The organism is Pseudoalteromonas luteoviolacea NCIMB 1944, from assembly GCF_001625565.1.
In the GTDB taxonomy this organism is placed as follows: domain Bacteria; phylum Pseudomonadota; class Gammaproteobacteria; order Enterobacterales; family Alteromonadaceae; genus Pseudoalteromonas; species Pseudoalteromonas luteoviolacea_F.
The window spans coordinates 1-57671 of record NZ_AUXS01000002.1; the positions used below are offsets into that span (position 1 = coordinate 1).

The 57671-nt window shown below is 40.1% G+C and carries 46 protein-coding genes (1 of these 46 running past the window's edge); 17 read left to right on the top strand and 29 right to left on the bottom strand.

Annotated features, from left to right (window positions below; all coding sequences use genetic code 11):
- The first annotated feature begins 32 nt into the window (after positions 1 to 32).
- The 3 genes from N483_RS00005 to N483_RS00015 all read left to right on the top strand — a co-directional run bounded on the left by N483_RS00005 (position 33) and on the right by N483_RS00015 (position 7163).
- On the top strand, positions 33 to 3146 hold the full coding sequence (locus N483_RS00005) for a YncE family protein (protein WP_052027380.1): 3114 nt from the start codon (positions 33 to 35) through the stop codon (positions 3144 to 3146).
- A gap of 78 nt (positions 3147 to 3224) precedes the next feature.
- Positions 3225 to 4409 carry an aromatic ring-hydroxylating oxygenase subunit alpha gene (locus tag N483_RS00010; RefSeq protein ID WP_023399121.1) on the top strand — a complete coding sequence of 395 codons (1185 nt, stop codon included), beginning with the start codon at positions 3225 to 3227 and terminating at the stop codon, positions 4407 to 4409.
- Positions 4410 to 5084: 675 nt separating this feature from the next.
- The gene (locus N483_RS00015) at positions 5085 to 7163 is read left to right on the top strand and encodes a carbohydrate binding domain-containing protein (protein ID WP_023399122.1); all 2079 of its coding nucleotides are present in this window, start codon (positions 5085 to 5087) and stop codon (positions 7161 to 7163) included.
- Between the two features lie 345 nt (positions 7164 to 7508).
- Here the strand turns inward: N483_RS00015 and N483_RS00020 are convergent, their stop codons facing one another.
- From N483_RS00020 to N483_RS00075, 12 genes are all read right to left on the bottom strand, one after another.
- On the bottom strand, positions 7509 to 8630 hold the full coding sequence (locus N483_RS00020; protein WP_023399123.1) for a flavin monoamine oxidase family protein: 1122 nt from the start codon (positions 8628 to 8630) through the stop codon (positions 7509 to 7511).
- Between the two features lie 554 nt (positions 8631 to 9184).
- The gene (locus N483_RS00025; RefSeq protein ID WP_023399124.1) at positions 9185 to 9394 is read right to left on the bottom strand and encodes a hypothetical protein; all 210 of its coding nucleotides are present in this window, start codon (positions 9392 to 9394) and stop codon (positions 9185 to 9187) included.
- Positions 9395 to 9416: 22 nt separating this feature from the next.
- Positions 9417 to 10778 (bottom strand): tetratricopeptide repeat protein, encoded by a 1362-nt coding sequence (locus tag N483_RS00030; RefSeq protein WP_023399125.1) that lies wholly within the window; start codon positions 10776 to 10778, stop codon positions 9417 to 9419.
- Positions 10779 to 11062: 284 nt separating this feature from the next.
- On the bottom strand, positions 11063 to 11272 hold the full coding sequence (locus N483_RS00035) for a hypothetical protein (RefSeq protein WP_023399126.1): 210 nt from the start codon (positions 11270 to 11272) through the stop codon (positions 11063 to 11065).
- Positions 11273 to 11277: 5 nt separating this feature from the next.
- Positions 11278 to 12876, bottom strand: a complete 1599-nt coding sequence (locus N483_RS00040; protein WP_023399127.1) for a tetratricopeptide repeat protein — start codon at positions 12874 to 12876, stop codon at positions 11278 to 11280.
- Between the two features lie 349 nt (positions 12877 to 13225).
- Positions 13226 to 14674: a hypothetical protein gene (locus N483_RS00045; RefSeq protein ID WP_023399128.1), complete on the bottom strand. Its 1449-nt coding sequence runs from the start codon at positions 14672 to 14674 to the stop codon at positions 13226 to 13228.
- 253 nt (positions 14675 to 14927) lie between these two features.
- Entirely contained in the window at positions 14928 to 15863 is a 936-nt protein-coding gene (locus N483_RS00050) for a hypothetical protein (RefSeq protein WP_023399129.1), read from the bottom strand.
- A 145-nt stretch (positions 15864 to 16008) separates the two neighbouring features.
- On the bottom strand, positions 16009 to 17325 hold the full coding sequence (locus N483_RS00055; protein ID WP_023399130.1) for a sphingomyelin phosphodiesterase: 1317 nt from the start codon (positions 17323 to 17325) through the stop codon (positions 16009 to 16011).
- 300 nt (positions 17326 to 17625) lie between these two features.
- Complete coding sequence (locus N483_RS00060) at positions 17626 to 18504, bottom strand: substrate-binding periplasmic protein (protein WP_023399131.1); 879 nt, start codon at positions 18502 to 18504, stop codon at positions 17626 to 17628.
- A 321-nt stretch (positions 18505 to 18825) separates the two neighbouring features.
- Positions 18826 to 19278, bottom strand: coding sequence for a hypothetical protein (locus tag N483_RS00065; RefSeq protein ID WP_023399132.1), 453 nt, complete (start codon positions 19276 to 19278; stop codon positions 18826 to 18828).
- Positions 19279 to 19776: 498 nt separating this feature from the next.
- Positions 19777 to 20169 (bottom strand): hypothetical protein, encoded by a 393-nt coding sequence (locus tag N483_RS00070; protein WP_023399133.1) that lies wholly within the window; start codon positions 20167 to 20169, stop codon positions 19777 to 19779.
- Positions 20170 to 20299: 130 nt separating this feature from the next.
- Complete coding sequence (locus N483_RS00075; protein WP_023399134.1) at positions 20300 to 21313, bottom strand: zinc-dependent alcohol dehydrogenase family protein; 1014 nt, start codon at positions 21311 to 21313, stop codon at positions 20300 to 20302.
- A gap of 168 nt (positions 21314 to 21481) precedes the next feature.
- Here N483_RS00075 and N483_RS00080 point away from each other — a divergent pair, with 168 nt between their 5' ends.
- The 10 genes from N483_RS00080 (at position 21482) to N483_RS00125 (ending at position 35167) form a co-directional block, all read left to right on the top strand.
- On the top strand, positions 21482 to 22378 hold the full coding sequence (locus N483_RS00080; protein WP_023399135.1) for a LysR family transcriptional regulator: 897 nt from the start codon (positions 21482 to 21484) through the stop codon (positions 22376 to 22378).
- 339 nt (positions 22379 to 22717) lie between these two features.
- Positions 22718 to 23656, top strand: a complete 939-nt coding sequence (locus N483_RS00085) for an aspartyl/asparaginyl beta-hydroxylase domain-containing protein (RefSeq protein WP_172642406.1) — start codon at positions 22718 to 22720, stop codon at positions 23654 to 23656.
- 813 nt (positions 23657 to 24469) lie between these two features.
- On the top strand, positions 24470 to 27217 hold the full coding sequence (locus N483_RS00090) for a zinc dependent phospholipase C family protein (protein ID WP_023399137.1): 2748 nt from the start codon (positions 24470 to 24472) through the stop codon (positions 27215 to 27217).
- A 288-nt stretch (positions 27218 to 27505) separates the two neighbouring features.
- On the top strand, positions 27506 to 28390 hold the full coding sequence (locus N483_RS00095; RefSeq protein ID WP_023399138.1) for a hypothetical protein: 885 nt from the start codon (positions 27506 to 27508) through the stop codon (positions 28388 to 28390).
- A gap of 209 nt (positions 28391 to 28599) precedes the next feature.
- Positions 28600 to 28983: a response regulator gene (locus N483_RS00100; RefSeq protein ID WP_023399139.1), complete on the top strand. Its 384-nt coding sequence runs from the start codon at positions 28600 to 28602 to the stop codon at positions 28981 to 28983.
- Entirely contained in the window at positions 28980 to 29891 is a 912-nt protein-coding gene (locus tag N483_RS00105; RefSeq protein ID WP_023399140.1) for an AAA family ATPase, read from the top strand. Before N483_RS00100 ends, N483_RS00105 begins: the two co-directional genes overlap by 4 nt.
- The gene (locus tag N483_RS00110; RefSeq protein ID WP_023399141.1) at positions 29891 to 30841 is read left to right on the top strand and encodes a DUF58 domain-containing protein; all 951 of its coding nucleotides are present in this window, start codon (positions 29891 to 29893) and stop codon (positions 30839 to 30841) included. The genes N483_RS00105 and N483_RS00110 overlap by 1 nt, the downstream gene beginning before the upstream one ends.
- Entirely contained in the window at positions 30831 to 32780 is a 1950-nt protein-coding gene (locus N483_RS00115) for a transglutaminaseTgpA domain-containing protein (RefSeq protein ID WP_023399142.1), read from the top strand. The genes N483_RS00110 and N483_RS00115 overlap by 11 nt, the downstream gene beginning before the upstream one ends.
- Before the next feature lies 1 nt (position 32781).
- Positions 32782 to 34104 (top strand): Na+/H+ antiporter family protein, encoded by a 1323-nt coding sequence (locus N483_RS00120; protein ID WP_023399143.1) that lies wholly within the window; start codon positions 32782 to 32784, stop codon positions 34102 to 34104.
- Positions 34105 to 34309: 205 nt separating this feature from the next.
- On the top strand, positions 34310 to 35167 hold the full coding sequence (locus N483_RS00125) for a 2-phospho-L-lactate transferase CofD family protein (protein WP_023399144.1): 858 nt from the start codon (positions 34310 to 34312) through the stop codon (positions 35165 to 35167).
- Positions 35168 to 35194: 27 nt separating this feature from the next.
- On the opposite strand, the gene N483_RS00130 is transcribed toward N483_RS00125, so the two are convergent.
- The 10 genes from N483_RS00130 to N483_RS00175 all read right to left on the bottom strand — a co-directional run bounded on the left by N483_RS00130 (position 35195) and on the right by N483_RS00175 (position 47179).
- Positions 35195 to 36187, bottom strand: a complete 993-nt coding sequence (locus N483_RS00130; protein WP_231105416.1) for a substrate-binding domain-containing protein — start codon at positions 36185 to 36187, stop codon at positions 35195 to 35197.
- A gap of 142 nt (positions 36188 to 36329) precedes the next feature.
- Positions 36330 to 37007: a hypothetical protein gene (locus tag N483_RS00135; protein WP_023399146.1), complete on the bottom strand. Its 678-nt coding sequence runs from the start codon at positions 37005 to 37007 to the stop codon at positions 36330 to 36332.
- Between the two features lie 108 nt (positions 37008 to 37115).
- Positions 37116 to 38252 (bottom strand): glycosyltransferase family 4 protein, encoded by a 1137-nt coding sequence (locus N483_RS00140; protein ID WP_023399147.1) that lies wholly within the window; start codon positions 38250 to 38252, stop codon positions 37116 to 37118.
- 150 nt (positions 38253 to 38402) lie between these two features.
- Positions 38403 to 38855: a GNAT family N-acetyltransferase gene (locus tag N483_RS00145; RefSeq protein WP_023399148.1), complete on the bottom strand. Its 453-nt coding sequence runs from the start codon at positions 38853 to 38855 to the stop codon at positions 38403 to 38405.
- A gap of 18 nt (positions 38856 to 38873) precedes the next feature.
- Positions 38874 to 40265: a sensor histidine kinase gene (locus tag N483_RS00150; RefSeq protein WP_023399149.1), complete on the bottom strand. Its 1392-nt coding sequence runs from the start codon at positions 40263 to 40265 to the stop codon at positions 38874 to 38876.
- Positions 40262 to 40927 (bottom strand): response regulator transcription factor, encoded by a 666-nt coding sequence (locus N483_RS00155; RefSeq protein ID WP_023399150.1) that lies wholly within the window; start codon positions 40925 to 40927, stop codon positions 40262 to 40264. Before N483_RS00155 ends, N483_RS00150 begins: the two co-directional genes overlap by 4 nt.
- 18 nt (positions 40928 to 40945) lie before the next feature.
- Complete coding sequence (locus tag N483_RS00160) at positions 40946 to 43978, bottom strand: efflux RND transporter permease subunit (RefSeq protein ID WP_023399151.1); 3033 nt, start codon at positions 43976 to 43978, stop codon at positions 40946 to 40948.
- The gene (locus tag N483_RS00165) at positions 43971 to 45053 is read right to left on the bottom strand and encodes an efflux RND transporter periplasmic adaptor subunit (protein ID WP_023399152.1); all 1083 of its coding nucleotides are present in this window, start codon (positions 45051 to 45053) and stop codon (positions 43971 to 43973) included. Before N483_RS00165 ends, N483_RS00160 begins: the two co-directional genes overlap by 8 nt.
- On the bottom strand, positions 45043 to 45786 hold the full coding sequence (locus N483_RS00170; RefSeq protein ID WP_023399153.1) for a MipA/OmpV family protein: 744 nt from the start codon (positions 45784 to 45786) through the stop codon (positions 45043 to 45045). Before N483_RS00170 ends, N483_RS00165 begins: the two co-directional genes overlap by 11 nt.
- 265 nt (positions 45787 to 46051) lie before the next feature.
- Positions 46052 to 47179 (bottom strand): hypothetical protein, encoded by a 1128-nt coding sequence (locus N483_RS00175; RefSeq protein ID WP_023399154.1) that lies wholly within the window; start codon positions 47177 to 47179, stop codon positions 46052 to 46054.
- Between the two features lie 371 nt (positions 47180 to 47550).
- Here N483_RS00175 and N483_RS00180 point away from each other — a divergent pair, with 371 nt between their 5' ends.
- From N483_RS00180 to N483_RS00195, 4 genes are all read left to right on the top strand, one after another.
- Positions 47551 to 47964 carry a LexA family protein gene (locus N483_RS00180; protein WP_023399155.1) on the top strand — a complete coding sequence of 138 codons (414 nt, stop codon included), beginning with the start codon at positions 47551 to 47553 and terminating at the stop codon, positions 47962 to 47964.
- Entirely contained in the window at positions 47952 to 49208 is a 1257-nt protein-coding gene (locus tag N483_RS00185; RefSeq protein WP_023399156.1) for a Y-family DNA polymerase, read from the top strand. Before N483_RS00180 ends, N483_RS00185 begins: the two co-directional genes overlap by 13 nt.
- Before the next feature lie 231 nt (positions 49209 to 49439).
- Positions 49440 to 49781, top strand: a complete 342-nt coding sequence (locus N483_RS00190; protein ID WP_023399157.1) for a hypothetical protein — start codon at positions 49440 to 49442, stop codon at positions 49779 to 49781.
- A 64-nt stretch (positions 49782 to 49845) separates the two neighbouring features.
- Positions 49846 to 50310, top strand: coding sequence for a hypothetical protein (locus tag N483_RS00195; RefSeq protein WP_023399158.1), 465 nt, complete (start codon positions 49846 to 49848; stop codon positions 50308 to 50310).
- Positions 50311 to 50556: 246 nt separating this feature from the next.
- On the opposite strand, the gene N483_RS00200 is transcribed toward N483_RS00195, so the two are convergent.
- The 7 genes from N483_RS00200 to N483_RS00225 all read right to left on the bottom strand — a co-directional run.
- A complete protein-coding gene (locus N483_RS00200; protein WP_023399159.1) occupies positions 50557 to 50826 on the bottom strand; it encodes a hypothetical protein in 270 nt (89 codons plus the stop codon).
- Positions 50827 to 51013: 187 nt separating this feature from the next.
- Positions 51014 to 51196, bottom strand: a complete 183-nt coding sequence (locus N483_RS00205) for a hypothetical protein (protein WP_023399160.1) — start codon at positions 51194 to 51196, stop codon at positions 51014 to 51016.
- A gap of 854 nt (positions 51197 to 52050) precedes the next feature.
- Entirely contained in the window at positions 52051 to 52209 is a 159-nt protein-coding gene (locus N483_RS27190; protein ID WP_023399161.1) for a hypothetical protein, read from the bottom strand.
- Positions 52210 to 52764: 555 nt separating this feature from the next.
- Positions 52765 to 53697, bottom strand: a complete 933-nt coding sequence (locus tag N483_RS00210) for a TolB family protein (protein WP_023399162.1) — start codon at positions 53695 to 53697, stop codon at positions 52765 to 52767.
- Positions 53698 to 53891: 194 nt separating this feature from the next.
- A complete protein-coding gene (locus N483_RS00215) occupies positions 53892 to 55076 on the bottom strand; it encodes a response regulator (RefSeq protein ID WP_023399163.1) in 1185 nt (394 codons plus the stop codon).
- A complete protein-coding gene (locus N483_RS00220) occupies positions 55063 to 55419 on the bottom strand; it encodes an Hpt domain-containing protein (protein WP_023399164.1) in 357 nt (118 codons plus the stop codon). Before N483_RS00220 ends, N483_RS00215 begins: the two co-directional genes overlap by 14 nt.
- Positions 55403 to 57671 carry the 3' portion of an ATP-binding protein gene (locus tag N483_RS00225; protein ID WP_023399165.1) on the bottom strand. Its footprint extends 368 nt past the window's final position, so the window shows 2269 of its 2637 coding nt (coding positions 369-2637); the start codon falls outside the window, past its right edge; its stop codon occupies positions 55403 to 55405. Before N483_RS00225 ends, N483_RS00220 begins: the two co-directional genes overlap by 17 nt.

Below are 57671 nucleotides of genomic sequence, written 5' to 3' on the forward strand. Positions count from 1 at the left end.
AATTGTCAATGTGAAAATATACGGGTGATAAAGTGGATAAAGTTAAAACCAAGAAGCTCATCGGAGTTTTATATTTGGTGCTGTTGGCTAGCTGTGGTAGCAATCCAGAAACAAACAATGAAAAGCCTCAGGGATCTGATATACCGGAGGCCGTTGTTATGCCAGAGCCTCCTGTAAAAGTAATGCCACCAAGTGCAAAATCGGATTACATTGGTTTTGAGTCTGCACCAGTGAGGCCGATGGCGAAAACCTCTGACGGTAAACGGTTATTGTTGACCAATACTTCCAATCATACTCTAGAGATTTTTTCTATTGAAAAAGATGGGACGCTCTTGTTGTCGCAAAGCGTGCATGTCGGATTAGAGCCAGTGTCTGTTGCAATCAAAAATAATCAGGCCTGGGTTTTAAATCATCTATCAGATTCTGTGAGTATTGTGGACTTGTCGCTTTCGCCTGCCCGTGTAATTAGAACCTTGCTTGTGGGTGACGAACCAAGAGATATTGTTTTTGCGAACAATAAAGCTTTCATTACTACGGCACATCGAGGCCAGCAAAGGCGCAGTCCCGCACTAGCGAAGGTAAAAGGTGCAGGGGACCCCAAATTGCACACGCCTGGTATCGGGCGCGCTGATGTCTGGATATTCGACATAAATAATTTGGGAAATAACCTAGGGGGAACACCTTTAGAAATTGTGTCTATGTTTGGAGACACGTTGAGGGGGCTTGCTGTATCTAAAGATGAGAAAACAGTATATGCCGCCGTACTCAACTCTGGAAATCAAACCACAGCAGTCCATGAAGCAGTAATGTGTATGGGCTTTGAAGACGATCAATATGGCGCAGTACCTTGTCAGGTATTGGACGGTTTGAGTTCACCTAAGGGGTTGCCGGAGGGTTACTTACCAGGTGGGAGAACTGCCCCGGGCGTAAATGCAGACGGCGAATATCAACCTTGGACGAGTATGATTGTCCAGTATGACCGTGCATCAGGGCAGTGGCAAGATAGCAAAGGGCGCAACTTTTCAAACGGAGTTCGTTTTCACCTGCCAGATCATGATGTATTTGCGCTTGATACACAGACCCATAAAACAGTAGCAAGTTTCAAGCATGTGGGTACGACACTATTTAATATTGCAGTTAGTCCGACCACAGGCGAATTGTTTGTATCTAATACAGATGCCAACAATGCAAGCAGATTTGAAGGCTCTGGCAAGTTTGCAGGGTCTACGGTGCAAGGCAATATAGCTAAAAGCCGTATTACTGTTATAAATCCGTCAACTGGTAATGTTTTTGCTAGACACCTAAATAGGCACATTGATTACGGCGATTTGAAAGGGAATAAGTCAGTAAAGCACCATAGCTTGTCTGCCCCTCTTCAACTTGAAGTCAGTAGTGATGGAAAACTGCTTTACAGCGCAGTGTTAGGTTCAAATAAAGTTGCCGTGTTGCCGACATCTGAATTGAGCGACGATGGCTATTGGGATAACAAGGGCGAAGAGTTCGACCCTAAAGTGGCGAGCGAACGTTATTTGTCTGTACAAGGGGGGCCTGCAGGAATATTACTCAATGAGCAGCATCAGTCGTTGTATGTATTTACACGTTTCGACAACAGCCTGGTCCATATTAATTTATCAAGTCGAAATGAGTTGCAGCGAATCGCAATGTCTACGCCTGAACCCAAGGGTTATATGGCGGGCCGACACATGCTCTACGATGCCAATCGCTCGTCATCAAATGGTGAGTCTTCTTGTGCAAGCTGTCATATTTTTGGGGATACAGATCACTTAAGTTGGAATTTGGGCAACCCCGACGCAAGTAACATCAAGAATCCCCAGCCATTCCCAACTCAAAATTTGTCAGAGCTAGGCTGTGTGTTAGTGGGCCCTGAAGAAGAAAGTTGCCAACTTCTGGAAGTCATTAATGGCAATGGTGATGAACGTAGTTTTGCTTCTATGAAAGGGCCTATGGGTACACAAACATTAAGAGGGATGCAGCATCATGGTCATATGCATTGGCGCGGCGACCGTTCTGTGGGCTATTTTGGTGATGATACTGGGCAGACTTTGGATGAACGTACTTCTTTTAAAAACTTTATTGTCGCTTTCGAAGGTTTATTGGGCTTAGATATAGCACTTCCTGAATCAGTTGATACAGGTTTAAAGACTGCAGATGTAAAACAACTAGAGCAAGATATGGAAAAGTTTGCGGACTTTATGCTAAAGGTTGCCTTACCACCAAATCCTATTAGAAATTTAGACAACTCGTTATCTTCCTCGGCTCATATTGGCGAACAGTTCTTTCATGGCACACGGCGGTCAGATGGCGCAGCGCAAGATACGCCATTAAATGGCAATAATGCGGATGGCGTAAATTGCGAGGGGTGTCATGGTGTTGATCATGAAAAAGGGTTTTATGGTAGCCGCGGCGAGATAGCACACGGAGGGGAAATTCAAATATTAAAAGTCCCACAGTTAAGAAACCTCTATACGCGCGTTGGTATGTTTGGCTTGCCTGATCGTGGAGGGTTTTTACCTTCTCACACGAAAACCCATCAAGGTGACCAGATAAGAGGTTTTGGTTTTTTACACGATGGTGCGACGGATCAGTTGCTAAACTTCCTCAAAGGAGGGGTATTCGACAATGGGGAGAAGGGTTGCCCCGAGGGCGCAGATGAAAGGCATGGATGTCATTTCAATGCTGGTGAGATAGGCATTCCTGACGAAACAACGCGACAGGGTTTAGTCGATTACATGATGGAATTTGATAACGATTTAGCCCCGGTTGTTGGACAACAGATCACAGTGACAGAAAATACACTTGAGGTTGTTAAAGAGAGGGTTTTACTGCTCGAGCAACGAGCAAGTACGCCTTTTGTTTCCAAGCTGTTGGGTGGGAAGGTGACCGAATGCGACTTGATTGTACTGGGCGTAGTTAATAACGAGCAGCGGGGCTACTTATTTGATCAAATAGAAAATAACTACAGAAGTGATCGCGCATTTGAAAGCCGCCTGACTTTGGCACAATTGATGAGCTTGGGGGCGACACCAGACAATAGCTTAACCTTTACTTGCACCGTTCCCGGTAAAGGTTGGCAAGCTGCATTAGACTACGACTTAGACGGCATATTAAATGGTGATGCAATTTAGGCTGTATTTTTGGGGTGAATAAACTAATGAGAGACAAATACCGTTTACGATCAGGTAAGTAGACTAACAGGTAAAATTATGAGCAAATTCAAAACGCAGCTTATGTCAGAGTATGAACAAATCACACAGGCACCTATAGAGGAGGCCTACTCGCTGCCTTTTGCGGTATATAAAGACCAAGATATACATTCGCTTGAAATGGAGCATATATTTAAAAACGAATGGGTATTCATTGTTAGCGAACAAGAGCTAAGCCAAACTGGGGACTATTTTGCATTTACACTCGCAGGCGAAGCAATCGTTTTGATCCGCAGCCAAGACGGTGTGGTTAGAGCACTTTCAAATCTTTGCCGGCATAGAGGCACATTGTTGCTAGACGAAGGATATGGTCGTGTCGAGAAAAACATCGTCTGTCCTTATCACGCATGGACCTATTCAGATGAGGGGAAGTTTAAAGGTGCACCTTTTACAGGAAAAGTTCAGCTTGATAAAAAGGCACATTGCCTAGTGCAATTTCGTTTAGAAAGTTGGCACGGATTGTTATTTATTCACCTTGGAACTCCAGATAAACCACTCAGTCATCGCCTTCAGGGGATTGACGACTACTTGCATCATTTTAATCTACCTTCATTTACGCATGGCTACCGCTCACAAAGCATGGAGCTATGGAATACAAACTGGAAGCTCGCGATGGAAAATGCTATGGAAAGTTACCACTTGTTTAAGGTGCACAAGGAAACACTAGAGACTGTGACACCAACTAAGCAAGCGTTTGATATTGCAGGGCACTTTGAGTGGACTTTGACTGGCGGGGAAATGAAAGATAACTCCAGTAAACTGGCTAAGTGGTTTAGAGGAAGTTACCCAAAAGTGTTCGACAACTATGTGCTGATATCAATCCCTCCTTCTTTTGTTGGGATCTTAACGTCTGAGAGCCTATCTTGGGTGCATGTGTTACCGCTAGACAGTGAACATTGTAGTGTTCGATCTGCTGGGATTTCACATGTTAAAACAAGCAGTGAAGATAAAACAGAAAAAGCCTTTGTAGACGCGTTTTTTGCTGAAGATAAAGATATTTGTGAGCGTGTACAAAAAGGTATGGGGTCAACTATTACTCGAGGAGGAAAGTTAGTATCAATGGAAAAAGTAATTGCTGATTTTCATCAATTTCTGGGAAACAGCTTATTCAATGCGCCCGTAAGCGATTTTTACGAAGCGCCAAAAGCTAAGCTTTTTTTAAGTGACAGCGGAAATGAGCAGTAGTTTGTCCGAAAGTGCAGTACGCCAAGTTGGGAGCACGTAATGTGCCCCTTCACTTTGGTGACTTGAGTTATAATGTTATGTCCGGTCATGCCTTTGTATATGCATAGATTTTATTTCGACAGCGCCCAGTGAGCATTTGTTGGCCGGGTGTATCAATAGGAGGTGTTTAGTCCATTAAAAACGTAATACATCAACATATTTGCTGTTCGCGATCACTTTTAATGTTGACATAAGCAGCCCTCAGCAATGAAATAATCCTCACTCTAAAATTTACAAAAACACAACATTTATAGGTGGGCTATATGCTTTTGCTTGCTAATTAATTGAGAAAAGTGCCGATAATTGATTGCCGTATACTTATAAAAAGGAACAGATTAAACCAGTGCCCAAAATGTGTACTTTTAATATCTCATTGCATGATTTACCCAATATAGAAAATAGTAACGAGTTTAAGCTACCATATACTAAGTTTATGCTTAGAGGTGTAATGAAATTTATACTAAATCGGGTGAAAGATACTCTGTCTTATATCTAACAAGGCAGACATTAATCGCGAAATATAGCTCGCCAATTTATTAAAGTTTGTATAAAAAGTATCTGTCTTGCTACTTCTAAAATAATGACATTAGGTTAATATATCTGCCTAATTTATACTCAATTTTAAAAGGATTATTTATGAATAAAATGATTAGAACGACTTCCTTGTCTATTTTTCTGCTTGGGGCATGTAATGTGAATGCAGAACAGGCTCGAGGTGAGTGGATTGACAAGTTTGATCTAATTAGTGGTCAGTATCAGGCTCAATACCCCAATAGTTTTAGCCGATCGAGTAACCTTGCTTGGGCCGAAGCATATTATTTGGATGCACTCATTGAAATGTATTTGGGGACAAAAGACCCCAAATACCTAGATGTATTTACGGCACGATCGGATATGGCGATAGCGCTTGCAAAAGATGATACTGGGATGGGAGTTGACGGGTTTAAAGGTTGGGGCGAGTGGAAGTACTCCATTGATGCCATTCAAAATTCTAATGCAGAACTCGTTGATCCAAATGATAGTTCACTCCCAGCTAATTGGAGCAGGTGGCAATCAACTGCTGCAACAGCTTATAGGAACACAACCGAAGCGGACAATATTGACAAAAGTACTGCAGCCTTCACAATTAAAACGGCTCCTCAAACCAATCGTTGGCATGTACTTCAAACACCTTTAAGAAACCCCTACAAACCCAATGAACACTTTGACCCAAACAGCAAGTACCAAATTAATTTCCATGCGAAGATAGAGAATTGCGATGCGGGCGTAAAAGGCCGGCTGCAAGTTTATGACTTTACCCAAAGAAAAGTACTTTTAGATAGGCTTATCGAATCGCAATCATACCAATATCACACTGCTGATTTTGTCTCGCCTGAAAACCCCACGAACGACGTGCAAGTCAGACTTTATACTACAGATTATCGTAAACATTGTACCGTGCATTTCGATAACATAAGCGTCAAGTCTTGGCGTGAGTATCTTGTTCACGATGGGATGATCACAGCACCGATGGCTAAATTTATCAAGCTGGCAAGGACAGGGCGCTTGGAACCGCGTTTTTCACAATTTGCTGATGAATATTATGATTTTTTAGTGACGCAAATTTTCCCTAAATGGCAAAAAGATTTACATGGAACGCTAAGCGGAAATTTAGTTTATTTATTCGCTGATGACTCATCTAGTAGAAAACCTGGTCAGTCATTACCACATAATCAATATCTTGCACTACAACGTACGTACGCAGAGTTGGCACAGATAGAAGGCCATGATCCGAATCATAAACTTATGGCGCAAGAGTTAATCAAAGCATTTAAAAGTAGCTTAAAGCTTGGGCAATACCACTCTGGGTCAGGTTTAACAGCCAATAAGTATGAATGGAGTTACTGGAGTATTCTGAGCGATAGAGACACAATAAATGATGGCTTTAACTGGACCGGCACAGAAGATACAAGTCATGGCAACTTAGATGTTGCCGCAGCTTTTAGCAGCTACTATGCAGGGGTTGGATTAAATAAAGAAGATATGACGTACTTTGCAAATACAGCAGACTTTATGATTTCCCACTGTGATAATTTTAGTAAACATGTGAACAAATGTTATGGCGATGAATCTTTTACATCTCTAAGGTGGTGGATGCAATTAGCAGAGTTTAAACCAAGTATTTATCATGACTCTGAAACCAAATTGACTCAGGTTTTTAATGCAATTCAAGGTGTAGGTCAGCGCTATTACATGGGGGCAATCGCACAACTTGTAAAAGGTTATCGGGTCTACGATCAGCCATTTGATTATACAGCTGCAAACGCATTACCTGAAGGTTGGAGACATTGGCAATCAACTCCAGAGACTGTATTTTTGAGCCCCAATAGCGCGTTTAGTGGATCACAAGGTCTAACGGTAAAAAATAGACCGACATATGGCTGGCAAGTAGCACAAAAGGTTTTCGATTATGAGCCTGGTGCAACATATCGACTAGATGCTATGGCACGCGTGTTTTCTGGAGATGCCAATGGTCGAGTTATGGTTTATGACGCAACGAGTAAAAAATCAATCGCCCAAGTCGTGACAACTAGTCGAGGCTGGTCGCCAATCTCTATGGAGTTTACTGTGCCAAATGCTTCTGGCCATAATTTACAGATCTATTTGTATTCAACAAAATGGCAAGTTGAAAGTGAGATACACTTTGACGACTTGGAAATTTTCAGAATAAACTAAGTAACACTAGGTGGTGAGTCCATTGGGGCAAACCACCCATAATCTGACTGCAAATAAAAATATTCCGATGGGTGCAGGTCAACTAAAGCCAATAAAAGGCATTAAAATAGAAAATTATATCTTTATGATAAACAGCAGATTAGGGTAAGGTTTTAGCAGGTGCCGTGAGCAAGACTTCTATATACTAAATATCCTATAATTTATATTATGTTAAATTTGGTTTGTGTCTATATATCTAAGATAACACTTCTGCTTTTGTGGCGCTGTGAACGCCAAATTCAAGGTATGTCCAATACTAGACAGTATCGGACTTAATTAAGATTTCGTGACTCTTAACTCTTAACATCATGATTTGAGTATATTTTTAACGGCGCGTTTTGCTGAATACACAGCGGCATGAACCGACCCCCAATCTTTGCCATCAGTGTATGCATCACCAGCAAAAAACAAACGTTCATCAATGCTTTCACCCAGCTTTTTTATTTTTTCCCAGTCTTCATTGTTGCTTACGTAAGCGCCATATATGTGCGCTTCAGTATTCCAATTCTGGGTTATATGCTTGACGTAATAAGTCGATGCTTTGCCATCAAACAGCTCATCAAGTTCATTCAATATGTATTTAATTATCTCGTCTTCTTGTAAATAAACATAAGGTATTGAGCCTGCACCAACTGCAAATAATCCTAGTATATGATGTGTCGTGTTCTGACCATAAGCTGCATCATAATAGAGCTTCTCTCCGTGTTCGGGTGGATTGACTTTGAAGCCAATCAGCGCAGGATAAAATTTATCTGAAAACTCAATAAATGCTTTAAACCCTCCCCAAACTTCAACTTTATCAATTGCATCTTGTTTATGTTTGGGTAGTTCAGGTGTGAAATGAATCTCTCTTTGTTGAAGAACTTTTACCGGAGCAGTCACAATAACTCGGGACGCATAATGGGTGCTATCATGTGTTTCAACTATGACTTCGTCAGTTGAATAATCGATACTTTTAACTTTTGAGCTATATACAATGTGTTTCTCTATAGATGGTGCAATGTATTGTTCAAAGAAGTCGAACCAGGTAGAGCTCACAAACTTATTGTCTTCGTTCATTTCCACCTCTTTGATGCTGACCTTTTCACCCTCGTATAATGCATAATCATTTTCGGGATCATACATTAGCGTATTTATATCAACATCTACTGAGTCATCATTAACAATTTCGTCTAGTATTTTTGGCTCTGCATGTATCCATTCGGCGCCCAAAGGAATTGGAAAATTGGAAAAGTTGCTTGTGCGCTTCATGCGTCCTCCATAAATTGAAGACGCCTCTAAAATTTTGATGCTTATCCCCTGCTGCTTCAGCAAATAACCTGCAACTAGCCCAGCAGCACCAGCAGCAATAATAATCACTGGCTTAGTGCTATCATTTTGAAAACTCTGCTTATTGGTGCAGGCATTCAGAAGTGGCTGTAGTGGCATGATGATACCTAGCACACGGCAAACTTTTATAAATTCTCTTCTATTCATTTATTGTATTGTTTATGCAAGCTTGCTCTTCCACTATCGAATAGTGTATAGGTTAAGACGCTGGAAACATAAACTCAAGGTTAGTTTGATGGTAATTTTTACTACTGAATTTACCTTTGCGTGCCTGTTTAAACTACAGTTGCGCCTCTATGCTTCTGTATTCCTTTTGACGTATTTTATTCCAGTGGCTGACTTTTTATCAAACCAGATACTAAAAAGCTCGAGAACCAAGTCAAACACATTAAGGCTTAGAATACAGGTCAAGCGGGAGATAAAGTCTTAAAGTCAATTACGTATTTGTCTAATCTCGATAGTTTAGAACCAATTAGTTTTGCATATACAGAAATGCAGAATGATGACTCAGACCTGCTCTGACAGCAGACGCATTCCAACCGTCGACTATCAAAACTTCAAATCAATGGATAATGATATCGTTCAGTACGGAACGGCTAAATTATTAGGCTGGAAAAAGTAAAAAAGCTTGATTTAACATAAAATGGTGGCTGCTACTTTTTCGGCAGCTCACCTTTATTATCCCCGCCAATTTGTACGGCGTTATTAATATCACTGCCAGATATACTCTGGTTAACGGATTTTTGTGGCTCACTGCGCCCTGACTTTTTGAATATAGCAACAAGTACCCCGACAATGCTCACCAACAGAGACAATGTGCCAATTTGTTCACCGATACTAAGTGAAGTAAACCATTCAATCATAATTATTATTCCTTTGTGTTCCTTAGTGTTCTGCAAGCCAGCTAGACAATTGCGCTATTTGGGGCTGTGCACCCACATGCTCGAATAATGCCAAGGCCTTTTCCCAGTGCGCTATAGCTTGATTTAAGTCGCCCTGTTGCTTATATAGAATGCCCATATTGGCATATTGAACGGCCATACCTTCTTTAAGGTTAAGAGAATTATTAATTTCAAGACCCTTTTGGTAATACTCAAGCGCTTTAGCCAGCTCACCTTGTGTATCGTAAACAGTCCCCATATTGCCATACTGGCGCGCCATGCCTTCTTTGCAGCCTAGGGACTCGTCGATTTCAAGGCTTTTTTGGTAATATTCAAGTGCCTTATCCAGCTCGCCCTGTGTTTGGTAAACGCTCCCCATACTGCCATAAGAGTTGGATATACCTTCTTTGCGGCCTAAAAACTCATTAATTTCAAGACTCTTTTTATAATATTCAAGTGCATTATCCAGCTCGCCCAGTGTGTTGTAAACGTTCCCCATATTGCCATAAGAGTTGGCCATACCTCCTTTGCTGTCTAGGGACTCATAGATTTCAAGGCTTTTTTGGTAATACTCAAGTGCCTTATCCAGCTCGCCTTGTGTATCGTAAACAACCCCCATATTCCCATACTGGCTCGCCTTGCCTTCTTTACGACCCAGAGATTCATCGATTTCAAGGCTTTTTTGAAAATACTCAAGCGCCTTATCCAGCTCGCCTTGTGTTTGGTAAACAAGCCCCATATTGCCATACGATACAGATTTGCCTTCACTGTTACCGTCCTTTTCAGCCAAGCTTAAAACATGTTGATAAGCTTGCAGTGCACTGTCTAATTCACCAGTTCGCTTATAAATAAGGCCAGCCATAGTCCAAGCATTTATATGCTCAGGGTTTAATTGTGTTGCCCTGACAAAATCATCTAGTGTCTGCTTAGACTCATGAAAATAAGTTAACGAACCGCGCTGATAATAATACTCGGCCTGCTTTAGAATGATGTCTTCGTTATCATCAATCAGTCGTGAGAGTAGCGCTCGTGCTTCATCAACATCGCCAATATCTATGATTGCTTGCAATGCAGCATCAACATCCTTCGCGGGCAATTCGTTATTTTGTTTGCTTTGACTTAAATTAAAGATGATGTTTAGGTAAGTTTGAAGCTGCTGCTTGTATTCAGAAATTTCAATGCCCTTTTCAGTAATTTCAATTTGCTTTTTATCTAATTCAGCTTTTAAAGCTTCGAATGCTTTCACTGCTATCGGGTCATTGATGACAATATCACCTGAATTATTTCCAGCAATTTGAACCACAGTTGAGCCATCTGTTTGCACAGTCTGTATTACGTCATTGGATTTTTTAATCAGAGAGTTCATCAACGTTATATCCTTGTATTGCTTCACAATACAACTCTACTCAACTGGATACTAAAAGCAATGCAAACATGAAAGAATTAATGCAGATATGAAATGGTAACTCAAGAAAGGTTTTAACTCACTTTTGGGTGTCTAATAGTAAACGTATTTTTACCCAAGTTCGAAAGGCGCGTTACACCAAGTGGTAATGATATCGTTCAATACAGAACGGCTAAATTAGTTGAGCCCATTCATTAGGCTGGATTAAGTGAAAAACAGTTTGATTTAACATAAAATGGTGGCTGCTACTTTTTCGGCAGCTCACCTTTATTATCCCCGCCAATTTGTACGGCGTTACTAATATTGTCACCTGATATACTCTGGTTAACAGATTTTTGCGGTTCACTGCGCCCTGACTTTTTGAATATAGCGACAAGCACTCCAACAATTGTCACCAATAGCGTCAATGCACCAATTTGCTCTCCTGTATCTAGTGAGGTAAACCATTCCATCATAGTTCTTACTCCTGTGCGCGCTCTAGTTCTGCAAGCAAGCTAGATACTTGCTCTATTTGAGGCTTTGTGCCCACTTGCTCGAATAATACCAAGGCATTTTCCCAGTGCGCTTTTGCTTGATTGAGGTCGCCCTTTTGTACATATAGGTTCCCTATATTTCCATGTTGGCTGGCCATACCTTCCTTATGACCTAGACATTCATGGATTTCAAGGCCCTTTTGAAAATACTCTAGTGCCTTATCCAGTTGGCCTTTATGTTTGTAAACAATTCCCAAATTACAATACTGGGTAGCTATATTTTCTTTGTTACCTAACGACTCATTGATTTCTATGCTCTTTTGGTAATATTCACGGGCCTTGTCTAGCTCGCCTTGTGTTTGATAAACAATCCCCATATTACCATACTGATTTGCTATACCTTCTCTACGACCTAAAGACTCATCGATTTCAAGGCCCTTTTGATAATATTCAAATGCCCTATCTAAATCGCCTATTATCCGATAAATATTACCTATATTTCCATACTGGTTAGCCATACCTTCTTTACGACCTAGAAATTCATCGATTTCGAGGCTCTTTTGACAATATTCAAGTGCCTTATCCAGCTCGCCGGTTATTCGATAAATATCACCTATATTGCCATAGCTACTAGCGATACCTTCTTTATGTCCTAGAGATTCATCGATTTCAAGACTCTTTTGGTAATATTCGAGTGCCTTTCCTAGTTCGCCCTGTGTTTTATAAATTATCCCCATATTGCCATAGTTCATGGCTATCACTTCTTTGCGGCCAAGATCTTTTTCTATATGTAAGCTCTTTTTGTAATATTCAAGTGCCTTATCTAGTTCGCCTGTTATTCGATGAATATTACCTATATTCCCATAGTCACTGGCCATACCTTCTTTATGACCTAGTAATTCATGGATCTCTAGGCCTTTTTGGTAAAATTCAAGTGCCTTATCTAGCTCGCCTTTTGTTTTATAAATAATCCCCATATTGCCAAATGATCCGGCTTTCCATTCATTATCGCCTGCTTTTTCAGCCAAGCTTAGAACATGTTGATAAGCTTGCAATGCACCGTCTAATTCACCAATTCTGGCATAAATATGGCCAGCCATAGTCCAGGCTCTTATATGCTCAGGGTTTAACTGCGTCGCCCTGACAAAATCCTTTAGTGTTTGTTTAGACTCATGAAGATAAGTTAACGAACCGCGCTGATAATAATACTCGGCCTGTTTAAGAATGATGTCTTCGTTATCATTAATCAGCTGTGAGAGTAGTGCTCGTGCTTTATCAACATCGCCACTATCTATGATTGCTTGTAATGCTGCATCAACATCCTTCGCGGGCAATTCGTTATTTTGTTTGCTTTGGCTTAAATTTGATATTATTTCTAGATAAGTTTGAAGCTGTTGCTTGTATTCAGAAATTTCAATGTGTTTTTTATCTAATTCAGCTTTTAAAGCGTCGAATGCTTTCTTTGCTATTGGATCATTAACGACAATATCACCCGAATTATCCCCTGCAATTTGGATCACAGTAGAGTTATCAGTGCTTGCTGTTTGGAATACACCGCTTAATTTTTTGAATAGAGATGCTATCAACGTTATGTCCTTGTATTGCGTAACAGTACAACTCTACTTAACTGGATACTAAAATCAATGTAAACATGAAAGATTTTATGCAGAAGTGAAAGGTAAACGGGAAAAGGTTTGAACTGGTTTTTGGATTTCTAAAAGTAAATGTATTTTATCCAAGTTCGAAACGCGGATTACGAGTGTTCCAATAACCGACTATCAAAACTTCAAATCAACTGGTATTGAAATCGCTCATTACGGAACGGCTAAAATAGTTGAGCCATTAGGTTGGATAAAAAGTTTAGCTCAAATTTAAACTTACAGTCATCGCTGGAAATACAGCCTAACTGTCAGTTCAAGTATGAGCTAGTAAATCTTAGCTCTTAGCTTTAGCTTTTTCTTTGTTTGAAAAAATGTACACACAATCAGAGAAGATCCCCTTCATGTCCTTGAATGATTGAGCTATCTTCTCATCTAATGCCATTCTTACATAATAAGCCAATGCGTTCTGATCCATGGTGATCGTTGTTCCTTTCATATTGTAATCATACTTGTTTGTAACAGCGTCGCGAACCTTGGATATATTTAAAGTGGTGTAGGCATATTGATTTACATCGTCATAGTCTTTCAATACGTCTTGCCACTTTATAGATGAAGCGTACATGGATAAGTCATTAACCTGGTAAATATCTAAAGATTTAGTAAACAGCGGCCTGATTTGTGTTACGCCCTCAGGTGTAACATAAGGTGCGATATTACTCTCAATAATCTCTTCTGTAGTTTTGGATTTAGCATAAAATTGACATTGTTCAATAATCCCATCATCAAAAACTTTGGTCACTAAGTTTTCTACGGACTCGGCTAAATCGGCTACTTGAGAAGCATGTTGGCTACTTTGTGTTGTGGGCAGTGTCGTTACTGAGTTTTCTATCGATAAGCTTGAGCTGTGTTTAAGGTTGTTATAAACATTGAGCCATTCAGCTGCATCCTTTTTTGCTATGTCTAAGCTGGTCTTTGCCAATATTTTCTGATCATGAGCTTCCTTGTATTTTTTACAGCTTTCTTCAAGCGAACTGTCTGGGCTTTCACATTTTTCGTTAGCATCGGTTATTGCTTGTTCACGTTTGCTATTATCAGGCGGCGTATTGTTCCCAGGGTCGCCCAATCCACCCGACTTGATAGCTTCAAAAAAATTAACTTCTGACTCGTCGTAGTTTTCTTGTTTGTCAGCCAATTCACTATTAGCCTTATCAAGATAAACTTTCGCTTCAAAGAGTTTACTGCTGGCTTGTGCTCTAGCGGTTGATGATATCGACAATTGGGAGGGCTGAGTAGCTTGGGTCAATTGCTCTATTGCCACTAAAACGACCATACTTCGCTGGTATTTCTCCAGCATGTCTTTATAGTCTTCTTTCGTAATACCGCCAGAAATAAATGCCTCACAATTGCGATACATTGCATCGCGCAGCAATTGAATTGCTTGCGTACGAATACCAATAGCTGCACTATTTTCTCCCGTGGCTAACTTCAATGCGGCGGTTAATTGTTCAGCTTTATCAGCCGATGCTTCTATTGCAGCGCTATAGGTCGAAAATGTATCTGGGCTTGGCTCTGCACAGACGCTAAATAGGTGCTCCTCAATTGCATTACCATTGCTGCTATTAGTCTTAGGGCTGTTGCTTCGATTAGTGATTAAGAAACGCTGTTTGGCATCAACACTAATAACTTTTCCTTTATCATTGAGTGGTGTCGTTCTATGGATTGAGTTGATATGAGCACATCCTGACATTACTAACATTAGCGGTAGGATTGCGTAAATCTTCATATAAGTTCCTGCTTCATTAATGTTCCTATTACTAGAGTGTTATATTGGTAGTTTGAAAAATCAATAGTTAACAGCTTTCATTGGTAAGTTTGAATCGTCTTCCGTGCCTTAATCTTTTAGCTGTAGTGTTTACAAATCAACAATACCAATATTTATTTTATTGTAGCTAGGTGGCCTAGGCGGAGTTGTTGATTGGTGTTAACTATACCGCCGCAATTGTCACTCCACCAGCAGTAGCTTATATGCTTGTCATTCAATTACGTTGGAAAAACGCTTTTCTAAATGACTTTAGCTCGGTGTCATAATGGGTTTGCCACTGCTGCGCTGACAAATGCGCATATTCCGAACCTTTGAGCATTTGTAACTGTGCTTTCTTTTCACTGAGTGCTTGTCGGTAGCTGAGTACGGTCTCTTGTTGGTTAAGGATTTGCTGTTGGCGAACTAAAACTGCTTGCGCTTGTTCATGGTCGAAGTAACGCCGAGCAAGCTGACTACGTAGGTGTGATAGCTCATTTGGCGTCATGCTCGTGCCTAAAATCTCAATTGCGATGCTATATTGTTCTTGTGCATCCGACGAGACTTTGCCTTGTTGGCTCAAGATATCAAGTTGCTCAATAAATTCATCGGGTGTCATTTCCTGACTTAAGTCGGTTAATTCGGCAAGCGTTGCTCTGGTGTTGTAAAAAGCAAATTCTTCATGAAATAGCCCAGTGGCTAGATCACCCCAAACTTGAGTGTAGATACGCTTGATCCTGCTGACCTTTTCAACTGTGGTGGTGTTAAAGTCTTCACTTGCAGTCAATTGATCAAATTCTTTTTTTTTGGCAGGGTATTCAGCAACTAAAAGGTATCTATGCGAGCTTGCGTGAGTATGGAGTTCGGCAAGTAGTGCGTCACATTCTGATTGTCGCAAGCAGTTTTGCCAAAATGACTCTATAAGTGGTTTCAACTCATTTAAATTAGTCTGGGCTAATTTATTGAGTAGCTCCTCACTGCTATTTTCGTCGTATGCAGGTGGTAATTTTTTGGGTGTTTCAGATAGTGGGTTGGGTTCTTGGTCCTTGGTATTTTGAATCGCCTGTATGTTGTGGGCATTGTGCTCTGTTGTCTCAGGTACTTTGTTTTGATAAATAGCGCCAGTGGCAGCTGCAAGGACGGCAAGACTCAAGAAAATGGTTGTTTTGTTCATTGTGTCACCTTGGTTAAAAATCTTGGCTTCTCATTCGAGTAGTTAGGCACAAATGTCATTATGCAAAATAACCTTTAGGGTTTTATCTTTTCGTTTCAATTGCGTTGGAGCGAGCTTTTTAATAAGCCCACTCCAATAAGCTAAGTTACTTGATCACTGCTTTTACTGGGAAGTGATCAGATAGATCCCAATGCTCCCAAATACTCTGATCAGTGCTGCGAGGCACTTTGACTTCATTCACATTGCTTTGAGTTGCTTTGTATTCATCACTGACAACAATGTAATCGAGATACTCAACCGTATCGCCCGCTTTTTTTGCAAATGAATTTACACGAGGATCAAAAGTTGAGCTGGTATAGCCAGTGTATTGAGGAGCGGATGCGGCTAAATTTGCGAGCATATTGGTATAGTCGCCAGGGAATTTAAGTTTATTGACGTTAAAGTCGCCGCCATAAACAACAGTTTCATTGCTTGGAATATTTAAACTCGTTGCCAAACTGCGTATTTGTTTAAATTGTAATTGTCGGTGTTGACGCGCTGTATCTGTATCACTCGACGCAGTATGAGTCGCAAACAGATGGTACGCTTCGCCGTCTTTTATGATTTCTGCGTAATTAACGCCTTTATCAGCAAAACAATCTGTACTAGAGCAGTCAGGGAAAACATATTGCGCTTGGTTGACGATTGGATAACGGCTGACAATGATCACCCCTCCGTCGTAAATATTGACGCCAGACTTATCTAACATTTTGGTTTGGTATGGATACTCAGTGGCGATTTCGCGCAGGAAAGATTCTCGTTGTGAATGAAAGACTTCTTGAAGTAGCAATGCATCGTACCCTTTTAGATAATCAGGGATTAAAGTCATGCGATCGGAAATATGGGACGCAATCACAGGGAGCGCCCAAATGTTGTATGTCATGACTTTAAGTTGCTCTGGTGCTGGGTTGGCAGTTTCGTCTTGGTTTGATGGTGTAATGGAATAATAAAAGTCGTCATATCTGGCCGTTGCTTTGGCTTTAAAAGCGACTTCTGCCGGTAATGATGATACGCCTAGGTTTGATTGATATCTGTGGATGTTTCTATCGCTAAAATTGCCAGAGCTAAAATCTTGTCCATGTGCACTGTGCGTGATTGTGGAGCCGTACCAAGTGCCCTTCATATTTTGTTGCAAGTTGATAACCTCGCCTGATTGCGTTGTCACCTTTGTTTTAAATTGGTAATTGTGACCAGACTTGGCGCCATAATAGCGATTAAAGCTTAAAACCATACGGGTTTCATAAGGCTTTAACTGCGTTGTGTGTTGAGACCATTCATTTCCATACTCCATTAAATCGGAGCCAGTATGTTCGACCGAGATATTTAAAACTTGGTCGCTATTGTTCGTTACATAGATGTCACTGTCGGCAAGTACCGACGTGGAAAGGATTGCTGCTACAAGACCTAATGATTGAAATTTCATATATTTTTCTTTTTAGTGGTTAAAGTTGCGAAGAATTATTCACAAACAATATTTCAATATCATGTCTTTTCTGTGAATTGGTATAGACCAGTTTGTGTTTTGGATTAAAATTTACGGGTATGTTGAGTTTACTTGTATAGTTATGATTTATTTGAATTATTTTTAGCTGTTGACAGGTTTAACTAACTTTAAAATATAAAACTTTTTTTGCCATGAGTTTTTGTATGAACTCGAAAAGGTTTTATACCTCAAAAGTGAGCCTTACGAGGGAGCGAGGACTACCTATTTTGAATCAAGGATTTACTTTTTTTCGTCCAATTTATATCTGTACTTTTCAATGATAGATTGCGTAACTGTGTATTCGCTCGGTGGCAAAAAATTCAAATGGGCGGCGACAAAAGGCTCTGTCTTGTATATTTTGCGCATAGCTTTATTAATTGTTTTTATTAGCGCCTGACTGCTAGGTGTTTTATTACACATGACGTGGCCGAGGATAATAGTCGGCGTCCCTGCTATTTTATACGTACGATACCTTGCCCCATCATTTTTAACATGGCGAAATACCTCTGCCGGGTATCCAAGTAGATAGTCGACTCGCTGTAAACGGAACATTCTGTATATGGTTTCGTATTGTTCACTGCCACTTCGTATGACTTTGTTACTGCTATCGACTTGCTTTAATTGGTCATCTAAAAAAGGCCCGTAAGACATATTGTCAGACAGTGCGATCAACTTACTGCTGTATACTTTGAACAGGGTTTGCAATGAGCGTATTTCACCATTTGAGTTGAGCACTGCATTTGTCAGTTTTCTTGCCGATTCATGCTGATATAACCTCCGGCTGAGGTAAAAGTTTACCGGCAAACTAAATAAAAAAGAGGCTTCGCGTTCAGCCGTTTTGATGCGATTAATGGTGCAAATCGCGCGGGTCTTAGACTGCATCTCTCGCAGTGCTCTGTTGTAACTCGATAGCACGAATTCTATTGAATCATTGCCTAATGCATCAAATAGCAACTTATTTGTTGCCCCGGCAATGTTTGAAGGTGCAGTTAATGAAGTAAATACTTTAAGTTCATCTTCCTCATCAAGGTATATGCGGGCTTTATTGGCCAAGCATTCATTTGTCCACATAAAAAAAGGTAGCATACATGCCCAGGCCCATCTCTTGGCGAGTCTCATTTTCCCACTCCTTTTCTCAGTGAAAGCCGCAAGTGCTTTCGTTCAATTACAAAGGCGTAAGATAGATACCAATCATTAGTTTAGTTAACGTATCGACAATTTAAAAGGCGGCAGTTTGGTTACTGGGTTAAGGTATTTTGGTGTACTAAACGAAAATGCTGTGCTGAATTACAAGATCCGAAGATTTGGTCCGCACTGCGTAATTGGCAAATTGAATTTGCCAATTACGCAGTGCTCTGGCTATTCGAGCGTTCGGCTCGCAATGTTCCCTTTGCAGAGCTGCTAAGCATGTTGTCAACAGCTCAGCTGATATTGACAAGGTTAGTGCCATACAGAGACTGGGAACGACAACCTCATAAATGTACGGGAGATTAAATCAAGTTTAACGCCAAAGTCGATTATTTCTTCGCAAGTCCAACCGTCCGGGTGCAACCAGTTCTCCTCTTCCAAAGCACATAATATTGCTAGATCCTGATCTATATACCCTAATGGTGCTGCGGCTAACCCCCACAGCATCACTAGTTTGCCCTCTGTCTCAGGGTTTCGCGGGTTGTTAGACTCGAGTGTGCGAAAGTACTTTTTGGTTTCCATTAAAGCTTTTGATACTTCAACCAATATCGCGTCTCTAATGTAGTGATTATCCATCGGAATTGCATATAACTTGACTGCCACCTCATTGAGTTTTTCGATAAGTTCGTTATGAGACTGACTATGATGTCTTTCAAAAAGCTCGATGTAAGCATCTTGTGCGGTTGTGGTCGCTTTAAGAGCCATATCCCTACTCCCAGTTTAGTTGGCATACTTGTGAATAATCGTGATTTACACCCTTATGTTTAGCAACAAGGCTAGTAAAGTTACAAATAAAACTATTAAATTATTTCGAGCAATTTGCGAGAAAGATGTAGGCAATTGAAATTACGACAGTAGTTTTTTGGGGACTCATTTAAGATACGAGCACCCTGTGTAAGTTTGGTCTCAATCCAGTTCGATGGGGTTGGTTGTAGGAAAACGAATGCCAACATTTATTGTTTATAGATGTGCAATACACTCTCTTTGCATTTTATCTGTCCAGCATCAAGTAGTATGTCTACTAACTGCGCACTGTTTACTTCCCCGTAAGGCGTCTCATGCTGATGACTGACACTAAACGCAGCAAGCTTGAAACAGTTCAAAAGTGAAAATTATATGGGGAGCTGTATTCGTAGCTATGCTGTCTATGGTTTGATTTGTGCTTTAACGTGTAGCTAAGTGTATTTACGACTTTTAAAGATTCTACTGTTCGTAAAACATGCCCTTGTGCGCTAGCCAAGATTTAGCGTCACCTAAGTTTAGAAAGATTTGTGTATCAACATTAGGTATTGCTTCGTGGATCATTTCAACTAAGGCTTGCTGATATGAAGCGCCACAAACAACAGCTTCGTACTGCTGATTTTGCTCATTACTCCACTGGCTATAGCGTTTTATATGCGCCCAAGCCTCTGGGACCAATAGTTCAAATTGTGTTAAGTTGACTAAACACGCCCATGGTTTGCCAGCAAGTAGGTGAACATTTTTTTGATACTCATCACTCCAACGCAAAGCGGTCTCAAGATTCCAAGCACCCATGGCGTCAACAACAATGGTTTGCCCTTTAATGTACATCTCAAAGTTACCATGTTCACGCATGCAGTCCTCCCGAGTGATATCAAAACACTGACATGAGCGTCATTTTGGAGCTTATGCCAGTGTTAGTGAAAATGCAAAGAACGCGCTTCGTATATCGCTTAGTAGGGTTTAATTCAGTTGTTGTTTCTAGTTACCATTGAACACAAATTTTACCAAAATGTGAGCCTGATACTTGATATCGAAACGCATCGGCAAGAGAGCCGTAATCGAAGACTTTGTCTATTACAGGTCTCACATTATTGGCTTCGAGTGCTTTTACATAATCTTGTTGTTGGCTTCGACTCCCCACCAGCAGACCTTGTAGTCGTGCCTGTTTAAACATCAATTGTGCAGTTGGCAGATTGCCTTCAAAGCCAGTTAATACGCCTATTAGGTAGATATTTCCGCCAACAGCAACGGATTCAACAGATTGGGCAAGTGTGCCCGGTCCACCTACCTCAATTATGTGTTCTGCGCCCTTCCCATCTGTGATAGCTAATACATCTTCAGCCCATAGCGGGTTAGTTTTATAATTAATGATGTGATCTGCACCTAGTGCTTTTGCACTTTGCAGCTTTTCGTCAGAGGAGGAAGTGACAATCACCTTAGCGCCAAACATTTTACCGATTTGCAGTGCTGCTAAAGATACACCGCCAGTTCCCAAAGTAACGATTGTTTCACCGGCTTTTAAGTTACCGTCGCTCACCAGTGCGCGCCATGCAGTTAAGCCTGCGGTGGTTATCGTTGAAGCTTCAAGGTGAGACCACCCCATAGGAGCGAGCGTAAATGCAGAGGCTTCCCTCGTTACATACTCAGCAGCCATACCGTCTACTCCATCACCTGGCGTCTTAGCAAAATCTCCAACTGCGTGGGTTGGGCTTCCCGAAAGCCATTGTGGGAAGAATGTCGAAACGACATGATCGCCCTCTTTAAATTCAGTAACACCTTGGCCGACTTCAACAACCACACCCGCACCATCTGAAAGCAGCACTCGCTCTTGATCGAGTGGTAATTTTCCGTCTGCAACTAAGTAATCATGATAGTTCAGAGAGCTTGCCAGTATCTGTACTTTGATCTCTCCTTTTGCCGGAGCTGGAGATTCTGTATCTTTAGATACATATATGTTTTCCAATCCACCCGCTTTTTTTACCTTTATTGACTGCATTTATTTGTACTCCGAACATTTAACTTAGTTGCTTTAAGTGGTTTATGAATTGGCAAGCCTGAACTTAGACCAACCAAAGTAAGGCCATTTTAATAAAACAAAATAACTAGAAAAATATTGTGCTTATTGTAATATTAACAAGTAAATAATTGTGAGTTAATGTGGTAAATGACTGAATTGGATAAGCTGGATGTCAAGCAAATGCGCTTGCTTCTTTTGCTACTCGAAAAGCAAAGTATTAGCAGAGTAGCCGAATCTTTGAATGTCAGCCAACAAGCTGTGAGTATTCAACTTAAGTCTCTAAGAGCAATTTTTAACAATCAACTTTTTGTGCGTCATGGTAGAGGTATTGCGCCCACGCCTAAGGCATTGTCGTTAGGTAAAATGCTTGAGGGGGTTTTAAACGTATTGGAAGGCGCGGTTCTTACTGATGACTTTGATCCAAAAGAAGTTGAGAGGACAATCGTGATTTCGTCCACTGATTACGCACAGCAAGTTGTGACTACGGCGTTGTTTTGCCATTTCAGGAAAATAGCGCCAAATATCAAACTCATTATTAAAGACCTAGAAATTGAAACTCTAACCGAGTCGTTGACAAAGGGCACAGTCGATTTTGCAATCACTATACCTGAGTTTTTGGACCCAAATATCCCGTATAAACGCCTCTACAATGAAAGCTATCAACTCGTGACCAGTGCAAGGAGTGCATTGAGTGAGCGTATCAACATTCAAGAGCTTAATAACTTGAATCACTTAATTGTGTCTCCTGCCCGTGCAAATCTAAGAGGTTCCTCCAGCGAATGGTTTAAAAAGTATCAGGTTGAGCGGAATATTGTCGCATCGATTCCATCATTTAAAATTATGAGTGAATATGTGTACCAATCTGATGTAGTAGCATTTATTCCAAAAAGAATGTTGCCGGATCCAAAGCTTAAAGAAATAGAATTACCAGACTACCCACCTGGTTTCAATGTAGTGCTTGCTTGGCACCAAAAAACAGCAAATGATCCTTTTTATAAATGGGTTGTAGAACAAATCGCCGTGATTTGCAGCAAGCTAGATTAAGAGTTTAGGTCAAGCCTATTACTGTTTTATTCGTCCAGCAGATACCTACTTATTTCTAGGAATATATGGTCCCCGTATTTTCTTAGGTCACCTTTAGCCCGCACTTATTAAAAGTTAATCAAACTGAGCGTATTGTCTGAGACATACATGCCCTGAGGCCCATGGTGATCCAACGTACAAAACTGTCCATGTGTAAGTCTCTAGAAAGGTTCAAAGGTTATGTTTAGGTAAAACATAGTATGAAACGGGCACTTACTTAGGAAACTAAATATGTGTGAACTTTGAATTATCTGTTCTGGCGGTGGTGGAATGATTAGTTTTTATATATTGATTCTTATAATGTCTTTTACAACCTTATCAATATTATATGTATATAAGTTTAGGGGCCAAGCAAGGTTTGTTAGTTTTGTTGAATATTTGCGTAAGGGCTGGCCGATATTTGCTCCATTAAATGTGCTTTTATATCTCTCTACAAAACGAGGCGCGAGAAGTGCTTTTGTTGACCCAAGTCAGTTTAAAGGGTTAGCAGAATTACAAGATAATTGGCAAGAAATAAGTAAAGAAGTGAATAAATTATATCACTTAGGCTACTTTGAAAAGACGACTAGCAAAGACAATTTAAGCTTTTATGATGTCGGGTTTAGGACATTTTATAAATACGGTTGGAGTAAATTCTATTGCACTTGGTATGGTACAACCCTAAATTCAGCTAAAGATTTATGCCCAAATACAATAAAGCTGCTAGAGCAAATTCCAAGTGTCAATGGGGCAATGTTTACAATTTTACCAGCCGGGTCAAAGTTAACCCGTCATCTCGACCCAATTGCTTGCTCGTTTAGGTATCATTTGGCACTAGACACGCCAAATAGCCCAGACTGCTTTATTAATGTCGACGGAAAAAAGCAAGTATGGCGAAATGGTGAAGCATTTATTTTCGATGAAACCTACCTACATTTTGTCGAAAATAATACTGACAAACCTCGACTAATTTTAATGTGTGATATCGAGCGACCATTGGGCTTGTTTGGCAGAGTGTTTAATCGACTATACAAAAAGCTAGTGAGAATGATGTTAGTGCCCAACTTGCCCGGCGATCAAGCAGGTGCAGTCAATGGTTTGTTTAGTAAAATTGCGCCTATTTTAAACAGGGCAAAGCGGTTAAAACAGACCAATAAAAAAATATACTACCCTATAAAATGGGCATTTAATACTTTGCTCATAGTTATCTTAATGGCGCTTATTTATGCCTCTTTGACTTTGCTAGAAACGGTATTTTAGATTTTGAGCCTAGCCAAATAGCATATAACATGTGTTGTTTGGCTTTGACACTAGCGTGCCTTTTACAAGACTGTGTGTCGGCTGTAGTGTTGGTCGATCAAATGGATGGCGAAATAAGAGAAGGTAAACCCCGTTAGGATGTGGTTACAGATTCCGCAGCAAGTCGCGTACGGCTTGTAATGAAGGAAGCTCTAACAACTGTGCTAGGTGTTACTCCATTGGTGTGGGATGTATTCTTTTCGTCTATGGCGGTGGTAATTGCCTTTGGATTAACCTTTGCTACTGTACTTACTTAAGTATTGCTACCAGTGATATATGCTGTGTTTATTAATACTCAATCTCACGAGATGTCTAACACCAACAAAACAATTAAACACTCATAAAAGAAGTATGTTGTCTAAAACGAGCAACACTTTATCAATTATTGGAAGCACCTTTAATACAAAATAATGCGAATTAAGAAGTAGTCAACATTACTTTCTTGCATTCAATGGTTGGTATTTAATTGGTCAATTGATGTTTTATAGTTTTACCGTAAAGAGGAGCAAAAGCAGTTATCTTTTTTTGATTTCACTGTTTGTATGCTTGAGAAAATTCTAGCTTGAAGTCACTATTCATCGATCTTAACTGCTAATACTGTATCGACTTTGGGAGCGAGTGACATACTTAATATTTTTGTATTTTTAATTGATTTTATTCGTTTTCGAGTTTTGGCTAGATTATATAAAACTATTTATAAAGGTTTTATCAGGCATTGCAAAATAATATTGTTTATATAAAGTTGCTGCCAAATTTAATGATTTAGGAAAACTATTGAATAAGCTCATATTTTCAGCAGTAATGTTGCTTTTTTCATTTTATACAAATGCTTTTAAAATTGATACGCATATCTGGATAGGCCAACAGATTATCAATGATCTTCAAGATGGAAAGCTCACCTTAAAAGTCGGTAGTGAATATTTAAATATCCCTGTCTCAGCAGCGACTAGAGATGCCATTTTAAATAATAAGAGCGAGTATCTACTGTCCACTTTAGGGCCAGACGCATTTCCCGACGTAGTGGCCGGTCAATTACTGATCCACCCCGGAGGTCTTGCCCCTGGTGCGTGGCAGACCAATGACTGGTTAAGGTTTCTGTACGATAAAATCACTGAGGCGGACAATGCGCATTACCAATATCTAACTAGTGAAAAAAAAGACCCCAATTATGAAGATAGACGAGAAATCGCACGTGTGGTCGCTTATGGATTTTTAGCTCATGCTGCTTCAGATGTATTTGCGCACACCTATGTAAATCAGTATTCCGGTGACGTATTTGAGCTGACGGATACAGAAACAGTGGTGGAACAACGTCATTTTTTACTAGAATCATTTATTGGAAAATACACCCCGCCTTTGAAAAACCATAACAATGCATTATTGGGTAGTAATTGGCAGAATGTCGGGGCGAGTCAGGCATATTATGATTATATTAGAGATAGCCTGATATATGATGATAACGCTTCATTTCAATATTCATCTCAGGCTGCACCACATTTGAGAGCTGTAAAGTTGTTTAAAGATGCCGTTAACACAATGGCGAATGATGAAATGTGGATTGCCGTCGACAGCTTAATCATCCGAGCGATAGCGTATTATTATGATATTGACCTATCTCAAAGTCAGGCGGAGGATATTCAGAAGTTGCTTCAGCAAGTTCTTGATGAAGGAAACATAGTAACTGAGAAACTTGACGCGTTAGATATTAAAATTAACCAGTCCCTTTTGAAAGTAGATAGCCAAATTTACGGTGAGTTCTATCGTATTAACAATAAATTCAAAGAGCAAAAGCATCGTTATATTAGCCTTAAAAATGAGTTAGAAACAACAGTCCTTCAGCTCGATGCGAAACATCATGAGGCAGCATGTGAATTATTTTTAAATGAAAAACTTTTAGACCCTGCTGGACTCCTTAAATTTGTTAAAGAGACAGACCCTGGTCTCAAATTAATAAAATCTATATTTGGTAGTGATTTTAACCCACTAGATCCGGGTGGGTTTCTTGGAGGGAGTTCGAAGCCAAAGTGGAGCCACGCCTTTACAGGTACTAAACAGCAACTTTTGCTTGAGAGGAATTTTTTACTAGATGGAAGAACCTTTGAAGAGTATGAAAAGGCATTCTTGGCTCAAGAAATAGAACGGGATATTGTCTATGCTATTCTTTTTCCGAGAAAACATCTAGAAATGCTGGCTCAGAAAATCGCATTGATTGATGCTGCAGTTGTAGATCTATTGCCGGGCGAAAAGATAACGGTTACGCTCGCAGGTCAAGGTGGTGGAATTAGTGATGGCCGTGGTCATGCGTTTTGTAAAAAAGTAACTGGTGAGTTGTTTAGCAACGTGATAAAGCTCACCAATAAGAAAAATAGCCTAGCTAAGAAACTTGTCGATACCGAAGCAGAATTAAAAAATACCATTCCAGATTTGCAGCGTGAACTAAACAGCGCTATGACTTCTATCATTGAGGTTAAAGCGGCGATTCAAGCGCTGAACCACGCCGCACGTGAGACTACCAGCCCAGTTCAATCTCTATTGAAAAATTGGGCGAAGGACATAGATAAAGCAAACTCCGAGTACGTTAAGGCTGCATCACAGGCAATTGTTAATACGATTAACCCTAATGCAAGTGCTATGGACCCATTGACGCATTGGCTCAAATGTTATCAGCCTCAGTTGATCGGCGTTGCCAGCCAAATCAGCGGATGCGATACCATGGCAAATGTTGGCAATATAAAAACTGCGCTGAGTAATGTAACAACGATTGTTGCAGAAGCCGGAAGTTTGTCTGCGGCTCTTGGTGCACCTCACCTAAAAGAGATTAAAGAGCTCGAGCAGAAGTTGCTTGATGCAATGAAGGAAAAGTTAGTAGAGCGTTTAACAAAAGAGTTCATTGGTAAGTTGCCGAAACCATACCAAGAGTTTATCGAACTACAGAATAAGCCGATCACTGACGCTTTGATTAACCAAGCATTTACGCGCACAGCGCCCGGAAAGTCTCTGGTTGTCATCGACGATTTTGCACAGAAACTCCGTGAGGAAATGGCGACTACAAATGGACAGTTCAACCCACAAAACTTTGCTGTAGTTGCAAACGCGATCACTTTGACAAAGCTAAGCTTATTGGATGAGCAAGGCATTACTCAGTTATATCAGCATATTGGGCAGCCTATTGACCCAAGTGTTCGCGATAACTTAATTGTGGATTCTTTTGCAAATATAGACGGAAATCACCAGTGGTTAGATGTATCACCACCGTTGCCAAGAGGAGATAAAAACTATACACAATCTCCTTGGACAAAATACTCTTCGGAGCAATTATTCAGTATTTGGAAAGAGCCGGTTCGAAATACTTTGTTCAGAAGGTTATTCGTGGGTCCACTATCACCTGCTTTGATTGAGCAGGGGGCGATGTCTGGCAGTTATCCTTATCACACTTGCAATGCCAACCCGTTTCCTTCAGGAGAGAGGGATAAAAGTTGCTTGGCGCCATTGCTTATAACTGTGGGTCAAATGATTCTATAATGACAGTAGAGCGCGGTAACCACGCCGTGCTCTACTTTTGCCTATGTAATAGTTATTGTCTCCAACAAAGTCAAGCTTCCTGGTCGACCTAAGCCCAAGAACAAACAAACCGTTTTCTAAACTTTTTGCAGAATGAGTTAAGTATCTCCTATATGGTGTTAGAGCCGTCTTTTAGAATATTTGTAAAGGTGAGTTAACCCTATTCACCGCATATTTCCCCTTTAAATGTGGGACAAGCACAAATCTCGGCTACAATTGAATAGATGTTAATAAATAGAGGCTTGAATAGTGCGTTGCAGTGATAAGTTTGCATACTTGTTAGTCGTGGCATCTTGCACCTTTTGCAGTAATTCGTCAGCTCAGGGTATACGTATCTTTCTTGATGATCAGCTGGACTTTGAGCTACTGAGTACTAAGACTCGGCAGCCAGAAAATATTGCTGGTGCGACCAATCAGTTGGTATTGTCTCAGATAAAGGATATTGATATACGTTATGTGAAATCTAGCCGTAAGCGTGCCTTTAAATCAATACAACAGACTCAAGTCCCCTCTTGTATTATTAACATGATAAAAAATGAACCGAGGAAATTACGGTATCTCTTTAGCCTACCAGTTAATTTTTATTGGGCGCACAAGCTCTATTCCCATCATGATTTATCCAAGGCTTCGAAAGCAGTATTAAACGCAGAGGGCGAAATCACCTCCTTACTTGACCTGTTCAAGGTATATGATAATAGTGCGATTGTTATCGCCGAGAGCTTCTCTTACGGAGATTTTTTGGACGCGCAGATCTCTGCCGTCAACAAGGAAAATATCATTCTTCGTGGAGGTGCGGATCACTATGAAACTGTATATAGAATGTTCATCTCTAAAAGAGTTGATTTTTCATTAAACTACCCTTCTGAATTTCACCGTTATAGCAATAATGTCAATATACCTGTTAGATCTTACCGTGTTGCAGGTTCACCTAAAGTGGTTATCGGTCAGTTTATGTGCAATAAAACCGATGAAAGCAATAAATTTATCGCAAGAGTGAATGAAGTTTTGTTACAAAGTTATGACAAAGAGGCGTTTTTAAAAGCGCACTATGACTACTTGCAAGCATCAGAACACAAAAAACTCAAAGCATATATAGAACAATATGTTGCATCACTTCAGCCTACTCGACGTTAATTAAATCAAAGCGTTAGGTATGTAACTTACCAATAAAATATAACCGCAAATCAGTATTAAAGCTTGGTTGCTCTTCTTTTGTATACTATATTCAAGAATGAGTAAATAATTGTACTAAGTTAGGTTGCAGCCTTGATAAAAATAAACCATTGAGCTCATTGTCGCCATGCCTTAGTATTAAGCCAGTCGTTGTCAGATAGCATTACAATATGGAACTTGTTAGACCTTTAGAACCTATACTCATAATCGATGATGTTGAAGAAGTACGAAGCTACTTAATTGATATTTTAGAAAACTTAGGATTCGAAGAAATATACGAATCAAAGGATTTTACTTCAGCTAAACCGTTACTCGAATCAAAATCACCCAATGTGCTTTTTTTAGACATAGAGCTGCCAGATACCGATGGCACTCAAATTCTTGAATACGTCAATGACCAATTCCCCAATACACATGTCATCATGTGCTCCGGTCACAACAGTCTAGAGAATGTTCAAAATACTTGGGAGTTAGGCGCAAAAGGCTTTATTGCGAAGCCATTTAACGCTAAAAAAGTAGATACAGTGATGAAAAGATTAGAAATGATTGCATGAACCCAGTTACAAATAAAATAATAGAAAATCTTTCTCAATTGATTTTGGGAAAGAATGAGCAGTTGAAGTTGGCTTTGTGTTGTTTATTGAGTAAAGGTCACTTGTTAATTGAAGACTTGCCTGGAATGGGTAAAACGACCTTATCGCATGGGTTGGCCAATGTTCTTGGGCTAAGTTATCAAAGAGTGCAATTTACCAGTGATCTGCTTCCTGCCGATATCACAGGGTCCAGTATATTTAATTCCCAGACCCATTCCTTTGATTTTCACCCAGGTCCAATTTTCAGCCAAATATTGCTAGCAGACGAAATAAACCGTGCTAGCCCAAAAACCCAAAGTGCACTTTTAGAAGCGATGGAAGAGGGGCAAGTAACTATTGATGGCCAGACTCACCCATTGGCGCAACCATTTTTTGTAATTGCTACACAAAACCCGTTGCATCAGTCTGGAACTCACCCTCTGCCTGAGTCTCAACTAGACCGTTTTTTCATGCGAATAAGCTTGGGTTACCCGGACGCGCAGGTCGAAAAAAGTCTTATAGTTTCAGGAAATAAGCGGACATTGAACATGAATGACTTGAGCTGCTCCATTAGTGATGAACAACTTTTCGAGCTGCAAAATGCGGTCATGGACGTTAAATTAGCTGAGCCTATTGTGCAGTACATCCTTGATCTAGTGAGCTACACGCGAGACTCGGGCGAATTTAGTGATCCACTCTCTCCACGTGCGAGTATTGCACTCGGATTGTCTGCTAGAGCTTATGCGTTGATTTCTGGTAGAGATTACACGTTACCGGATGATGTTCAAGCAGTCTTTGGTTGCGTCGCAGGCCACAGATTAAATATCCCTTGTAGTGAGCAGGATTCTGCCGTTGAGGCAATTTTTGAAAGAGTTGTGGTGCCTTTGTAATGGCAAAGTCGCTTTATAAAGGCTGGATTGATAAAGTCATTGCTAAAAAGCACAGCGCCAACAGCATCACCTTTTCTCACGATAATATTTACGTAGTACCTTCACTACGCGGACTCTTTTTTTTATTGTTTGCGTTGTTAAACTTCATCATCGGCATCAACTACCAAAATAACCTTATTTTAGGGGTTGCCTACTTGATGCTAATGCTCCAAATCTCTTCTTTGTTTTACGGGTATTTTAATTTACACGGATTGAAGCTGGAATTACTTGATGTAAAAAACAATTATAGTGGCAACCATAATGACGCAAAATTTAAACTCTCAGCGTCGAAAGAAGTCTTTTCGTTGAGTATAAGTAATGCTAATTGGCAAAGCTCGGGTGTGCTTGATAAAAATATTTTTGAGTCGACTTCCAGTCTAGTTGTGAACTTGAGCCTAGAAAAAAGAGGCAAATACACAGGCGGAAAATTCAAAATACATAGTTGTTACCCGTTTGGTCTGGTAAACGTATGGAGTTATCTGTTATCGGATAAAACATTTTATGTATACCCAACACCTCTAAAGTGTGAGTTAGATTTACGTGAATCTATTGATTCGGATGATGATACTGATGTCATTGCTCAAAAGTCAGATAGCCTTGATGAGTTTTCAGGCCTGAAACCCTATCAACAAGGTATGAACAGGAACCGGATTTCGTGGCGGCACTTTGCAAAAAATCAGGAATTACTGGTTAAAGACTATGTAGGTGATAGCCATGGGATCACCTTAGTGTTGGATTTCTCCATGATAGAGGGAACAAAAGAAACACGGCTATCTAAGCTGTGCCACCAAGTTCTTGAGGCAGACAGGCTGGGGCACGAATTTGCACTAAAGCTCCCAGGTAATCATATACCCGCCGCAAGTGGAGAGCGTCATGCGGTGCAATGTTTGGAGAGCTTAAGTGAATGCTAGCGAGTTAGTTCAGCGAAATACACTTATTACCTCTTTGGTATATTGTGGTATGTCCCTGTTATTGTTTCAAAATCTGGGCTATGTTTTTTGTGTTTCAATATTATTGATTTGCATTTTTAAAGTGAGTACCTGTGTGGGGGCGGTAAGAAACCCGTCTCAGTTGGTGGTTAACTTACTCGCAGTCACGGTTATTATTGTGGTGTTTTTGTCTCTTGGGTTTAGAAATACCATTGAGATGTTTGTCGCTATGCTGCTCGGTGCGTGCTCATTAAAAATGCTGCAAGTGACCACGGAAAAGCAAGCTCAAAGTGTCTACATTCTCAACTTTTTTACATACCCCTGTTTTTATTTGTTTTCGCAGAATATCTTGGCATTTTTGCTGATTGCAGCCATGCTGCTGCTAAATTTGTCACAGCTTTTTAGTGTGACACACCATGTCGCAATAAAAAAATCAGTACACAGCTCGGTTCGCAAATTTGTGTTTAGTCTACCTTTGGCCATTGCCATGGTGATGTTAATACCAAAATTACCGCCTTTTTGGCAGTTACCAAACGCTAAATCAGCCTCAACAGGGCTTTCCGAAAACGTTGACCCTTTTGAAATTTCGGATTTATCTCGTTCTTCAGAGTTAGCATTTCGGGCATTATTGCCGATATCAAATGAATTCAAACCGCCCTTTTATTGGCGTGCAATTATTCACGATAGTTTTGATGGTAAAAAGTGGGCTATGTCTAGCCTGCAAACAAGGCCTTTGTACAAAACCTATGAGCCAGTGGCGCAACCTTACTCTGTTATTTCAAGTCCATCCAATACTCGTTGGTTGTACACTTTGGGTGAAGGTATCCCTGCGAGCAGCGGAATTGCAGCAAATCATTTTGGTGCGATTTACCAGAAAAAGCAAAGTACCAAAGCGATTCAATACGATGTCTCGCCGGTAAAGTTAGACGATGCGCGGATCACCCGATGGGAATATAGACAAAATACTCACCTACCAGATGGAATAAACCCTAAAGCTATCGAGTTAGCCAAGCAATGGGACCGCACCACAGGCTCTACCGCAGAGTTCTTGGCAAAGATGGAGGCATTTTTTGTAGCGCAAGGTTTCCAGTATAGTCTGTCTCCGCCAAGCATTAACTCAAACGACGCTATAGACGAATTTTTATTTTCCACTCAAGTTGGGTTCTGTGGACACTATGCGTCGTCAGCGGCGTTTTTGATGCGTTCAGTTGGTATACCAACTAGGCTAGTGTCTGGTTATCTAGGTGGTCAGTTTAATGAAGAAAGTAGTTATTACGCGGTTTATCAATATGATGCGCACGCTTGGGTTGAATACTATGTCCCGCAATTTGGTTGGCAAAGGCTAGATCCAACAACTTGGGTGGCGCCCGAGCGAATGCTGGGTTCGCTTTCTGATCTAACCGATTTGGAGCAAGAGTTTAAAGACAATTTAGGCTTTAGCCTTCAGGCATTCTCTAATATTGCAGCGATAAACTGGTTGCGTTTGCAGCTCGAGCAAATTGACTTTCAATGGACCCGCTGGGTATTGAATTTTGATGACAAAAAACAAACCTCGTTGCTCAAAACTCTGTTTGGGCAAAAGCACAAATTACTTCCAGCTCTAAGTGTCGTTTTGTTGTTAATTGTTGTGTTTGGCGCGTGGTTTATCTATATAAATCTACGAGCAAGGTTTAAACAACCCAAAGAAATAAGAATATATAATAAGTTGTTAGTGTTGGGTGAACTAAAATCTGATAAATTAACGCCCAAGCAAATATTCGAATGCTTAAAAACAAAATGGCCGCATGCCAAAAATGAGCTCTCTGAGTTTTACGATATGTTTGAAAGCACACGATATAACGAGGTGCAACTGTCATCACAGCAGTATCGAAAGCTTTCTAAACTGAATAGACAAATAATAAAAAAGGCAAAAATAAAATAATATGAACGCAGTACTCATCGGGGTCATTTTGATGTTGGGCCTCTCTTTATTTCGGGTTAACGTGATTGTAGCAATGACGATTAGCGCTCTTGTCGCAGGGTTAACAGCGGGGTTGGGGTTAGAAAAAACGCTCAATGCGTTTAATGATGGCCTGTCCGGTGGCGCTGAAATTGCGCTAAGCTACGCCATGCTGGGGGCGTTTGCGGTTGCAATTTCCAAGTCAGGATTAACACTTATTTTAGCTAACAAATTATTAGGGCTAGTCAATAGTAAAAACAAAGACTCGGCTTCGTATTTAAGTATGCTTATTCTTGCAGTGATTATGTGTTGTGCGATAGCGTCTCAAAATTTAGTGCCTGTACATATCGCATTTATTCCAATCCTTATTCCTCCGCTCATTGTTATTTTCAATAAATTAAAAATGGATAGACGTGCTATAGCCTGTGTGCTCACATTTGGTTTGGCTACTTCCTATATGGTACTACCTTACGGATTTGGTGGTATCTATTTATATTCAATTTTACACAAAAACCTTACAGATAATGGTCTTGAAGTTATAAATACCGATGTACCTTATGCGATGGTGATCCCCGCGATTGGTATGTTAATTGGGTTATTAGTTGCCGTCTTTATCAGTTATAGAAAATCCAGAGAGTACCAATCTAATGAGATGACATCTGGACAAAGCGATTTGGTAGTAGAAGACCAAAGAAAAGTATTGATAGCTGGTGGTATAGCTGTGTTTTGTTCTTTACTGGCGCAAAATGTTAGTGGCTCAATGATTTTAGGCGGACTTGTAGGTGTGATGATGTTCGCTCTATTTGGTTTGATTAAATGGGAACAAAACTCGGATATTTTCACAAAAGGTGTGGCAATGATGGCCATGATAGGTTTCATCATGATATCTGCTCAGGGTTTTGCGGCGGTAATGAAAGAAACCGGTGATGTGGCTTCGTTGGTGGCAACGTGCGCTGATCTTATTGGCGATAGTAAGCCTGTTGCCGCAGCGGTGATCTTACTGGTCGGTTTACTTATCACTATGGGTATCGGTAGCTCATTTTCAACCGTGCCTATTATCGCAACGCTGTTCGTTCCCCTATCCCTTGAAGTTGGTTTCTCTGCGATGGCTACTGTTGCCTTAGTTGGAACCGCTGGTGCACTTGGTGATGCAGGGTCGCCGGCGTCAGACTCAACACTTGGTCCAACTTCCGGTTTAAATACCGATGGTCAACATGATCATATATGGGATTCAGTCGTACCTACATTTATCCATTTCAATATCCCGCTGCTTATATTTGGCTGGATAGCGGCAATGGTGCTTTAAAAAAAGGGCCTGCAGGCCCTTTTTTTATCTCTAATCTTACCTGTTTAAGGCTGTTATTTTTAGTTTAAAAAATCCATTTTTATGTTGCATCGCAAACTGCAATTTATGACCTTAACCATGAAAGTTAAATATTAAATTTCAAAGGCTTATCGGTTGGCTCGTTTCGTGCAAAACGTCTTCTGAAAAACAATTTGGAGGAGATGGTATGAATGTAGTGTTTTTTGGTGCTGGGCAAGACATGCTCGATTTAATGAAGTCTTTAAAGCCACTTTGTCAAAACCTGAGTGCAATTTGCGCCACACCTGAGGCAAGTTTTGATATTGATAATAAGTGCGCGTTACTCTCATATTCACAATTGGAAATTTTGCAAAGTATGAGTTTGGCTTTGAGTACGTCAAAACGACAGAATAAGACTCACCATGTGGCCAATTTAGAATTGCTTTCATTGATGTGTCATACACCAACGGAAGCCCTCACTGTGTTTAATCAATCCATAAACAACAGCACTAATAGCGTCTTGCCAATGTCGGATTATGCGACGGATTTAATTGCGATTACGTATGGTGGTGAGACCGTTGTCGGTGCGAAAAATATTAATAACCTTAATGCACTTCCCAAAGAAGTATTTTTATCAAAAGATGTTGATACATCGCTTGATGCTATCGCGGTTATTGAAGATGCTGATCTAATCATTTTTGGGCCTTGCAACCCATTTACTGATTTGTTGCCTTTGCTACTTATCCAAGACATAAAAAATGCGGTGCTCCAGACAAATGCGAGTCGTTTATTTATTGATATGCCCCACTCTACTAGTCAGCTCTTGAATAGTTGTACATCTGCAGAGTATTTACATTGGATGAGTTGCCAATTAGGGTATCAATTTTTTGATATCTCAATTTCAAATCAGTTTTCAGATATTATTAGTTACCATTATAGAGAGAGCATGTCTTCCACGGCAGATGATACTTACCATAACAATGGATTAGATATGATGCATACGCTGTTTGAACTACCAAGTTTAAAGTCTTCAAATGCGCTAAGCGTCACTGCGGTTAAGTATTAAGGGTATGCTCACTGGATTGTGAGCCATTCATCTATTGTTAGTACATGTCATTGCATTATTTTTATTGCAATAGTGGAAATCTAAGTAGTATGCGCTTTGAGGTGGTTTTTTATTAAATTTAACATAATTATAAAGCAGTTCAGCGCTTTGTAATCCCATATGATATGGCTTTTGACCTATGTTAATTGTGGAAAGCCCGAGCCCTAGCGCTTTGACTTGAATTTCTTCGGTATCTGCGGAAATAACAGTGACAGCTTGCTGTAGCAATTGTTGTTTAAAGGGTTGTAATGCACTGACGTAATTGTCGTTAAACTGCGCGAACCCGGCGACAGCTATAAAGATTGGTGGCGTATCAGTGCTCAGTATGGCAAGCAGTTGGCTCAAGGCTTCATCCCGTTTACCCATGGTATAAAGTGGGCACCTTTCATGCTCTATCCAACCCGACTTCCCCGTCAGCTTTTTATCTGCTGTGCCGGATAGTGCATACCTTACTCCCCGAATTCTTTCATTTAAATTTGGGGTAGTGTAGTGTCCTGATTGAATGCACACAGGTTGAGGGGATTGCTTTTTGTATTTTTTGGCGGCCTGTCCTAACGCAACACCAAAATCAAAATTATTAGTTCCAACATAGGCCAATCTATAAGCATGTTGATCGCTCAGTAAATCAGAATCAAAGGTAATTACTGGGATACCTTTTTGCTTGGCCTCTTTTAGTGCCCCCGAAACCAAGTACTTAGAATCAGTTGTAGATACTAAGATACCATCGACACCTTTTTCGACGTATTCTTTTACAATAAGTACTTGTGTACGGACATCTTGATAATCATCTGCGCCATCATATAGACAAGTCAAATCGCTTTGTTGGCGTGCAAAGTCCTTACAGCCTGCAAACGCTTGCTGATAAAAGCTATCATTTTGCGTTTTGCCTATTAAGGCAAATGTATATTGAGCTACTGCATTTGTGCTTATTAAGGATAAACCGAATAGCAAATAAGTTGATATACGCTTCACTTCAGTCACTATTTCTAAGTCCTTGACTAAATTATGCTATGTATTGTTTGTAGTGCAAATATTTTAATGCTTTTTTTAATTAGCGCAATGAGTTATACCGCAAAGTTTGCCATCGGGCGAGTACTTTTCAATTATTATCGCGTGGTACAGGTTACTCGTCGTTAGTGTTAGCCGCTTTTTTTCTTTGGATGGCCATCTCGATTATTGAAATGTGGCGTGATACTTTTGACGTTAACAAGCGGCTAAATGCACCAAAAAAGTAAATGATTGGAATAACGTACGCTATCGATAAAACCCAATCAAGCTCAATTTCACTGAGTTTATCCAAAGAGATCAGGAGTGCTAGAATGCCAGGTGCAAACCCTATTCGTTCGATTGAACCTACAAGTAACGCGGTTTTTTGTTCAAATAAGTGTTTCTGTGCTTGTACCTCCAGCAGCACAAGTTCTAAGTGGTGTTTGCTTCTGGTGCTCAGGAAATCAACATATTTTTTGTCGAACTCTTCGGTATTTTGGGCGTTTGCATAAATTAGATTAAATGGGTTTTTGAAATGGGATTTTATCTCGTCTTTTTTCAAAATAAATAGTAACGCAGGGTGAGCAACAATACCAAAATAACCCGTTAAAAGGAGAATTAGTGAAGTGTATTTATATATTTCAAGCTGACTGATCTGCCACACAAATGCAACCAAGATGGCAGCTAATATGAGAGAAAGATAGCCAATGTACAGTTTGATTTCTATGTGCTTGGGGAGACTTCCCCCTTGCTTACACAAAATAGTCTCGCGTCGGCTTAACCCTTGCAATGCTCTATATATTGAGTCTGACAATGCAATGTTCCTTGTATTGAACTTTATTTATTTCTGAAGCAGCCTAAAGTGCTCCTTGTCTTATAGGTATAGAACATAAAAACAATATTTGATGCGAATTTGTTGTAATCACAGCGCTTGGATCCATCGTGAAAGCGCTCTAGATTGGTGCTTTACATTGAAATTCTCTTCTGCATATTTACGTGCATTTTGACCAAGTAAATGTCGATGATAGGTACTTAACTGCATAAAAGCAGTTAACATGTTACTCATTGCAGTAATGCTATTTGGGGGGCATTTCATTCCAGTATTAGAGCTGGTAATTTCCTTACATGCCGCGATATTAGATGTTAGTACAGGCAATCCACTGGCCATCGCTTCTTTTATATAGGTGATATTATCAACTTGCGCGATACTGCCGTTTGAGCAGTAAGGCGAAACAATAGCACTATACTGAGGTAGTTTCTTAAGGATCCATTTTCGAGACTTGTTGCCAAGAAAGTGGACTTTACGATTGAGCCTTTTTCGGATCAAGTCACTGACTAAAGCCTTTTTAATCGGTCCTTCCCCAATTATATCTAGCTTTACATCTAATCGTGACGGTAAATCAGCGAATGCGCTGAGTATTACCTTTAGCCCCGACTCATCGACAATGTTGCCAATAAATACCAGATGCAGAGCTGTCTTGTTCCTTTCGTATGGCTTGTACTTAGAGAGATCTAGCCCCCTATTTAGTACTAATGTTTGCTCGTCAGCAGCGAGTCGTTGGCATTCTAGCTCTACCAGGGGTAAGTCACATTGCTCTACGAGCTTTTGTGTATGTTTCTCTATTCTGCCATACGAAGAGACATCCCAAAAACTTGAAAGTGACGCATCGGCGCATTTGCTACCTAATAAACTAACGTAATAATCGTGCTGATTAAATATACAATGTAAATGTTGAATATCGAGTTGTTTTAGTTTTTCTGCGAGCATTAAACCTTTTGAAACAAAACTATAAAAATTTTGGCATTTCAGTTGTTTCCACATAGAATAACAGGTGCCTAAATCTGAGAAGCTTGCAAAAAAAGGCGTTGTTGACAATAGACTCGCCTTTGCCACATACGTTATCGAGACAGATTTGTGAAGGTTGCGAATATTTTTATACCTAACAGGTGTCAAGACTGTAACGCGATGACCTATTTCAGCAAGCGCGTTGGCTTCATTTAAGATCATCGCCACTGCGTTTGGCTGCTTAGATGTCGTGTATATTCCAATATGCTTCATTTTACTAACCTTTGTCTGCTGTTTAAGGTTAGTAAACAAAAAACAAGCCAACTTTAACTTGCTGTTTCTTATGCTGAAAAAATTTTAAAGTGGCTGGGTTGTGCAAAATGCGACGCATTTTTCAATGGCCGCTTTAAAAATGCAATGTATCTAAGCTTGGTTAATAGTTATCGACATCGGAACAAAGCGAATGCCATTGAATTGTCCCTCTGGCTCAGTTTCGGTAAATCCCTGCTTTTCATAGAAGCTGCGAGCATTGAGTGATGATCTTAGTGATACTTGCTTACCCTTGGCGTAGCTGAGTAGCTTATCTAATAGTACTTTACCAATACCACTTCCCTGTTGTCCCTTATCAACGAACAAATGAGTGATGTAGTTCCTTTCTCTGATTGCTGCAAAACCGACCACTCTGTCTTCGTGAATGGCAATAAATGTATTAAAAATTGATTGATTCAATGTTGCTTCAAGATCGGGAATGACTCTGTTAATAAACTCCGTTTGACCTTGCTCGCAAAAGTGCGGCAATATGTCGCACTTAGAAACTTCAGAAACAAGCTGAGAAACGGTGTTGAGATCACTTTTTTGAAATGCTCTTATGTGCATAGCTAAACTCCTTTAGCGCTATGATGATGAATTAGGTACAACCCTATCATGAAAATAGACTTGAAAGGTAGCCCCACCTAACTCATTGTTACATATAACATCTATCTTAGCATTGTGGGCCGAAACGACTTCATGGACTATGGCTAAACCTAATCCGCTTCCCGTTAATGTAGACTGCTCCTTACGCCAAAAACGCTCAAATAGTTTAGCTCTATCTTCTTCTTTGATCCCCGGTCCTGAATCTTTAACGGAAATACGACCGTTAGCCACTTCTACGATAATTTGAGCACCGTCTTGGGCATGTTTTAAGGCGTTTTCAAGTAAGTTCTTCAACATGATGATTAATGCTGCTTGATCTCCTATCACCGATGGGTTTTCGTCGATTTCTTCCAAGGCGAGTTCTTTTTTATGGGTCACTGTCAAAGGGCCTAGCAGCATACAAACATCTTTAGCAACATCAGTAATATTGACAGGTTTGTGGAGGTAACTGTTTTGGTTTTGTGCTCGCGACAAATCAAGTAACTGCTCTACTACGCGTGTCATATAAGAAATGTCGCTCATTAGCTCGCATGCAATTTTATCAGGTACGTTAGCAAGCTCAAGGCGCGTTCTCAGTACTGCTAATGGGGTTTTTAGTTCGTGTGCTGCGTTTGCAACAAAGCGCTTTTGTTCTTTGAAGCCTTTTTCAACCCTGTCCATGGTGTCATTTAGTGCGTTTACAAGGGGCAGCATTTCACTAGGAACCCCCTTGTGGTCGAGTCTGCGATCAAGTTGCGCAGGTTCAATACCATCTAGTTCCTCGGCTACCTTGTTGACGGGCTTAACAATTGCTTTTATTGAGACATATCCAACGCATATAAAAATTAGAAATGCGGCAACCATGGTCAGTGTTAGTACTTGTCCGAGCATTGGTAAAACGGCTTCGTTGGCTAACTCCCCTATTAAGTCGTCTCTGGCAAGGTCGACGTAGAGTTCTTTTCCTTGAACTGATACCGCCATGCGATATCTATCAATGCCATTTGAGAATGAATAACCTTCAGGCAGGTCCATAGGAAGTGCCAATAAGGCAACGGATGTTTCCAAGTGTGGATTCGAGGTTAGAATCACAGAGTTATTACTTCTATCGATAACTTTGAACGCTAAATTGTTAAAAAGCGCGTCATAGCCCCACTTTTTCGCGATATTGCTTGAAGAATAATTGAGCCTGCCCTGAGCGTCAAAGTGCAGGCCATCTGGTATATCCTCAGCCATACCATGCATACTTTTTTCAACGGCAATATTCGCAAAGTTGATAGAAAATAAGAACAGAATAGCGCCGATTAACGCAAAGACGACTCCTCCCATTACCCCGAACAATATAAAAAGCTTGCGAGCTAAAGAGCCTTTTTTAGTAACACCAACTTGATTCATGACAATATGTACCCTATTCCACGTATCGTTTTGATATCTGCACTAGAACCTGCTTGTTCAAGCTTTTTTCTTATTCGGTGCATAGCAACTTGAATAGCATTGTCAGTTACCTCGAAACCGAGTGCATATATAGCGTCATAAATGGCATTTTTACTGACGGTTAAACTGGCGTGGCGTATCATATATTCTAAAATAGCGACCTCTGTTTTACCCATATTGACATTATTATTATCGACCATTACCCGCCTAGCCTTGCTGTCTAGCGATATATTTCCTCGGGTCAGTATATTTCCGGAGTATTCAACTGGTCTTCTTAAGATCGCACGAAGCCTTGCTTTGAGCTCATCAATTGCAAAAGGTTTATTGAGATAGTCGTCAGCACCTAAGTCTAGTCCCTTTATCCTATCTTCAACACCTCCTCGTGCAGTCAATATTAGAATTGGGATGGGATTTTGCTGTGCTCGCAAATGCCTGATAACGTCAATGCCATCCGTATCGGGGAGCCCTAAATCCAACACCAAAGCATCATATTGCCAGCCTTCTAAAAGACTTGTCATCTCTTTCGCACAATTGGCAATGTCGGCTGCGTGTCCGTCTTGGAGTAAGGCTTGTTGAATAAATTCGGCAAGCTGAAGATTATCTTCTGTGATTAAAATGCGCATGGTGGTCGATTATCCTTTTTATTGTAAGCTCACATTTATTCGATTTTTATACCGATTTGGTTCAATTAACCAACTCATTAATATTGGCATAATATACAACATCATCAATGTCGAGCTTATTAATCCACCTATAACAGTCCAAGCCAGTGGAGGCCATAACGGGCTTTCTCCAGATGTGAGAGGTAACATGCCAATAATGGTGGTTATAGTGGTCAACATAATAGCCCTTAGCCGATTTGAAACTGCAAGCCTTATTGCTGCATCTTTATTGTGGCCATCAATTATACCTTCTATTGATTTTTCTATGAGTAATATAGCGGTATTTACCACAATCCCCACCAGTGCGAGTATGCCTAGCAGTGACATAAAACCAAAAGGAACTCCTACTAAGGACAGCATTATTGGCGCACCAACTATACTAAAAGGAATAGTCATCATAACCAATACAGTTAATTTGTATGAATTAAATTGCAGAATAAGGGCAATGAACAGCAGTATTATTCCAGCGGGTAGCGCTAGTAATAACGCGCTATTTGCCTCTTGAGATTCTTCTAGCTCTCCGCCAAACTGCAAAGTGACGCCATGCTTTTTAGCAATGGCAAGTAATGCTGGCTGGAGTGATTCAAGTAATATGCTCTCATCAGTGCCTGATGTAACGTCAGATAGTATCCGAAGCTCTTCGCGGCCATTTCGACGTGTTTCAACGGCCTTTTCACCGACCAGTTGCGCGTTTACAAACGCTGAAATAGGTAAAAATTGATTCTTATGGTCAACGACTTGTGTCGACATAATGCGCTCTACAGTTTGATTTGAGCTGGTATCTTGCAGCAGTAATGTTATGGGTTCTGTTTTAAAAGTTAAGTCGCTAAGGTGTAGCCCTGTTCCTTGCCATGCAAGATAATCGGCTAATGCACTCTCGTTTAGCCCCACCTGTTTCAACGATTGCTGTTCAATCAGCATGCTCAATTGCACTACGCCGTAGCTGTAGTCTCTTCGAACATGTGCGGTGTCAGTTTGTTCGTTTAACAACATAAATACGTTTTCGGCAGCTTTGAGGTTTGCTTCTGTTTGATTGCTTATAAGCCTTATCTCGATGGGACTTTCGATTGGCGGCCCTTGGCCAAATTCTCTGGCAAGTATCAAAGCGCCGTCGAAAGCTTGGGGCAACAAAGTATTGAACTGCTCTACTACTTCTCCAACAATAGTTTCCTCTGTGACCTCAAAAACGACCCTAGCAATATGGCTTTCTCCAGGTTGTTGAACAAGGTTGTAATAAAAGCGTGGGCCTGATGAGCCGCTAAAAGTGAGCGTTTGGGTTACGAAATCGAGTGTTTGAATATATTGGCTTATTTGCTGCGCAAGGTTTGCCGTCTTGGTTATATCGCTTCCCAGCGGCAGTTGAATATCAACATAGCCTTGGTTTCGATTTGTTTTTGGAAAAAACTCGCCGGTCGCGGATGGTAATAAAGGGATCAAAATCAGAACGCCTAGCATGACAATGATGACAGTTTTGGGGTTTGCTAAGGAAAATTGCGCAATGCGATTTCCGATGACGGAAAACTGACTTTGCCTTTTTGCTGACTCATGGCGACTCTGAAATAGACAGTTTGCCATAACTGGTACGAATGAAAGTGCTATAAGATAACTTAAACTGATACAAAGAATAACTAGGATTGGGATCGTTGATATAAAGTCGGCGACGCTACCTTTTGCCAGCAACATGGGAAGAAAAGCTGCAATGGTAGTAATTGTCGCGGTTGCTAAAGGTTTGTAAAGGTCCTTTACAGCTAGCTTACTGGCTTCTAAATGGCTTTTCCCTTTATCCATTAGCTGTAAGATCTTTTCTGCCATAACGATGCTGTTGTCCACCATAAGACCCAGAGAAATTACCAATCCTGCTATTGTCATTTGATGTAAAACACCACCAGCTGCGGTAAAAAAACCAAGGGCAGACAATGCGATTGCAGGAATTGTGACAACCACGACAATAGCTGTTCTGACAGACATCAGTAAAATTAAGATAACAGCTACGGCAATGCATCCAGTTGCCAAGGAGTTGAGCAAGTCAGATTTCCGTTTTTTTGTCCATTTAGGTTGAAACAAAACGATTTTTGCGGGGTTATTGGCAAACCTCAGATTGAATTCTTCTACGACTTGCCTGATTGCATCTCCCACTTCTGTAACTCTAACAGTATTTGCAGGAAGCGAAATTGCTAAACCGACCACTCGTTGCCCATTAACCATAAACTGCTCTGGTGCTATTGGGTTTGGGCGATAATAAATATCAGCGATGGTCGAAAGAGATACTGGATTTGCATTATCAAGGGACACTTGACTATTCTTGATATCATCGATTGATTGAAGTCTTCCCAAAGGGTTGGTGTTGGTTGTTATTCCACCAGCTTGGAAACTCGCTCCACGCCCAGAAGTGCTTGAAAGCCTTTGGGCAATTTGTTCTGGCGTTACACCAAACTCTTGCATAGCCTTTAGGGTGTAATCAATTACGATCTGCTCATGGGGATCGCCAACGAGATTTACACTACGAATAGTTGAAAGTTGCTCCAATTCGGTTCTAAGCTCAATGGCTAATGCCCTCTTTGCCAATATATCACTTGGTTGTGTGATAGCGATTACGATGCCTTGCGTATCCTGTGCTCTGTCCACAATGTTGGCAGAAATGCCTAGCATGTCACTTTGTTTACTTGTTATATCGTCTTTTATTCGCTCCCATACCGTATCGGTGTCATAAATATGTTCGTGTAGCTCGATGTTAATCACCGCGTTACCGTTTTTAATACGAGACTGATAGGTGCTCACTTCATCAATATTGCTCAAGGTACGCTCCAAAGGCACAACAGCGGCATCTCTAAGTTGTGCAATGGTCATATTGGGCGCTGTGAGTGAGACAAAACCGTTACGGTAGGGAAATTGAGGGTCTTCTTGCTCGCTTGCACTGAACCAACCCGCAAACCCAACCAGTGCAAGGATAAAGACTATACCCACGATGAGGCGTGGGTTTTGATACCAGTAATGTTTAACGCTATCACTCACCTTCCACCTCCAGTACTGCCATCAGGTTGCGATTTATTTTTGTCTCTGGTGTGGTGTCAAATTGAATCTCATCTAAGCTAACCTGAGCAGAGACTAGTAAATTGTCGCCTCTGCTACCTTGCACTTGAACTTTATAGAAAGCGTGGGATTTATCTAGCATGTAGCTATTGCCATGCGGACCAAACCGAACAGCGCTAGAGTGAACGCTGTATATGACATTGTCTGTAGCATTGATTTTTAATTGGGCTGTTAGACCTAATAGCTCGGGCGTAGTCTCTGCAATATGAACTGTAATTTTGAACAAAGAAGGACCCAGCTTACTTGGGATCGCTTTTTCAGCAACTGTCGCAGCTATACTTTTATTAAGTGCACCTATGTGGATCGGTACTTCTACGCCGGCTAAAAGTGTCATGGCATCTCGTTCAGGTATTAAAAATTCAATTTTGAATACCCCTGTTTCTTCAACCCGCACAATAGGTACCGACGAAGATACAAATTGTCCTTCTCTGGCATACAGTGCTGCTACAACGCCGTCGTGAGGCGCGTAAATAGATATATCATCGAGTAGATTATTAGCCTCCGTTAACTGTGCCTTCATTTGTCGAACCTTTTCCTGTGCCACTTGTGCTGTTTTTTGTGCGTATTCAAGCTGTGCTTCAGAGGACAAACCTTTTGCTCGCAAGTCTGTAACTCTTTGGTACTCGCTTATTGCCTCTTCGGAGGCTGCCTGCGCAGCGCTTAAGGTTGCCTTTTTCTCTAGAACTTGAGTACTTAATTTAGGAGAGTATAGCCGTGCGATGAGGTCTCCTTGATTGACAAGTTGACCCTCCTTTACAGCAATCCGTTCGACGCGACCGCTATTGAATAGCGCCATGTCGTACCCCCTATTACTTTGCACTTTTCCATAAAACACTTTGCTTGGTGATGGCACTTGTATTGCGCTGACCGTTGGCTGAACAGAAGGGCTAGATTCATCCTCATTAGTTGCTTGTGGGGCTTGACTACACCCTGTTACAGCTAATAACGCGCAGAAAAAGGCTGGGCCATATTTCGACAAAGTAGGCTTAAAATACATAGACATACCCCAACAGCAGTTGGAATGTGCCAGATTTATCGATAAGTGGGGAGTCCTTGATTGTTGTATCAAATGACATGTAGCTAACATCAGCTTTAATCATATGATTTTGTCCGAAAAACCAATCACTGTTGATCCCGATTTCTAGGTTGGTAGCGCTGTCAACTTCGTAAAATGAGCGGTTGGCAGTAGCCTCTGACTGTTTTACACCATAGTAATAATCAGTTAGGTCCTTACTTGCAAAATTGGCTGCAATGTAAGGCTTGATTTGACCCTTATTGAATCTGAAGGGGACGCCATAAGTTAATGTAGCCTCGTATCCTTTATGAGTGCTGCTTGCATCCTGTGTGTATTTTATCGCAAATTCACCAAAGTCAGTGTCAAACTCAGCTTCGAGACCTAAATCGAAGCTCATGTCTCTGTCTTCCATGCCCTTAAATAGATCACTGTCATCTTGTTCGTAACCATCTAGTCGCATCATGCCAATCGCCGAAATCTCAAATGATTCGTTACGATAAAAAGTATAGGATGCATAAGGCCCGAGTAGCCTGAAGTCACCGTATTCAATCGCAATTGCAGGAACGAACTGAGTTTCGTTTCCGACATCCTTATACCCTTCATCTTGGGTGATAAGCGCGCCACCTAAGCCAATCTTTAGTTCACTATCTTCTTCTGATTGAGCTTGGTAACTCACTGCGATTGTTAGCGCTAGCAAAAATTTGGAAAGTTTCATATATAGTCCTTAAAAGTTTTGTCTTGGTGACGTTTTGTTTTAAAAGTTGTCTCTACAAGGCAAACAATAATTCAGGAAACTTTCTCGAAACTTACAAAGTGGTAATTTATTAGCCTATTACGGAGTTACTTATATTGATGGGTTGATACAGGCATTTTTGAAGTTTGCTCAAAAAAGGGAGAAGTTTTCTAGCATTGAGCTTAATAATTGAAAATGACAATGGGGCAAATATACCATTGTCATTAGGTTTTGATGTATACGAGACTTAATATTCTACAGACATGGGAAGTAACTGGAGGAGGCTATCATCAGTGCCCTCTAAAGCACTAAAGTTTATGTTTTCAATGATATTTGCGTTTAAATATTCGGACAGTGAGATCCCCTGACGAGTTGCATCTTGAAAACTCCCATATCGATTTGTTTGGACCGCAAAATTCATGGACCAGATTGCGTGAGTTGCTCGTTTATATGATGCTCCTTGTTGAAAAGTTGCGTGTTGCCAAGGGATTTCCCACTGAACTTTAGTTTGGTATTGGTTTGTGAAAGCGTTTTTGCTGTGTGTAAGAGTAAAGAAGTTTGACAGGAATGCTTTTGCATTAGAGCGATCTTTACCTAAACCAAATAGGTCATTATCAAGCCATACTTCAAAGTCTGTTGGAAGTACCTTATTTATACTGGTTAGGTCCTCGCGAAACTTAAGCTCATTGATGTATGCGTTAACTGTAAACTCACCTTTAAAAGGCAGTGCAAACTGCAAAGGACCGTCTTTGTCAAAGTTAGGGTAGTTGAGGTAACTATAGTCGCAGCGAATACTATCGTGGTTCATACAGTATTTTATTACGCCATCTAAAAGCCCATATTCATTCCCTTTTAAATCGATTGGTTGCTGAACTACAAGGCTGTAATCTTGGTTATCAGTTACGCTTTCCAGTAGCTCTAATAGTGCCTGTCTATTGTATCTGAGTGAGTTTAGGCGGTAGCCTGGTATTGAGTCCATGGAAATTAAAGAAATTTCAATGAAATCCGAGTGCTGAACTTTCTCAAGGGCTTCGGAAAGTGGGATGGTTGCTTTTAACGTTGTCTGGCTATGTGTTCTTGGAAATGTTTCGTTGTAAGCGAGAAGCCCTACCGGTGAAGCTTCAATGTCAAAGTACAAGTACTGAAGACCTTTTGGGGCCGCTACAGTTGCTGACAAATGAGGTTCACCATTTATTTCTTCGATATTAAACCCTAAAAACCTAGTCTCAGGGGCGCTATCTGCTACTTGGCCTGTTATAGCTTCATCTTCCCAAGCGTGGTTTTCGTTATGGCTGCGTGCCTCAAAAGGGGCTGATAATACACTGTTTGAACTGATGGCTACGGACATTAAAAACAGACACTTTATTAATTTCATTATCTTTTCCTTAGTTAATTCGTTGATAAAGGTCCACATTACAAACTGCCTTTATGGCTTTGCGTGGAATAAGTGGTGATGGGTTTTCTAAACTTCTGATTTGTATTGCTTTATAATTTCACATATCAATATCTTTGAATGTATAGGCCTTTTTTGTGACCCCTCTTTGACCCCTCAATAATGGGGTCATTAAAGGTAGTTAAAATCTTAAACTAAAGCACTAAGCATTTTCGGTTGCTAACTTACTATTTGAGCAACTACTTTTCAATTATGAATATAAAATTTTAATTAACTGTTAAATGTAACTATTAAACTTGATCCTTAAAGCTCTCCCAATCTATACTGTATATGTATACAGTATAGGTTGACGTATGAAAGTAATACCAATTAAGGCACAAGCTGGGATCACAGGATTTGAATCTCCCGCGGCCGAATACAGAGAACTAGGACTGTCTTTAGATCAATTATTAGTGCGACACCCAAATGCAACGTTTATCGGACTAGCGTCAGGCGACTCAATGCAAGGTGTTGGGATTTTTGACGGCGATCTACTTGTTGTAGATAGAGCTGTCCAGCCGCAGCAGAACGATGTGATAGTTGCGAATTTTAATAATGAGTTTGTATGTAAACTTATAGATATGGAGAACAGGCTATTACGCTCTGCATCTCCCATATATTCTCCAGTCCGAATTAGTGATTGCGATAATTTCCAATTAGAGGGTGTTGTCATTGGTTCAGTGCGTATGCACCGTTCAAATTCGGAATTGACTAAATGTATGCACTAGTAGATGCGACATCGTTTTATGCGTCTGCGGAGAAAGTATTCGATCCAAGCATACGCAAAAAGCCCGTTGTTGTTTTATCGAATAATGATGGGTGTATTGTGGCTGCATCGCCAGAGGCCCGGCGTTTAGGCGTTCCAAAGTTTGAGCCATACTTTAAATTCAAAGATGCACTTGTAAAGCACGGTGTAGTGATCAAATCATCTAATTATGAGCTCTATGCTGACCTGTCAGACAAGATGATGAACGTCATTAATCAATTTAGCGACAACCACTATATCTACTCTATCGATGAGTCATTCCTAAAGTTTGACGGGTATTCTGACGTTGTTTCATCTTGGTATGACTATGGTCATTTGATACGCCGTTCCGTTTGGCGAAATACTAAATTGCCCGTAGGAGTTGGCTTTGGCCTAACCCCAACGCTTGCAAAAGCAGCAAATCACGCAGCTAAAAAGTTTCCAGGTGCAACAGGTGTTGCAGTAATCGATAACGAGCAAAGTCGCAGACAGATACTTTCTAAAATTAGCGTAGGCGATGTTTGGGGAATTGGCCGCAGACTAACAAAGAAGCTTCAGCTATTCGGCATTGAAACAGCGCTCGATTTAGCAAAACAAAACCCACGACTGATGCGCCAACAATTCAGCGTTGTGCTCGAGCGTACTATCGCAGAGTTAAATGGTGAGGAATGTCTATCTTGGAGCGAGGTAAAGCAACGAAAGAAGGAGGTCTATAGTACCCGAAGCTTTGGTGAGCGCGTTACTGACCCAATTTCCCTTAAAGCTTCGCTCGCTTCACACTGCTCTATCGTTACCAAAAAGCTACGCAAGCAAAAATCACTGGCAAAACGCATTGTGATATTTGCCCATAGTTCACCACACGAAAATGACTATTTCAAAAAGTCATTTATTAAAGAGCTTCCCGTATCAAGTAATGATGCTACGGTGTTTGCCAATGCTGTTGAGAGCATATTTAGTCAATTATATAAACCGGGTGTACGGTACTACAAAGCTGGCATAGGTGCTATTGAGCTAGAAGATGATGTATTTCAGCAATCTGATATGTTTAATCAATCTCAAGACAAGCCGGAATTAATGAGATGCTTAGATGAAATAAACAATAGGTATGGCTCTGCTGCTGCGCGTATTGGGTCTGAGTTGCAAACCCAAAAATGGGAAATGCGCAGAGAGTTTTTGTCTCCACGCTATACGACAAGGTGGCCGGATATTCCTGTAATTAAATGCTGAGTTTTTATCCACAGATTTTGTGTGTAGAGTGTGTTTAACCCTGGTTGGTCAACAAGCAATATTCCAACACAACCAAGTAACAAGGAGCCTCTACCTTTCGTTGTTTTATTATACTGTGCTGGAACAACGGCCAATTAGAAAAAGTTTCCCACTACAAATCACAAATCCTGCAATGACTCGTCACTATTGATATTAACTTGATTGGTAAATAAATTGATGGTGATTTAGATTATGCAAACCACACAACCTCTCCGTTCAAAAAACACGGCCTCTAGTAGAGGGGTCGATAAAAACATTAGAAACACTACAACCCACAAGGATGGCCTAGAAAAACTGTATACGGAAAGGTCCAATCTTGATGCTGACAATGAGTTTGCATCAACAGCTAAATCGATTTACGCGGGTAATAAAGCGATTTTTGGTGACTTGGTGGAGTTGTATAGACCAAAAGCTGTAGAAATAAAAGAAGGGGATTCAGAACAAGTTAAAGCCCAAAAAAACCTTTTATTGGCAGTAAATGCTCCTTCCCGCCTTGGACCCACGCGGGTCAAATCATACAAAAAAATCAGATAAATGGGAAAAAGAAAAGCCACTAATTGATTTAGTTAAAACTTTAGCCAAATAAAAGTACAATGTTGTGTTTGATTATGAGCTTGCGAATCCTTTCCTTAATAAATCTCCGGCACATACAGCTCTAAAAAAAGATAAAATAAGCCACACACTCTTTAAAAATCAATATAGTTACTCACCCATGAGTAAGTCTGAAAAGCTTGTAGTGCTAATGCATGAAGTAGACCACATGAAAAGGAAAAATAAAGCCTATGATCAAGGTAAGGATAGTTATTTTGGTGATAGTGAGTTTGGTAAAGCGCGAGAAGAATTTGAAGCAACAAGAACTGAATTGAATAACTTAAGAACATTAAAAACCAAAGGAGGTGTTTTTGTAAATCAGCAGTATTCGCTAGGAAAGTTAATAGAGCATGCAAACACAGCCAATAAAAATGCTAAACCTGAGGATAAAAATCTGGTTAAGGAAATGGAAGAAACAGTAGCGAGTGAAACACGGAAAACCAGAGAGTTTTATGATGGAAATCTCCCTTAATAAATAGCTTTGCCTCCTTTTAATTGGCCTATTTTAAGCGGGGTTCAAGCTAATTTGGCCACCGTTTCATTGAAACAATCTAAGGCACTAAATACGCCTTTGATTTAAATTACTTTAAGTGGATCGGGAATGCTACCCGGCCCAGAACCGCACAAGCTAATAACAATTTGGACTTTATTCAACCTTGATAATTGCCTTTGAATCATAGATAGAGCTGTTTTACTCTTTATCTTATGACCTTCATTCTCAGAAATATCCTGAAGCCTTTTTATTATCTCCCAGCTCTCGCGCACGCTTATAACTACCATATGCTTGGTTAGGTGCATCAAGTTCCTCGCAAAAGTCATCTGCAAACTTGGTACTGGATTTAGGGCTGCTACCTTGGTAATCAGCTTTGATCACTGGATACTGGCTTAAGGGAGTATCGGCATTAGTTACAGCCATAATTTGCCGAGCGAGCATATAACTCGCACCTAATACATAACTGACTATGTGTAAGACTAGAGTGTAAAGCATCTAGATAACATTAATTGTTAGTGATGATACACGAATTTTTAAATTGGAAACTGGTGTTGATTATATTGATAGGTGCTATTCGATAAAGATAAGACTTATATGGGGAAACAAAGTAATTATAAGGAGGCGACAAAAACGCCTCCCAATGCCTGAAAATAACAGGCATATTTAAAGTATTCGTACTTTATTAAAAAGTAACTGGTACACCACCACTTGTAACTGTTTCTGATGGTTGGTCATCAATAATACAAGCTGGGCCACCAGAACATGCACCACGACCACCACCAACATTAGGTGTCATTGCTTTATTAAGCATGTTTTTTGTTTCAGATAGGTTTTTGATTTTTTTCTTCATTATTTTTAGTTTCATAACGTTCTTCCTTTAATAAAACACTTGTTTTTTAATCTGGTTTTGAATTTAACATGATTATTTATAATTGCAATGGTTTATCTTGCGATTTATGAAATTAATATATGTTTGGTTGGTTTTTGATCAGTTTGTATGTGGTGTTGTTTGTTTTTAAAATTCATTTAATATTAGTTGTTTGCATGGCTTTATGTTGATCGGTTTGAACAGTTTGGTGTTTAGAGTTGAACGTGTAGTGTTGTGCTAAAAGCAATATAATTTTGTAAAAAATGAATTTCAAACCATTATAAAAATGTAGTGGATAATTGGTACTTTAAAATAGTTTACATTTTCATGGTTAGATCTTTTAAGTGGGTAGCTTGCAAATTATGCTTTAAACAAACTTTAGGTAGGTATTAAACGTGTTTTTAAATAAAGGTAGGCTGAAGAATATGGCCTATCAAATATTGAAGCCTTTTAGAGTATTGTCTGTTTTTTATAACATCTGGATTGGCTATGTGTTAGCTAAAGTGCGTTTGTCACAATAATGAGGTTTCGATTTGTGGGTTTATAATGTGCTTGCAAGTGCGTTAGGTTTACTCCGGGTTAAATATAGAAAGTATCCTAATTGATTGGATGCAATAAGTAAAACACGCCAAGAGGTTTTACTTTAGGCTTTCCATAGGCTGCACAGCTTCCTCAATGCTCTTAATTTACAAAAAATCTAAATTAGAATGATGTTTAAATTGGCAAGTCCATAATCGATGTGGTTTAGCAGGCACACGAAAAGTTAATGTTGCGCTATTTCCTTTTATGGTTCAAAACAAGATTAGATAAAGAGGTGCTAATACACCTCTCCAATCTCTTTTATGTGGCTATTAGCACATACAAGCGTAGAATCTATTACCAGTTTCAGATTCTGCCGGGCGACATCTGTAAGTGCTACCAGCTCCACCAATGTTTGGTGTTGCGTTATTGTCTAGAGTTTTCTCATTGCTTAATTGCTTAAGTTTTTGTTTTTTTAATGCAAGTTTCATTACTTATTTCCTTATTTTAGCTAGTTTTTAACTTTAAATAACTCGTACAGAGTTGGTCTGCAAAAGCTATTTAACATTAATAGCATCATTGAGTAACATATTACAAGTTTTAGGGTAGCAAAATTAATTTATGCGGAGAGAACGTTAAAATAAGCGAGTTTAACTAATTGTAATCCCATGTTTTAAATGCTTATTTATTTCTGGTGGCGGTCTGGGTGTCCGATGCCGTTTAGTAGTTTCTACACAAAAAACGCTATTTCACTACTCTGGCTGGGGGTTTTTCTGGCTATTTATAAATTTGAGTTATATTAAGGTTAAACCTTATTGCTAAATATGCTGAGTTTAGAAGAAAAATTGTACATGTTGTTGTACATTTTTTCCCGCACTTTGATTTTTTACTCTTACACAATGTTGTTTTGTGTTGTTCAGGGCTACAGATGATATTTATCGGACACCACAGGCTGGTTTGATAGCATAATCATGAAGCCCTGACTGGGAGTGTACGAGTCTAGCTAAGGTATGTTAACTATTACCGCCTTATATATTTGAAGGGATTTATTGGTTTTCCTTCAGTTTCGATAATAGCTTGTCATCGAGTTTAATTACTGAGTTAACTTGTGATCCACTCGTGAGCCTCTTAGTTAGCGAGGAGCCGCCTCGATGTATTGAAAATACATCGTAAAAGTCACTTTCGTTTTGCGATATAAAATAGATGTAATTACTATCTGCTGACCAAGCTGGATCCCAATCTTCTACGTTATTGAATGTAAGGCGTCGTTGGGCAGAACCATCTATGTTCATAACGTAAACTTCTTGGTTACCATCTCTATTGGACAAAAACGCAATGTACTTGCCATTAGGTGAAACTGCGGGAGAGCGATTATTTGAATTTGTATATGTAAGTTGGACCTTATTGTTGCCTTGTATGTCAGCAATGAATAGTTGGCTTTGCTTAGAGTTTGATTGGAATACGATTTTGCCATCAGGTAAAAAGCTTGCGGCCCTTCCATTTAAGGTGCGGAGTTGGCGTTGATTATTCCCATTTGCATCCATAAGCCATATTTCTTCTTGCCACTGGTCACTTGCATCTTTATATTCTCGTGAGAAGATGATGCTGCTCCCATCTGGTGACCATGATGGCGCACTATCCCAAACAAACTTCTCTTCAGTAAGCCTTTTTACGTTGGCTCCGTCTAAACCTACTGTATGAATGGACCATGTTTTGTTGTTATCGTACTTGCTATAGAACGCGATGCTTTTGCCATTCGGTGAAATGGATGGATATCCGTCATTATTAGTTAAATCAATCACTTTAAGCCGGTTTTGGCCATATTCGTCACTCAGGAATACAGACCGGTTATTCCCTTCTTTAGCTGAATAGATAAATGAATACCCATGCGGTTCAGCACTTTGATTGACAGCACAGCTACTAAGCAGTACCAAAGTAATAGCAGCCAAGGTTGTTTTACAACAGATATTTTGTGTCATGGTTACCTCGAATTCGTGTGTTTGTTGGTAAAAAACTGTGGAGGTCTTAGGTTATCTGTTGCGACGCTCAAAATGATGACGTGAGATTGACGTACGGTTGATTTTCAGTTGAATTTTATATAATCATATTAAACAATGGCTTACCGCAATAGTCAGCAACTGCCCTAAGCGTTAAAAGTTTGTTTTGTCTGTATTTAAGTGCCAATTGCTTTGTTGACGACCGCTAGGATTTCTTTTTTCGTCGATGGTTTTAGAATATATCCGTCGAGACCGTGCTCGGCCCACTTTTTTACTAATTGCTTATTTTTGTTCCCTGTTAACGCAATTACTGGTGTCTTGATATTTTTTCCGACGTTTCGAATATGTTTTGTTGTATTTAAGCCGTCTAAATTTGGCAAAAAGAGATCCATTACAATTAAGTCATACTGAGTACGTTTTATTTTCTTTATGGCGGCGAGTCCGTCATCGACTTGCTCAATTTCATAACCGACTGTGCTTAGCACATCGCTAATCATTTCTCTGTATATATGGTTGTCTTCAACTAGTAAAATAGAATGCTGTTGATTAGCATGGGTATCCAAAAATGCATTGCCACTCGATGAGTCAACTGAGTTATCCTCACATTTTGTATGGATTGGTTGTTGGAGTTGCTTCATTAAAAGGCTGTTTAAATCTTGCGACTGTTTTAACCCATTCACTAGATCTAGGAGTTTGGTTGAAAGGGATGTCTCGAGTGCGTTTAGCAGCGGTTGAATGTGCGAATCATTAATTTCTGAAATGAGTTGTTTGTCGATATTGTCGGGCATTTGAGACAAAATATCTTGGTTTATGGAGTTCACTTCTTCCTTGCTCTTGCTAATTTCTTCAACAACCGAAGTCTTGTAGCTTAAGCCTAATTCAATCAACGAATTAAGCTCATCATTTTGATCTTTGACTATTTTGTCTAAAGACTCGATGTAGGAGTCAGTATTAGTAAATTGTTTTAGTCCCTCATAGACAATGAGTTGTAATCTAAATTTTTCATATAGAGGTTGGTATACAAAGTAGCTATCAAATAAATTCTTCAAGCAGCATTTAAATGCCAAACCAGACTCTCGGTTACTGCACAAAAGGACACTATAGTGATTTTTGACTAATCTATTCTCTTTTATCAGTAGGTTATATAAACAAATACTCTTTTTTACGTCAGACAAAGCAAAAAGAATAACTTTAGGTGCTAGTTGCTCAATGTCATCTAACGCAGTTTTTCTTACGACCAAGCAACGAAAATCCTCGGTTTGCTCTGCAATGAGCTCTGTAATGCCTTGAACATCATCTTCTCGATGTGTCAGTACAAGTACTGCCGGGTGGCGTTTTGCAATGCGATTAATGCTGGTCATGGGTAAGCTCCTTTTTTATCGCGTTAAATTCACTATTAAGCTTTATAATGACTTGTTTAATCGCTGCTTTATCTCTTTCGAGGCTGTAGCTTTCAATCGTTTCCAGAAAATAGGCACTACGCTCTGCCCCGACTGCTTTAGCTGACGTTTTTAAAAAATGTGCTTGGCTTTTGATCTCAGAAAAGTCGTCGATGTTAAAAGATTGGATAATGGTTCTTAAAATAACTGATGATTGTTTGAGAAATTCAGTGTGAAACTTTTGAATTTTAGCAGGTTCGTCACCCACTAGTTCAATAATAGTGTCGTGGTTTAGCGTTTTTAATTGATCAAGCTGTGTGTTCATACCAACGCTCCAAAATTGATCTGATGTCGGTGAGTCTTACTGGTTTACACAAAAAGTCATTCATGCCAATTGAAGTACATAAATCCCTTTCGCCTTGCATTGCAGCTCCTGTCACAGCAATGATGGGGATTGGTGGTTTCTCTCGTCTAGCTTCTTCTGTGCGGATCTGTTTTGTCATTTCATAGCCGTCTACTTCTGGCATGTGGCAGTCAGTTAGGATCAGTTTATAGGTATGGCTGTGCCAGTAACTAAACCCTTCTGCACCATTATTCGCTATGTCACAAAAAAGCCCTAATTTCGCCAGCTGAGTTTGGATCAACTTTTGATTGAATGGATTATCTTCGACCAACAAGATATCGTGGTGTCCAAACCCTTCGTCGCTTTTCATCTGGAAAGGAGTTTGCACTTGTTGTGAGTCGCTGGACTCAATTGCAAATTCAAGTTCATCTAAGGCTAGATTGTCTTGTTGCTGAATTTTGATTTGTGTCTCAAATTGCGTGTAGGTAAGTGGTTGATTTGAAAACACAGCCAAATGTGGGAAGGTCAACTCAAAATTAGCTACATGCTCTAAATCGGTATAAACCATTAAGGTTTCTAGTGAGTTTAGCGTATCAATATGTGTTAATAGTGATTTGAAATCACTAGTTAAAATTATATTGACTCCTATGTTTTGATCAAACATGAGGTCTTGGCACTCTAGGGGGACAATCGTTACCGTATACAGGGACTGAAGCAGTTGAATAACATGTTGGTTATCATGAGATAGTTTCCCTAGAGTGAAGCAGTTGAGTGCACTTTTTAAAGGGGTGTCTTTTTCGCCCAGCTCAACCCAAAAAGGCGCTTTTACCGTAAATTGGCTACCTTTATTTAGCTCACTGGTAACGATGATTTGTCCACCCATTAAATCTATCAATTTTCCGCAAATTGAGAGCCCTAAACCAGTTCCTCCAAACTTCCTAGTGGTCGACTTTTCGGCCTGTGTAAATGGAGTAAATAGCTTTTTTATTGTTTCATTACTCATGCCCACGCCGGTATCTGAAATAGAGACCGTTACTTCACTTTGATATATGTTTAAGCGCTTAAAGCTCGATATAACGGTGATCTCTTTCGAACGTACACAATCACTATTGGTGAATTTGATTGCATTACCTAGTATGTTGAGGAGAATTTGTTTAAACCTATTTATATCTCCTTTAATAGGCTGAACTTCATTTTGATTTTCGTAAACTTTTAATTTGATGCCCTTGTCTTTTGCCGATGCTGTAAATGTGCTTACCACATCATAAATGACAGTGGGCAAGTTAAATACGGTGGTTTCTAGTTCCAGCTTTCCTGCTTCTATTTTATTTAAATCCAACAAGTCATTTAAGATGGTGATTAAGTGATCGGCAGATTTTGAAGCTGTATACACTAAATCTTTTGGCTCGCAGCTTAACGAAAAATGAGAAAGCAGATCCAGAGCACCGATAATACCATTGAGTGGCGTTCTGAGCTCGTGGCTGATCATAGATAAAAACTCAGATTTGATTTTGTTCGCACGTTCGGCTTTTTGCAGAGTATTATGAAGTTCCGCGGTCCGGTCATTAACGCGTGTTTCAAGCTCTGAGTTTAATTTTTTCAGCGCCTGTTGAGTGTTATGTATTTCTGTTTGGTCAACGCAGACACCATCTATCCTACAGTGTTCCCCTTTATAATTTTTGCCGACTCTGCCTTGGGCAAATACGTAAATGACCTCGCCGTTTTTTAAGATGCTTCGATAATGTTGTTTAAACTCAATGCCCGTTCTCAAACTTTCATCCAAGGCTTCTTTCACTCTTGGTTTGTCTTCAGGATGAAGAAGTTCAACCCATTTGTTTAGATCTCCAATATCTTCGGGCTCAAGTTTGAAAATCGTATTGGCTAGCATGTCCCACTTCCAATGCCATTGGTTTCCTGACTTTGTTGCCCGCCAGGTTCCAATTTTACCTGCTTCAATTGCCAACTGCTTACTTTCATCCGCGTCGTTCAGAGCAATCACAGTTGTTTTTTCTGCTGTGCAATCTTGCAATGTGCCATTTATCCATTTTCCATCGGGTTTATGAATACAACTTCCTCTCAAAGCGAACCAAGACTTTTGCCCTGAAGACTTTAGCCTAAATTCAAATTGAAGCGGCACACCAAACTGAACATGGTTTTCAAAAAAAAGAGGAAATAGTGCTTGGTCATCTTTATGAACAAGTGAGAGTAATTTTCTCCAAGTCAATGGGGTTTGT

Bases quoted from the DNA above. Each gene is read 5' to 3' on its own strand.
- N483_RS00180 (WP_023399155.1), top strand. From the start codon at position 47,551: ATGAAAGTAATACCAATTAAGGCACAAGCTGGGATCACAGGATTTGAA.
- N483_RS00010 (WP_023399121.1), top strand. From the start codon at position 3,225: ATGAGCAAATTCAAAACGCAGCTTATGTCAGAGTATGAACAAATCACA.
- N483_RS00105 (WP_023399140.1), top strand. From the start codon at position 28,980: ATGAACCCAGTTACAAATAAAATAATAGAAAATCTTTCTCAATTGATT.
- N483_RS00210 (WP_023399162.1), bottom strand. From the start codon at position 53,697: ATGACACAAAATATCTGTTGTAAAACAACCTTGGCTGCTATTACTTTG.
- N483_RS00065 (WP_023399132.1), bottom strand. From the start codon at position 19,278: ATGGCTCTTAAAGCGACCACAACCGCACAAGATGCTTACATCGAGCTT.
- N483_RS00070 (WP_023399133.1), bottom strand. From the start codon at position 20,169: ATGCGTGAACATGGTAACTTTGAGATGTACATTAAAGGGCAAACCATT.
- N483_RS00110 (WP_023399141.1), top strand. From the start codon at position 29,891: ATGGCAAAGTCGCTTTATAAAGGCTGGATTGATAAAGTCATTGCTAAA.
- N483_RS00075 (WP_023399134.1), bottom strand. From the start codon at position 21,313: ATGCAGTCAATAAAGGTAAAAAAAGCGGGTGGATTGGAAAACATATAT.
- N483_RS00205 (WP_023399160.1), bottom strand. From the start codon at position 51,196: ATGAAACTAAAAATAATGAAGAAAAAAATCAAAAACCTATCTGAAACA.
- N483_RS00035 (WP_023399126.1), bottom strand. From the start codon at position 11,272: ATGATGGAATGGTTTACCTCACTAGATACAGGAGAGCAAATTGGTGCA.
- N483_RS00175 (WP_023399154.1), bottom strand. From the start codon at position 47,179: ATGAAATTAATAAAGTGTCTGTTTTTAATGTCCGTAGCCATCAGTTCA.
- N483_RS00045 (WP_023399128.1), bottom strand. From the start codon at position 14,674: ATGAAGATTTACGCAATCCTACCGCTAATGTTAGTAATGTCAGGATGT.
- N483_RS00100 (WP_023399139.1), top strand. From the start codon at position 28,600: ATGGAACTTGTTAGACCTTTAGAACCTATACTCATAATCGATGATGTT.
- N483_RS00060 (WP_023399131.1), bottom strand. From the start codon at position 18,504: ATGAGACTCGCCAAGAGATGGGCCTGGGCATGTATGCTACCTTTTTTT.
- N483_RS00050 (WP_023399129.1), bottom strand. From the start codon at position 15,863: ATGAACAAAACAACCATTTTCTTGAGTCTTGCCGTCCTTGCAGCTGCC.
- N483_RS00145 (WP_023399148.1), bottom strand. From the start codon at position 38,855: ATGCACATAAGAGCATTTCAAAAAAGTGATCTCAACACCGTTTCTCAG.
- N483_RS00170 (WP_023399153.1), bottom strand. From the start codon at position 45,786: ATGAAACTTTCCAAATTTTTGCTAGCGCTAACAATCGCAGTGAGTTAC.
- N483_RS00155 (WP_023399150.1), bottom strand. From the start codon at position 40,927: ATGCGCATTTTAATCACAGAAGATAATCTTCAGCTTGCCGAATTTATT.
- N483_RS00020 (WP_023399123.1), bottom strand. From the start codon at position 8,630: ATGCCACTACAGCCACTTCTGAATGCCTGCACCAATAAGCAGAGTTTT.
- N483_RS00085 (WP_172642406.1), top strand. From the start codon at position 22,718: ATGTCTTTTACAACCTTATCAATATTATATGTATATAAGTTTAGGGGC.
- N483_RS00055 (WP_023399130.1), bottom strand. From the start codon at position 17,325: ATGAAATTTCAATCATTAGGTCTTGTAGCAGCAATCCTTTCCACGTCG.
- N483_RS00120 (WP_023399143.1), top strand. From the start codon at position 32,782: ATGAACGCAGTACTCATCGGGGTCATTTTGATGTTGGGCCTCTCTTTA.
- N483_RS00165 (WP_023399152.1), bottom strand. From the start codon at position 45,053: ATGTATTTTAAGCCTACTTTGTCGAAATATGGCCCAGCCTTTTTCTGC.
- N483_RS27190 (WP_023399161.1), bottom strand. From the start codon at position 52,209: ATGAAACTTGCATTAAAAAAACAAAAACTTAAGCAATTAAGCAATGAG.
- N483_RS00140 (WP_023399147.1), bottom strand. From the start codon at position 38,252: ATGAAGCATATTGGAATATACACGACATCTAAGCAGCCAAACGCAGTG.
- N483_RS00200 (WP_023399159.1), bottom strand. From the start codon at position 50,826: ATGCTTTACACTCTAGTCTTACACATAGTCAGTTATGTATTAGGTGCG.
- N483_RS00215 (WP_023399163.1), bottom strand. From the start codon at position 55,076: ATGACCAGCATTAATCGCATTGCAAAACGCCACCCGGCAGTACTTGTA.
- N483_RS00025 (WP_023399124.1), bottom strand. From the start codon at position 9,394: ATGATTGAATGGTTTACTTCACTTAGTATCGGTGAACAAATTGGCACA.
- N483_RS00220 (WP_023399164.1), bottom strand. From the start codon at position 55,419: ATGAACACACAGCTTGATCAATTAAAAACGCTAAACCACGACACTATT.
- N483_RS00015 (WP_023399122.1), top strand. From the start codon at position 5,085: ATGAATAAAATGATTAGAACGACTTCCTTGTCTATTTTTCTGCTTGGG.
- N483_RS00150 (WP_023399149.1), bottom strand. From the start codon at position 40,265: ATGAATCAAGTTGGTGTTACTAAAAAAGGCTCTTTAGCTCGCAAGCTT.
- N483_RS00125 (WP_023399144.1), top strand. From the start codon at position 34,310: ATGAATGTAGTGTTTTTTGGTGCTGGGCAAGACATGCTCGATTTAATG.
- N483_RS00190 (WP_023399157.1), top strand. From the start codon at position 49,440: ATGCAAACCACACAACCTCTCCGTTCAAAAAACACGGCCTCTAGTAGA.
- N483_RS00185 (WP_023399156.1), top strand. From the start codon at position 47,952: ATGTATGCACTAGTAGATGCGACATCGTTTTATGCGTCTGCGGAGAAA.
- N483_RS00030 (WP_023399125.1), bottom strand. From the start codon at position 10,778: ATGAACTCTCTGATTAAAAAATCCAATGACGTAATACAGACTGTGCAA.
- N483_RS00080 (WP_023399135.1), top strand. From the start codon at position 21,482: ATGACTGAATTGGATAAGCTGGATGTCAAGCAAATGCGCTTGCTTCTT.